This is a genomic window from Nonomuraea indica (assembly GCF_002850745.1).
Classification (GTDB): Bacteria; Actinomycetota; Actinomycetes; order Streptosporangiales; family Streptosporangiaceae; genus Nonomuraea; species Nonomuraea indica.
This window is the reverse complement of the sequence record NZ_KZ559483.1, coordinates 1-55,008: the sequence shown is the minus strand read 5'-3', so window position 1 is coordinate 55,008 and position 55,008 is coordinate 1. Positions and strand designations below refer to the sequence as shown.

General features: G+C 72.2%; 53 protein-coding genes, 1 pseudogene and 1 riboswitch (1 of these 55 only partly in view). Of the genes and pseudogenes, 29 read left to right on the top strand and 25 right to left on the bottom strand.

Annotated elements, in window-relative coordinates:
* Positions 1-1,361: the 5' portion of a sugar transferase gene (locus tag CXR44_RS32475; RefSeq protein ID WP_180903814.1), read on the bottom strand. 376 nt of this gene lie to the left of the window's left edge; 1,361 of the gene's 1,737 nt are visible here — the first part of the coding sequence; it begins with the start codon at positions 1,359-1,361; its stop codon lies off the left edge, out of view.
* Positions 1,362-1,715: 354 nt separating this feature from the next.
* Between CXR44_RS32475 and CXR44_RS32470 the strand changes: the two genes are divergently transcribed.
* Entirely contained in the window at positions 1,716-2,291 is a 576-nt protein-coding gene (locus CXR44_RS32470) for a TOPRIM nucleotidyl transferase/hydrolase domain-containing protein (protein WP_101789977.1), read from the top strand.
* 50 nt (positions 2,292-2,341) lie between these two features.
* Here CXR44_RS32470 and CXR44_RS32465 read toward each other — a convergent pair whose 3' ends face one another.
* The 3 genes from CXR44_RS32465 to CXR44_RS32455 form a co-directional block, all read right to left on the bottom strand.
* Positions 2,342-3,541 (bottom strand): XRE family transcriptional regulator, encoded by a 1,200-nt coding sequence (locus CXR44_RS32465; RefSeq protein ID WP_144070171.1) that lies wholly within the window; start codon positions 3,539-3,541, stop codon positions 2,342-2,344.
* Positions 3,542-3,658: 117 nt separating this feature from the next.
* A complete protein-coding gene (locus tag CXR44_RS32460) occupies positions 3,659-4,975 on the bottom strand; it encodes a vanadium-dependent haloperoxidase (RefSeq protein WP_219602095.1) in 1,317 nt (438 codons plus the stop codon).
* A gap of 196 nt (positions 4,976-5,171) precedes the next feature.
* Complete coding sequence (locus tag CXR44_RS32455; RefSeq protein WP_144070170.1) at positions 5,172-5,999, bottom strand: helix-turn-helix domain-containing protein; 828 nt, start codon at positions 5,997-5,999, stop codon at positions 5,172-5,174.
* Between CXR44_RS32455 and CXR44_RS32450 the strand changes: the two genes are divergently transcribed.
* Positions 5,998-6,540, top strand: a complete 543-nt coding sequence (locus CXR44_RS32450; protein ID WP_101789973.1) for a TIGR03086 family metal-binding protein — start codon at positions 5,998-6,000, stop codon at positions 6,538-6,540. The genes CXR44_RS32455 and CXR44_RS32450 overlap by 2 nt on opposite strands.
* An 18-nt stretch (positions 6,541-6,558) precedes the next feature.
* Here CXR44_RS32450 and CXR44_RS32445 read toward each other — a convergent pair whose 3' ends face one another.
* The gene (locus tag CXR44_RS32445) at positions 6,559-7,113 is read right to left on the bottom strand and encodes a YceI family protein (protein WP_101789972.1); all 555 of its coding nucleotides are present in this window, start codon (positions 7,111-7,113) and stop codon (positions 6,559-6,561) included.
* Positions 7,114-7,196: 83 nt separating this feature from the next.
* On the opposite strand from CXR44_RS32445, the gene CXR44_RS32440 reads away from it, so the two are divergent.
* From CXR44_RS32440 to CXR44_RS32430, 3 genes are all read left to right on the top strand, one after another.
* Positions 7,197-8,276: an NAD(P)H-dependent amine dehydrogenase family protein gene (locus CXR44_RS32440; protein ID WP_101789971.1), complete on the top strand. Its 1,080-nt coding sequence runs from the start codon at positions 7,197-7,199 to the stop codon at positions 8,274-8,276.
* Entirely contained in the window at positions 8,273-8,785 is a 513-nt protein-coding gene (locus CXR44_RS32435; protein ID WP_101789970.1) for a carboxymuconolactone decarboxylase family protein, read from the top strand. Before CXR44_RS32440 ends, CXR44_RS32435 begins: the two co-directional genes overlap by 4 nt.
* A gap of 101 nt (positions 8,786-8,886) precedes the next feature.
* Entirely contained in the window at positions 8,887-10,515 is a 1,629-nt protein-coding gene (locus tag CXR44_RS32430) for a GMC oxidoreductase (RefSeq protein WP_101789969.1), read from the top strand.
* Between the two features lie 134 nt (positions 10,516-10,649).
* Here the strand turns inward: CXR44_RS32430 and thiC are convergent, their stop codons facing one another.
* Positions 10,650-12,359, bottom strand: coding sequence for a phosphomethylpyrimidine synthase ThiC (gene thiC, locus CXR44_RS32425; RefSeq protein WP_101789968.1), 1,710 nt, complete (start codon positions 12,357-12,359; stop codon positions 10,650-10,652).
* A riboswitch (TPP riboswitch) is annotated at positions 12,351-12,466 on the bottom strand. (Overlaps the previous gene by 9 nt.)
* A gap of 123 nt (positions 12,467-12,589) precedes the next feature.
* On the opposite strand from thiC, the gene CXR44_RS32420 reads away from it, so the two are divergent.
* Both CXR44_RS32420 and CXR44_RS32415 read left to right on the top strand, forming a co-directional pair.
* Positions 12,590-13,669 carry a DUF6745 domain-containing protein gene (locus CXR44_RS32420; protein WP_219602091.1) on the top strand — a complete coding sequence of 360 codons (1,080 nt, stop codon included), beginning with the start codon at positions 12,590-12,592 and terminating at the stop codon, positions 13,667-13,669.
* Positions 13,670-13,679: 10 nt separating this feature from the next.
* Complete coding sequence (locus CXR44_RS32415; protein ID WP_101789967.1) at positions 13,680-14,117, top strand: hypothetical protein; 438 nt, start codon at positions 13,680-13,682, stop codon at positions 14,115-14,117.
* 6 nt (positions 14,118-14,123) lie between these two features.
* On the opposite strand, the gene CXR44_RS32410 is transcribed toward CXR44_RS32415, so the two are convergent.
* From CXR44_RS32410 to CXR44_RS32395, 4 genes are read right to left on the bottom strand one after another with little or no spacing between them, the layout of a single operon-like run.
* Positions 14,124-14,759, bottom strand: coding sequence for a response regulator (locus tag CXR44_RS32410; RefSeq protein ID WP_101789966.1), 636 nt, complete (start codon positions 14,757-14,759; stop codon positions 14,124-14,126).
* Positions 14,752-16,002: a sensor histidine kinase gene (locus CXR44_RS32405; RefSeq protein WP_101789965.1), complete on the bottom strand. Its 1,251-nt coding sequence runs from the start codon at positions 16,000-16,002 to the stop codon at positions 14,752-14,754. The genes CXR44_RS32410 and CXR44_RS32405 overlap by 8 nt, the downstream gene beginning before the upstream one ends.
* Before the next feature lie 4 nt (positions 16,003-16,006).
* Entirely contained in the window at positions 16,007-16,711 is a 705-nt protein-coding gene (locus tag CXR44_RS32400; RefSeq protein WP_101789964.1) for an ABC transporter permease, read from the bottom strand.
* Positions 16,708-17,631: an ABC transporter ATP-binding protein gene (locus CXR44_RS32395; protein WP_101789963.1), complete on the bottom strand. Its 924-nt coding sequence runs from the start codon at positions 17,629-17,631 to the stop codon at positions 16,708-16,710. Before CXR44_RS32395 ends, CXR44_RS32400 begins: the two co-directional genes overlap by 4 nt.
* A gap of 182 nt (positions 17,632-17,813) precedes the next feature.
* Here CXR44_RS32395 and CXR44_RS32390 point away from each other — a divergent pair, with 182 nt between their 5' ends.
* The 6 genes and pseudogenes from CXR44_RS32390 to CXR44_RS32370 all read left to right on the top strand — a co-directional run bounded on the left by CXR44_RS32390 (position 17,814) and on the right by CXR44_RS32370 (position 23,512).
* On the top strand, positions 17,814-18,443 hold the full coding sequence (locus CXR44_RS32390; protein ID WP_219602090.1) for a TetR/AcrR family transcriptional regulator: 630 nt from the start codon (positions 17,814-17,816) through the stop codon (positions 18,441-18,443).
* 245 nt (positions 18,444-18,688) lie between these two features.
* Positions 18,689-19,168, top strand: a complete 480-nt coding sequence (locus tag CXR44_RS32385; RefSeq protein WP_101789961.1) for a hypothetical protein — start codon at positions 18,689-18,691, stop codon at positions 19,166-19,168.
* 211 nt (positions 19,169-19,379) lie between these two features.
* The gene (locus CXR44_RS32380; RefSeq protein ID WP_101789960.1) at positions 19,380-20,720 is read left to right on the top strand and encodes an alpha/beta hydrolase domain-containing protein; all 1,341 of its coding nucleotides are present in this window, start codon (positions 19,380-19,382) and stop codon (positions 20,718-20,720) included.
* A gap of 32 nt (positions 20,721-20,752) precedes the next feature.
* A pseudogene (locus tag CXR44_RS41310) lies at positions 20,753-20,842 on the top strand (LuxR C-terminal-related transcriptional regulator); the annotation flags it as partial.
* 69 nt (positions 20,843-20,911) lie between these two features.
* Entirely contained in the window at positions 20,912-22,321 is a 1,410-nt protein-coding gene (locus tag CXR44_RS32375) for an amino acid permease (protein ID WP_101789959.1), read from the top strand.
* Between the two features lie 81 nt (positions 22,322-22,402).
* Positions 22,403-23,512 carry a hypothetical protein gene (locus CXR44_RS32370; protein WP_101789958.1) on the top strand — a complete coding sequence of 370 codons (1,110 nt, stop codon included), beginning with the start codon at positions 22,403-22,405 and terminating at the stop codon, positions 23,510-23,512.
* Here CXR44_RS32370 and CXR44_RS32365 read toward each other — a convergent pair.
* From CXR44_RS32365 to CXR44_RS32350, 4 genes are all read right to left on the bottom strand, one after another.
* Entirely contained in the window at positions 23,460-23,912 is a 453-nt protein-coding gene (locus CXR44_RS32365; RefSeq protein WP_144070169.1) for a MarR family winged helix-turn-helix transcriptional regulator, read from the bottom strand. The genes CXR44_RS32370 and CXR44_RS32365 overlap by 53 nt on opposite strands.
* Before the next feature lie 65 nt (positions 23,913-23,977).
* Positions 23,978-24,151: a hypothetical protein gene (locus CXR44_RS39795; RefSeq protein WP_180903813.1), complete on the bottom strand. Its 174-nt coding sequence runs from the start codon at positions 24,149-24,151 to the stop codon at positions 23,978-23,980.
* 101 nt (positions 24,152-24,252) lie between these two features.
* Positions 24,253-24,492, bottom strand: coding sequence for a hypothetical protein (locus tag CXR44_RS32355; protein ID WP_101789955.1), 240 nt, complete (start codon positions 24,490-24,492; stop codon positions 24,253-24,255).
* A 203-nt stretch (positions 24,493-24,695) separates the two neighbouring features.
* A complete protein-coding gene (locus CXR44_RS32350; protein WP_101789954.1) occupies positions 24,696-25,550 on the bottom strand; it encodes an alpha/beta fold hydrolase in 855 nt (284 codons plus the stop codon).
* A gap of 117 nt (positions 25,551-25,667) precedes the next feature.
* Between CXR44_RS32350 and CXR44_RS32345 the strand changes: the two genes are divergently transcribed.
* A complete protein-coding gene (locus CXR44_RS32345) occupies positions 25,668-26,168 on the top strand; it encodes a CGNR zinc finger domain-containing protein (protein WP_219602087.1) in 501 nt (166 codons plus the stop codon).
* Positions 26,169-26,362: 194 nt separating this feature from the next.
* Here the strand turns inward: CXR44_RS32345 and CXR44_RS32340 are convergent, their stop codons facing one another.
* Positions 26,363-26,872: a VOC family protein gene (locus CXR44_RS32340; protein ID WP_101789953.1), complete on the bottom strand. Its 510-nt coding sequence runs from the start codon at positions 26,870-26,872 to the stop codon at positions 26,363-26,365.
* 61 nt (positions 26,873-26,933) lie between these two features.
* Between CXR44_RS32340 and CXR44_RS32335 the strand changes: the two genes are divergently transcribed.
* The 6 genes from CXR44_RS32335 to CXR44_RS32310 all read left to right on the top strand — a co-directional run bounded on the left by CXR44_RS32335 (position 26,934) and on the right by CXR44_RS32310 (position 32,805).
* Positions 26,934-27,383: a MarR family winged helix-turn-helix transcriptional regulator gene (locus CXR44_RS32335; RefSeq protein ID WP_101789952.1), complete on the top strand. Its 450-nt coding sequence runs from the start codon at positions 26,934-26,936 to the stop codon at positions 27,381-27,383.
* Positions 27,384-27,457: 74 nt separating this feature from the next.
* Positions 27,458-27,646 (top strand): hypothetical protein, encoded by a 189-nt coding sequence (locus CXR44_RS32330; RefSeq protein ID WP_101789951.1) that lies wholly within the window; start codon positions 27,458-27,460, stop codon positions 27,644-27,646.
* Between the two features lie 86 nt (positions 27,647-27,732).
* The gene (xylB, locus tag CXR44_RS32325; protein ID WP_101789950.1) at positions 27,733-29,154 is read left to right on the top strand and encodes a xylulokinase; all 1,422 of its coding nucleotides are present in this window, start codon (positions 27,733-27,735) and stop codon (positions 29,152-29,154) included.
* Positions 29,155-29,428: 274 nt separating this feature from the next.
* Positions 29,429-30,115, top strand: coding sequence for a DUF998 domain-containing protein (locus CXR44_RS32320; protein ID WP_245899669.1), 687 nt, complete (start codon positions 29,429-29,431; stop codon positions 30,113-30,115).
* 63 nt (positions 30,116-30,178) lie between these two features.
* Positions 30,179-32,431 carry a sensor histidine kinase gene (locus CXR44_RS32315; protein WP_101789948.1) on the top strand — a complete coding sequence of 751 codons (2,253 nt, stop codon included), beginning with the start codon at positions 30,179-30,181 and terminating at the stop codon, positions 32,429-32,431.
* A complete protein-coding gene (locus CXR44_RS32310) occupies positions 32,428-32,805 on the top strand; it encodes a DUF742 domain-containing protein (RefSeq protein ID WP_101789947.1) in 378 nt (125 codons plus the stop codon). The genes CXR44_RS32315 and CXR44_RS32310 overlap by 4 nt, the downstream gene beginning before the upstream one ends.
* Before the next feature lie 24 nt (positions 32,806-32,829).
* Here CXR44_RS32310 and CXR44_RS32305 read toward each other — a convergent pair whose 3' ends face one another.
* From CXR44_RS32305 to CXR44_RS32290, 4 genes are read right to left on the bottom strand one after another with little or no spacing between them, the layout of a single operon-like run.
* The gene (locus tag CXR44_RS32305; RefSeq protein ID WP_101789946.1) at positions 32,830-33,402 is read right to left on the bottom strand and encodes a GTP-binding protein; all 573 of its coding nucleotides are present in this window, start codon (positions 33,400-33,402) and stop codon (positions 32,830-32,832) included.
* Complete coding sequence (locus CXR44_RS32300) at positions 33,383-33,757, bottom strand: DUF742 domain-containing protein (protein WP_101789945.1); 375 nt, start codon at positions 33,755-33,757, stop codon at positions 33,383-33,385. The genes CXR44_RS32305 and CXR44_RS32300 overlap by 20 nt, the downstream gene beginning before the upstream one ends.
* Positions 33,754-34,161 carry a roadblock/LC7 domain-containing protein gene (locus CXR44_RS32295; RefSeq protein ID WP_101789944.1) on the bottom strand — a complete coding sequence of 136 codons (408 nt, stop codon included), beginning with the start codon at positions 34,159-34,161 and terminating at the stop codon, positions 33,754-33,756. Before CXR44_RS32295 ends, CXR44_RS32300 begins: the two co-directional genes overlap by 4 nt.
* Positions 34,158-36,398, bottom strand: coding sequence for a sensor histidine kinase (locus CXR44_RS32290; RefSeq protein ID WP_180903812.1), 2,241 nt, complete (start codon positions 36,396-36,398; stop codon positions 34,158-34,160). Before CXR44_RS32290 ends, CXR44_RS32295 begins: the two co-directional genes overlap by 4 nt.
* Positions 36,399-36,553: 155 nt before the next feature.
* Here CXR44_RS32290 and CXR44_RS32285 point away from each other — a divergent pair, with 155 nt between their 5' ends.
* Positions 36,554-37,357, top strand: a complete 804-nt coding sequence (locus CXR44_RS32285) for an SDR family NAD(P)-dependent oxidoreductase (protein WP_101789942.1) — start codon at positions 36,554-36,556, stop codon at positions 37,355-37,357.
* A gap of 251 nt (positions 37,358-37,608) precedes the next feature.
* Here the strand turns inward: CXR44_RS32285 and CXR44_RS32275 are convergent, their stop codons facing one another.
* Entirely contained in the window at positions 37,609-39,534 is a 1,926-nt protein-coding gene (locus tag CXR44_RS32275; protein WP_245899667.1) for an NAD(P)-binding protein, read from the bottom strand.
* A 309-nt stretch (positions 39,535-39,843) separates the two neighbouring features.
* Here CXR44_RS32275 and CXR44_RS32270 point away from each other — a divergent pair, with 309 nt between their 5' ends.
* Positions 39,844-40,542: a hypothetical protein gene (locus CXR44_RS32270; protein WP_101789941.1), complete on the top strand. Its 699-nt coding sequence runs from the start codon at positions 39,844-39,846 to the stop codon at positions 40,540-40,542.
* 56 nt (positions 40,543-40,598) lie between these two features.
* Here the strand turns inward: CXR44_RS32270 and CXR44_RS32265 are convergent, their stop codons facing one another.
* Complete coding sequence (locus CXR44_RS32265; RefSeq protein WP_101789940.1) at positions 40,599-42,635, bottom strand: glycosyltransferase family protein; 2,037 nt, start codon at positions 42,633-42,635, stop codon at positions 40,599-40,601.
* A gap of 69 nt (positions 42,636-42,704) precedes the next feature.
* Complete coding sequence (gene wecB / locus CXR44_RS32260) at positions 42,705-43,835, bottom strand: non-hydrolyzing UDP-N-acetylglucosamine 2-epimerase (protein ID WP_101789939.1); 1,131 nt, start codon at positions 43,833-43,835, stop codon at positions 42,705-42,707.
* Between the two features lie 56 nt (positions 43,836-43,891).
* On the opposite strand from wecB, the gene CXR44_RS32255 reads away from it, so the two are divergent.
* The 6 genes from CXR44_RS32255 (at position 43,892) to hisC (ending at position 52,017) form a co-directional block, all read left to right on the top strand.
* Positions 43,892-45,574 carry a glycosyltransferase family 4 protein gene (locus tag CXR44_RS32255; protein WP_101789938.1) on the top strand — a complete coding sequence of 561 codons (1,683 nt, stop codon included), beginning with the start codon at positions 43,892-43,894 and terminating at the stop codon, positions 45,572-45,574.
* A gap of 115 nt (positions 45,575-45,689) precedes the next feature.
* Positions 45,690-46,952, top strand: coding sequence for a nucleotide sugar dehydrogenase (locus CXR44_RS32250; RefSeq protein WP_101789937.1), 1,263 nt, complete (start codon positions 45,690-45,692; stop codon positions 46,950-46,952).
* Between the two features lie 19 nt (positions 46,953-46,971).
* Complete coding sequence (locus tag CXR44_RS32245; protein ID WP_101789936.1) at positions 46,972-48,060, top strand: glycosyltransferase; 1,089 nt, start codon at positions 46,972-46,974, stop codon at positions 48,058-48,060.
* A gap of 43 nt (positions 48,061-48,103) precedes the next feature.
* Positions 48,104-49,891, top strand: a complete 1,788-nt coding sequence (locus CXR44_RS32240; RefSeq protein WP_101789935.1) for a DUF4434 domain-containing protein — start codon at positions 48,104-48,106, stop codon at positions 49,889-49,891.
* An 84-nt stretch (positions 49,892-49,975) separates the two neighbouring features.
* Positions 49,976-50,641: an NUDIX hydrolase gene (locus tag CXR44_RS32235; RefSeq protein ID WP_101789934.1), complete on the top strand. Its 666-nt coding sequence runs from the start codon at positions 49,976-49,978 to the stop codon at positions 50,639-50,641.
* A 317-nt stretch (positions 50,642-50,958) separates the two neighbouring features.
* Positions 50,959-52,017, top strand: a complete 1,059-nt coding sequence (gene hisC / locus CXR44_RS32230; RefSeq protein ID WP_180903810.1) for a histidinol-phosphate transaminase — start codon at positions 50,959-50,961, stop codon at positions 52,015-52,017.
* Between the two features lie 34 nt (positions 52,018-52,051).
* On the opposite strand, the gene CXR44_RS32225 is transcribed toward hisC, so the two are convergent.
* From CXR44_RS32225 to CXR44_RS32215, 3 genes are all read right to left on the bottom strand, one after another.
* Complete coding sequence (locus CXR44_RS32225) at positions 52,052-52,429, bottom strand: hypothetical protein (protein ID WP_101789933.1); 378 nt, start codon at positions 52,427-52,429, stop codon at positions 52,052-52,054.
* Entirely contained in the window at positions 52,426-53,010 is a 585-nt protein-coding gene (locus CXR44_RS32220; protein WP_101789932.1) for a TetR/AcrR family transcriptional regulator, read from the bottom strand. Before CXR44_RS32220 ends, CXR44_RS32225 begins: the two co-directional genes overlap by 4 nt.
* Positions 53,011-53,081: 71 nt before the next feature.
* On the bottom strand, positions 53,082-54,053 hold the full coding sequence (locus CXR44_RS32215) for an EamA family transporter (RefSeq protein WP_245899665.1): 972 nt from the start codon (positions 54,051-54,053) through the stop codon (positions 53,082-53,084).
* A gap of 163 nt (positions 54,054-54,216) precedes the next feature.
* Here CXR44_RS32215 and CXR44_RS32210 point away from each other — a divergent pair, with 163 nt between their 5' ends.
* A complete protein-coding gene (locus CXR44_RS32210; protein WP_101789931.1) occupies positions 54,217-54,675 on the top strand; it encodes a rhodanese-like domain-containing protein in 459 nt (152 codons plus the stop codon).
* Positions 54,676-55,008 lie beyond the last annotated feature (333 nt).

Sequence of the window (55,008 nt, the reverse complement as noted above, 5' to 3'; positions counted from 1 at the left end):
CGCGAATCCGATGAGCCGAGGCTGCTGTCCTTGCCCTCGGTCGTGCTCATCGAACGGCCCTTGGCCATGAAGAACTCGCGGCCGAACTGGCCGACCCGTTTCTGGAGGAAGAAGGGATTCCTTCTGTCCTCGGCGAACTTCGCGAGCGCGAAGGCGGAGACCGCGGGGGCGGTGATCGCGAGAATCCCCAAGGCCCACTTGACGTCATGCCAACGCTTGGCCGGGCTCTGTTTCCAGGCTCTGCCGGTCAGGCTCGCATAGCCCGGCGCGGGCCAGGCTCGGGAGGCCATGGCCGCGCCGGTGCTGAGAACGGCCATGCCGAAACCCATCTCAGCGGCATGCTTCCAGTCCCAGCCGGCGCCGCCGGCCCATCCCGTGGCGGCCAGCACAGTGGTGCTCACCGCCCCGCCGGCCAGGACCCGGGAGAACGCCCGCTCCCAGGTGGCCGACTCCATGGCCTCGGCCAGGCCGGTCAACGCGGGTCCGCCTCGGCGCAGGAGCGCGGGCAGCGCGGCGTGCGCACCTGCCATCAGGCCGCCGGCGAGCGCTCCGTGACACATGTCCCGAACCAGCCTCGCCGCGTCGATGTCGCCGGTGGTGAACAGCTGGTCGATCGCGCCCAGCCCGCCGGAGTACATCGCGCCCAGCGCGGCCTGCCTGATGATCAGCAGGATGATCCGGAGTGCCAGGCCCTCGGCTCGGAGGACCCTTTTCACCACCACGTCGAGGAGCGGGCCGAGACGGGGAGCCAGGAGCTTCGCGAGGAGCATCAGAGTGAGCACGAACATCGCGCATGCCACGAACTGCCATCTGGCCTTGACGATGGCGTCATGGGCGACCTGGCCGCAGGAGGCGAGATGCTCGCACCGCCGCCGCAGGTCCGCCAGGTGCCCCTTCTCGCCGTGCACCACCCGCGCGGCCCGTCCGAACACGGCGGTGGCCGGCCCGGACCCGGCCCCGGTCACGCGCCCGGCCTGCCCGGCGACCTGCTCCTGGACGTCGCCGACCACACGCTCCAGTGCCGACGCGGCATCGCGCAGCCGTGTCACACCGTCGAGGTCGGCATCCGGCCACGCGGAGCCGACTCCCACGGACTCGAGGAACCAGATCGCCTGGCTCACGAGGTCAGGTGGCGGCGTCGTCGTCGGCAGACCGCTCGGGCCCAGCTCAGGCTTGTACGCTTCCGGATCCTTCAGCCAATCCGGGCACGGCGCCGCGTACGGGGTCCCGAGGTTGGCCGCCTCGGCGGTGGCGTACCTCTCCCCGGTGACGACCAACGCGGCCGCCATCCCGCGCAGCAGGTTCACCGCCGCGACCAGATCTTTCAGCAGGTCGTCACGGTAGCGGGCGAACCCCGGCACGCCGGCCTCGGCATGGCCCTCCAGCAACGCCCGGCCCAGGTCGTCCTGACCGAAGGGCCGCTCGTCCATCGCCCGGCAGAACGCGTCCACGGCCCGGGCCAGCTGGTCGGCGGCCTCCCGGACGCCTTTCCCCGCGCCCACCCAGATCTCCGGGTGGAATCGCAGTGCCCCGGCGGGGGACAGATCGTCGGCGATGACTACTCAACCCCATGATCCACAACAAACGATCACGCAACTCTAACGGATCGGCCCCGCCGGCGGAATGTGTCTCCAGAGCCGGTATCCGGTACGGCGGCGTGGTCTGCGGCACAAAAGGGGATGAATGCCCGGCGGGTTCGGTGCGAGGCTGGGCGCGTGAACGACACGCACACCGTGGTCCTGGTCGAGGGCGCCAGCGACAAGTCGGCCATCGAGGCGCTGGCCGGGCGCCGTGGCCGGGACCTGGCGGCCGAAGGCATCTCCGTCGTGGCGATGGGCGGTGCCACGAACATCGGGACGTACATCGGCAGGTTCGGCCCTGCCGGTCGCGATCTCCGGCTGGCCGGACTGTGCGACGCCGGGGAGGAGGGCGACTTCCGGAGGAGTCTCGAACGTGCCGGGTTCGGATCCGGTCTCAGCCGGAGCGACCTGGAGGCGCTCGGGTTCTTCGTGTGTGTCGCCGACCTGGAGGACGAGCTGATCCGCGCCCTCGGCACCGCCGCGGTCGAGCGCGTCGTCGATGCCGAGGGCGAGCTCGGCTCGTTCCGTACGCTCCAGAGGCAACCCGCGTGGCGCGGCAGCGCCACCCACGACCAGCTGCGCCGGTTCATGGGGTCCGGCAGCGGCCGCAAGATCCGCTACTCCGGCCCGCTCGTCGCGGCACTCGATCCCGATCGCGTGCCGCGACCGCTGGACATGCTGCTGGCTCACCTGTCAGGCAGCCGGAGGTGATGATCGCGCCCTCACCGCGTGAAGCGGATGCGCCGGTACGGCCGGGGCCGTCATGAGGAGGTCGGTGCCTGGCCCTGTTTCAGCCAGTCCGGCCGGTCCGTCGGGTCGAGGCGGAAGATCTGGTCCCGCTTTCCCGAGCAGGTGAGCTGCGCGAGCTCGGCGCCCGGGTGGATGTCCGCCTCGCCGTACAGGAGGCCGAGGCATTTGCCGCTGTGGACGGGACGCAGGACGTGACCACGCCCGGCGTGGGCGGGCGCCAGCAGGAAACGCTGGTGGGCCGCCCCGGTGCAGTCGGTGGGGGCGACCAGCGCCTCGTCGCCGAGGTGGGCCTGGTCCACGGTCAGGCAGCCGACGCCCTGCACCGGGTGGTGCCATTGGAGCTCGTAGACGCCCGCGCCGAGGGACTTGAGGTAGGTGTCGGGGGTCAGGGCGGCGCAGGAACGCTGGACAGCCAGAGGGCGGTCGGTGCGCCCGGAGCGTTCGAGGCCCTCTCCCACGCACAGGTCGCGGTCGGCGACGTGGGCGGGCCGCACGAGGTACCAGCCGTCCGGCAGGACGCCCGGGGAGGTGGTGTGGCTTGCCGAGGCATGGCTCTCCAGCGGGTCGCCTGCGCCGTTGAGGAGCGCGGGTCCGGCCATGAGCACCAGGGCGACGACCACGACCACCACGAGCGCCGACCGCCATACGGCCGGCCGTACCGGGTGGCGGCGGGGCGTCTCGGGTGCGAGCCGCGCCGCGGGCTCGGGGCCTGCTTCGGCCGGGGTGCCGGCACGCGGTTCGGACTCCTGAGCCCCGGTCGCGGAGCCGTGCGTCGCGGGGTCCTGCGTCGTGGCCGCGGAGTCGTGCGTCGCGGGGTCCTGCGTCGTGGCCGCGGAGTCGTGCGCCGCGGAGTTCTGCGTCGTGGTCGCGGAGTCGTGCGTGGTGGTCGCGGACCCCTCACCGGCGCCGGTGGTACCGGCCGGGCCGGTCGCGCCGGCCGCCAGGGTTCTGCGGGCGCGTACCCAGCGGTCGATCTCCGCCTCGTCCAGGCCGCAGGCGGCGACGAAGGCCACCACGAAGTCCTCCCGAGGCAGGGTGGCGCGGCCGAGGACGCCCGCCATGGTGCTCGCCGGGAGGGCTCCGCCCGCCTTGGCGGCGAGCCGGCGGTAGGTGAGGCCGCTCCAGCGGCGTAATCGGGCCAGCGCGGCGACGTATTCGGCGGCACTGGTGGCGTGCGCGGGGTCGGGTGGGCTGCCGGCCTCGTCCAACACTGTCTCTTCCGCTCGGAGCCCTTTCCTGGCTCGGGCGGTCATGTTAACAAGGGATGTTGACGCGGGTCATCCCCCTGGCCAGGCGAGGGAGGGGCCAGGGGGATGAGTCGGGGGCGGCTACTGGTCCCGGCGTGTCACGTAGACGAACTCGCCCAGGTTGAAGCCCGCCTCAAGTCCCGCGTCCGCGTCCCACCGGTAGTGGACGCCGAGCCAGATCCGGCTGAGCGCGTTCTCCTCCGCCGCCGCCTGGAAGCTGGCGAAGGACCGGGTTCTGGGGTTGGCGTTGGGGTCCTCGGTGCCCGCGGTGAAGGCGAAGCCGTGGCCGAACCAGCGCTGCATCACGCCCGCCCACGCGGCGCCGAAGGTCGCGTGGCCGGAGACGTAGGCGGGGAACGGCGGCGAGAACCTGTTGCCCGCCCGGTCGATCGACAGCGGCTTCCAGGCCGGATCGGCGTTGGCGGGGGCCAGGTTGATCGCGCTCTCGGGGCGCCACAGGTCGATCGCGCTCTCGTACTTCGCCCCCCAGGCGACGATCGAGGCGTCGGCCAGCGCCATCGAGACGAGGTTGAACAGCTCCGCCGTCTCGTTCTGCTTCAGTCCCTTCTGCCGGGAGATGTCCGCGGTGATCGCGTAGAGCTGGCCGACGGGCTTGTACGTCCCGTCGACGTCGTTGGCCCAGAAGAAGGCCGCCTGGGTCTGGTCGGCTGTCCGCTTGGTCGGCCCGGACGCGCCGCCGTACTCCCGGACCTCCTGCACCTGCGTGGCGTATGCGGCGCTGCGCACCAGTTGCTCGTAGGTGGTGAACCCGCCGGGCGTGCCCGGCCTGAACTGCGTCGACGACGTCATGGCGAACGGCTTGAGCTTCCACCAGTTCGGGCTGACCGCCGCCCCCGAGCCGGTCTGCCGCCATGCTCCCGGCACGGTGCCCTCCGTGTAGGAGGGGTCCATGGCAGGGCCGTCCCCGGAACGGGCGGCGATCATCAGATCACCGATCTTCACGCCGTCCGCCTTGCCGCCGTCGACGTACTGCCGCGGCACCGAGGACGGGATCTGGCTGAGCGCGTAGGTCAGGTTGGGGCCGAAGTCGATGCCCCTGGTTCCGCCCTCGACTTCGGCGTTCTTGAACACCTCGGTGAGGACGCGGTGGGCGGCCGCGTCCATGGTGGCCTCGATGGAGTCGTCCGGGTGCTGCTGCTGGATCTTCGGTAAGTAGGTGACGGGCGCGGCCGGCCAGTTGGCGTCGTGGACGGCGATGTGCAGCATCGCCCCGGCCCGCGCGAGGAGGGTGGGGGCGGCGTCCTGCCTCCTGACCCGGCGGAAGGCGTCCAGGAGGACCCCGTTCCAGTAGAGGACGTGGTCGAAGGAGGACGCCTGCGGCGGCGGCCCGGACGACTCGGCTCGCGCCGGGCTCGACAGCACCGTCGTGGACAACATGATCGCGGCGGTCGCGGTCGCGACCGCGCGGGTTCTGAAACGTGATCTGAGCATCGGGCGGCCTCCGGGGGAGCAGGTCGGTGATCACCCAGAAGGTGGCCCATGCGGGGCCGATCGCCCAGATCGAACGGCGTTCGGAACAGTTCGGAACACCGGCGGCGACGCCGGGCGCAGGCGGCGGGATGCGGCCCAGGTGTCAGGCCCGGCCGTTGAGCCGGGCGTAGGCGGCGGGCGACGTGCCCAGCGCGGCGGTGAAGTCGCGCGTCAGGTGGGCCTGGTCGGTGTAGCCGAGCTCGGCGGCCAGGGTGGCGAGGTCGCGGCCGTCGTGGATCCGTTCCGCGGCCTCGTGCAGGCGGAAGCGGCGGATCACCCACTTGGGGCCGATGCCGACGTAGTCGCGGAACAGCCGCTGGAGCGAGCGCACCGACCGGCCCGACCTGGCGGCCAGCTCGTCGACCCTGGTCACGGACACGTCGGTCTCCGCCGTCTCCACCACCGCCGCGATCTCCTCCGCGAGGGGGTCCCGCTCCGGCCGCAGGTCCAGCAGGAACGTCTCGATCAGCGCGATGGCGGACCGGGCGTCGGGCTCGGCCAGGACCTGCTGGACCAGGGTCGCCCCCGCCACGCCGTACATCTCGCCGATCTCCACGAACCGGTCGGTGAGCTGGGACACCGGGCCGCCGAGGAACGGCCGGAACCCGCCGGGGCGAAAGCGCGTGCCGATCGCGCGGCCGCTGCCGCGCATCGTGTAGGAGAACCCGCCTCGGATCACCCCCGCGATGCGGTGGAAGTCGCCGGTGATCGTCAGGTTGACGGTGGGGTGGGAGACGATGCGCTGCTCGTACGGCTCGCCGAGATCGGCCCACGTGACGACCCAGAAGTGCTCCACGTACGGGGACATCGCGGGACAGGGCGCCTGGCGGGCGTAGTCGAAGGCGCTGAGTCCCGCGTACGGGTTGACCCAGCCGCGCTGTCGCGTTTCTACAAGCCGTGTCCCGGGCCGGTGCGGCACGCTGGCTGCCATGGAAGACATGATGCCGTTGATGACGCGCGCCACCGAACGGACGGCGGCGGTCGTGCGGGCGGTGCGCCCGGAGCAGTTCGGGGCCGCGACGCCGTGCGCGGAGTTCGACGTCAAGGCGCTGGTCAGCCACCTCGAGTGGGTGGCGGAGATGTTCGAGTCGCTGGCCCGGGACGGGGCGTCCGTCGAGCAGGGCCCGTACGCGGGGGACTTCCCCGAGCGGGCGGAGCGCACGCTGGCCGCCTGGTCACGGCCGGAGGCGTGGGAGGGGATCAGCCCCGGCATGGGGCTGCCCAAGACGGCCCTGGCTCACATGTACCTCGTCGACATGGTCGTGCACGGCTGGGATCTGGCTCGGGCCACCGGTCAGGAGTACGAGCCGGACCCCGAGGCCGTCGCGCGGGCGCTCGACTTCGCCGGGCAGATGGTGGAGATAGGCAGGGAGCACGGCGCCTTCGGGCCGCCGGTCGCGGTGCCGGAGGACGCTCCGCCGTTCGGCCGCCTGCTCGGCCTCATCGGCCGGGATCCGGCCTGGAGGGGGTGAGCCCGCCGCGGGAAAGGGTCACCGGTCGTCTGTGAGGCCGATGTCGAAACGCACCACGACGTCGTCGTTGAGTTTGAGCGCGCCGAACAACGCCGAGTAGGGGCGGATGCCCCACCGGGTCTGCGCGACGGTGGCGGCGCCGCGCGCGCGGCCCTCCGCCAGTGAGCCCCGCAGCGTGACGGGCCGCGTGGCGCCGACGATGGTGAGGTCGCCGTCGACCTCGAACGACTCGGGCGTGCCGGCGACGCGCGTCGACCGGAACGTGATCGTGGGGTGGCGCCCGGTGGTCAGGATCTTGTCGCGGACGGTCTTCTCGATCTCGCCGCGGTCGGAGCCGGTCAGGGGTTTGACGCCGCCAGTCGCCTTCCGGACTTCGAGGGAGGTGGCGTCGATCTCGACGGTCACCTGGGAGCGCGCCGGGTCCGTGGGGTCGATGGTGGCTTCACCGCGCCAGCGGGTGACCTCGATGGTGAGGTCGTGCCCGGCTTTCGCGCCGAGCCCGGTGCGCGTCGTGTCGACCAGGAGCCGGCCGGACTCGGGGCCGAGCGGGTAGGTGCCCGGGGCGATGCTCACCTTTCCAGGGTAGCTCGCGGCCGGAGGGCCGCAGGAGCGGCGTGGGCCTATACACCTGACCAAGCGCTTGTTACGCTCCGGCCATGGTGGCCACAGTCGTCTGGGGTACCGGCAACGTGGGCCGTGCGGCCATCCGCGCCGTCGCGGCTCATCCGGCGCTGAAACTCGCCGCGGTCCTCGTCCGCGACCCCGGCAAGGCAGGCCGGGACGCGGGCGAGCTGGCCGGCCTCGACCACGAGCTGGGCGTCGCGGCGACCCTGGACGTGGACGCGGTGCTCGCCACCGCCCCGCGCGCCGTGGTCTACGCCGCCTCCGGCGACATCCGTCCCGACGACGCGCTCTCCGACGTCCTCCGCGCGGTCCGGGTGGGGGCCGTGGTCGTCACCCCGTCGCTGTACGCGCTGTACGACCAGCGCAACGCCCCGCCCGAGACGCGGTCGAAGGTGCTGGCGGCCGTGGCGGAGGGCGGCGGCTCCCTGTTCGTCTCCGGCGTTGACCCCGGCTGGGGGAACGACGTGCTGCCGGCGCTCATCAGCGGCCTCGGGAGCACGATCGACGCGATCCGCTGCCAGGAGATCTTCGACTACACCACCTACGACCAGGAGGACTCGGTCCGCTACCTGGTCGGCATGGGCCAGCCGATGGACTACGAGCCGCCGATGCTGGCGCCCACGGTCCCGGCCATGGTGTGGGGCGGCCAGGTACGGCTGATCGCCAGGGCCCTCGGCGTCGAGCTGGACGACATCCGCGAGAGCGTGGACCGGCGCCCGCTGGAGCACGGCGTGCGCACCGCGGCGATGGGCGAGTTCGCGGCCGGCACCCAGGGGGCGGTGCGGTTCGAGGTGCAGGGCATCGTCGGCGGGGACCCCCTCATCGTGATCGAGCACGTCACCCGGATCCACCCGTCGTGCGCGCCGGACTGGCCGGCGCCGCCCGGCGGCGAGGGGGCCCACCGGGTGATCGTCGAGGGCCGGCCGCGGATCGAGGTGACGGTCGAGGCGACGGACGAGGACGGCAACCGCTCGGCCGGCGGCAACGCCACGGCGGCCGGAAGGCTGGTGAACGCCATCGACTGGCTGGTGGCGGCCGAGCCGGGCCTGTACGACGGGCTCGACGTCCCGCTCCGTCCCGCGACCGGCCGGCTCGGAAGGAGGCAACGGTGAGGATCGACATCCCCGACGGAAAGGACCCCATCGCGTACGTGTGGGGCGAGATGGTCCCCGGCATCGGGGTCGCCGCCTCGAACTTCTCGCTGGCGGTGTACGCCCACACGACCCTCGGGCTGCGCGAGTTCGAGGCGGCGCGGCTGCGGATCGCGCAGATCAACGGGTGCGCGTTCTGCCTCGACTGGCGTACCGAACGGGACGGGACGAAGGTGGAGGAGGGCTTCGCCGACGCGGTGCGCGAGTGGCGCACGAGCGCCGCCTTCGACGAGCGCACCCGGCTGGCCGCCGAGTACGCCGAGCGGTACGCGCTCGACCACCACGGGCTCGACGAGGAGTTCTGGGCCCGGATGACCGCGCACTACAGCCAGGTGGAGATCGTCGAGCTGAGCATGTCGATCGGCTCGTGGCTGGCGTTCGGCCGGCTCAACCACGTGCTCGGCCTCGACACGGTGTGCGTGCTGCCCGGCGGCGCCACACCGTCCGGCGGACGAGGGGGCGCGCCATGACCTAGCGACGGCCCGAGCGGACGATTCGGACGGGGACACCATCTTCACCCAGGGCGCGAGCGAATGTAGGCCAGTTCTCTTCCTCACGTGAGGAATGCCGCATGAGTGACAACTTCGCTGTCCGTGCCGGTTCCCATGGAGTCTCGCGCCGTGGGTTCATCGCCGGAACCGGATCCCTCCTCGGCGCCGCGGCCCTGGCCGGTCGCGCTCCCGCCGCCCAGGCCCGTACCACGTCGATCTCCTCCGGCGCGCACGTGCCGGCCCTGGTGATCGGCACCGGCTACGGCGGGTCCGTCGCCGCCCTGCGCCTCGCCCAGGCGGGCGTGGACGTGCACATGATCGAGATGGGCAGGGCCTGGGACACACCCGGGTCCGACGGCAAGATCTTCTGCAACACCCGCGAACCCGACTACCGGTCCTACTGGCTGCGCACCAGGACCAAGGCGCCGCTCAACTACTTCCTCGGCTTCCCCCTCGACCGTGACATCCCTCGCTACACCGGCATCCTGGACGCCGAGGAGTTCGGCGGCATCACGGTCTACCAGGGACGCGGCGTCGGCGGCGGCTCGCTCGTCAACGGCGGCATGGCGGTCACCCCGAGACGCGAGAACTTCGCCGCCGTCCTGCCGACGGTGAACGCGGCGGAGATGTACGACGTCTACTACCCGCGCGCCAACGCCGGGCTCGGCGTCGGCCTCATCGACCCGGCGTGGTTCGACACCACCGCCTGCTACCAGTACGGCCGCGTCGGCCGCAAGCACGCCCAGCGGTCGGGCTTCCCGTTCGTGTTCGTCCCGGACGTCTACGACTGGGACTATATGAAGCAGGAGGCCGCCGGGACGGTCACCAGGTCGGCGCTGGCCGGCGAGATCCTCTACGGCAACAACCACGGCAAGAAGTCGCTGCAGCAGACGTACCTCGCCCGCGCCAGGGCCACCGGCCGGGTCGCCATCTCGCCGCTGCACCGGGTCACCTCCGTCGCCCCGGCCGGCACCGGGTACGCGGTGACCGTCGAGCAGCTCGACGACACCGGTGGCGTCACGGCGACCAAGACCGTGACCGCCGACCGGGTGTTCTTCGCGGCGGGCAGCGTCGGCACCAGCAAGCTGCTGGTCAGGCTGAAGGCCACCGGCGTGCTGCCGAACCTGAACAGCGAGGTCGGCAAGGGCTGGGGCGACAACGGCAACGTCATGTGCGGCCGCGCCAACCACCTGTGGGACCCCACCGGCAGCCTCCAGTCGGCCATCCCGTGCTGCGGCATCGACAACTGGGCGGCGGGCGGCGCGTTCGCCGAGGTCGCGCCGCTGCCCACCGGGATCGAGACGTTCGCCTCGTTCTACCTGTCGATCACCAGGAACCCGTACCGCGCCCAGTTCGCCTGGAACGCGGCGGCCGGGCGGGTGGAGCTGAACTGGCAGACCGCCTGGAAGCAGCCGTCCATCGACATGGCCAAAACCATCTTCGACCGGATCAACGCCACGGAGGGGACGATCTACCGGACGGACCTCTTCGGCACGTACAAGATCTGGGGCGACCACCTCACCTACCATCCGCTCGGCGGCGCGGTCCTCGGCAGGGCCACCGACGGCTACGGCCGCCTCGCCGGCTACCCGGGCCTGTACGTCATCGACGGCGCGCTGATCCCGGGCAACACCACCGTGAACCCGTTCGTCACCATCACCGCGCTCGCCGAGCGGAACATCGAGAAGATCATCGCCACGGACCTGTGACGGAGCCGGCCGGCGGCAAGGGGGCGAAGCGATGGCGGGTGTCCACCCTCGACCCCTGTCACCGGGTGGGGCACGGCAGGCGGTGCCGCCAGCCGTGCCCCTGGCGGATCCGGGAGAGTCGCCGGGCGTTCGCCTCAGGCGTCGGCGAGGGGCAGGTAGACCGTGCCGCCCTGGTCGCGGAACTGCGCCGACTTCTCGGCCATGCCGGCCGTGAGGGCCTCGGCGCCGGACAGGCCGTGCTCGTCGGCGTAGCGGCGCACGTCGTGGCTGATCTTCATGGAGCAGAACTTGGGCCCGCACATGGAGCAGAAGTGGGCGGTCTTCGCCGGGGCCGCGGGCAGCGTCTCGTCGTGGAAGGAACGGGCGGTGTCGGGGTCGAGCGACAGGTCGAACTGGTCCTCCCAGCGGAACTCGAACCGGGCGTCCGACAGCGCGTCGTCCCACTGCTGGGCCAGCGGGTGACCCTTGGCCAGGTCGGCGGCGTGCGCCGCGATCTTGTACGTGATGACGCCGGTCTTGACGTCGTCCCGGTCGGGCAGCCCCAGGTGCTCCTTGGGGGTGACGTAGCAGAGCATGGCCGTGCCGAACCAGCCGATCATGGCGGCGCCGATGCCGGAGGTGATGTGGTCGTAACCGGGCGCGATGTCGGTCACCAGCGGGCCGAGCGTGTAGAACGGGGCGTCGTCGCACAGCTCGCGCTGCAGGTCGACGTTCTCCTTGATCTTGTGCATGGGCACGTGGCCGGGCCCCTCGACCATCGTCTGGACCGCGTGCTCGCGGGCGACCGCGGTCAGCTCGCCCAGCGTGCGCAGCTCGGCGAACTGCGCCTCGTCGTTGGCGTCGGCGATCGAGCCGGGCCGCAGGCCGTCGCCCAGGGAGAACGCCACGTCGTAGGCGGCGAAGATCTCGCACATGTCGGCGAAGTGCTCGTACAGGAAGCTCTCGCGGTGGTGCGCCAGGCACCAGGCGGCCATGATCGAGCCGCCCCGGGAGACGATGCCCGTCTTGCGGCGGGCGGTCAGCGGCACGTACGCCAGCCGCACCCCGGCGTGCACGGTCATGTAGTCGACGCCCTGCTCGCACTGCTCGATCAGGGTGTCGCGGTACACCTCCCACGACAGGTCGGCGGCGACCCCGCCGACCTTCTCCAGGGCCTGGTAGAGCGGCACCGTGCCGACCGGCACGGGGGAGTTGCGGATGATCCACTCGCGGGTGGTATGGATGTCGCGGCCGGTGGACAGATCCATGATCGTGTCGGCGCCCCAGCGGGTGGCCCAGGTCATCTTCTCGACCTCCTCCTCGATCGAGGAGGTGACGGCCGAGTTGCCGATGTTGGCGTTGATCTTCACCAGGAAGTTGCGGCCGATGATCATCGGCTCGCTCTCCGGATGGTTGACGTTCGCGGGGATGATGGCCCGGCCGGCGGCCACCTCGTCGCGGACGAACTCCGGCGTCACGCCCTCGCGGACCGCGACGAACTCCATCTCCCGGGTGATCTCCCCCCGGCGGGCGTAGGCGAGCTGCGTCACGGGCGCCCCGGTGGCCCGCAGCGGACGCCGGGCCGCGCCCCGCCAGGCGTGCTCGCCGCGACCGGCCGCGCTCGACCGGCCGTCGTCGAGCGGTTGCGCCGGCCGCCCGTCGTAGCCGGCCACGTCGCCCCGAGCCAGGATCCACTCCTCGCGCCGGGCCGGCAGGCCGCGGGTGACGTCGATCGTGGCCGCCGGGTCGGTGTACGGCCCTGACGTGTCGTACAGGCGGACCCGCTCCCCGTTGGACAGCGGCACCTCGCGCGCGGGCACCCGCAGCTCACCGGTGTAGGTCTTGGAAAAGCGCGCGCCACTCATGCGGCAACTCCCTTCGCCGGCATTACCCGGAGCAGGTTCTGGCGGTCGGCGGCTGATGGGTAGCCGTCCTCTCAGCCCGGTCACACCGGGCTCCCGCGTTGGACGCGATCAACGTAACCCGGCACCCGGAGGCGCGCAACAGCGGAGCAGCACGGTGCTGGACAGACCTTCCGGTCGTCTGTCACCATTTCCCACATGATCGTGAGAAAGGACGACGCCACCCTCGTCTGGTGAGCGTCCTCGTGCAGCGCGAAGCTGCCGCAATCCGCGAAGAATGGCTGGGCCGGGCGTCGTCGACGCGGCCCGCCGACCGTCCGGCCGCAGAGGCGGCCATCACCGGCCTCTACACCCTGATCGGCGAGGCCCCGCCGCGGTTCCACTGGGTCTCCTCACCGGCCACGGCCGTGGCCACGCTCCCGCCAGGGGTGCGTCCCCGCCCTTCGCAGGCGGTGGAGCACCTGCCGTCGTGGCCGCTGCCGCCCAGGCTCAAAGCCGTGACGGACGAGCTGCGCCGCGACCTCGACGTGTCGCTCACCCCGATCCATCGGCGCTTCGACCAGATGATCCGCGACAACGTCGGCAGGCCGCTCGCGCTGTCCGCCGCCGCGCTCCGCATGCCGCTCCAGGGAGCCCACGACTCCGCCTCCCACCGGAGGACCTCCTGGTACGACACGCTGTGCGTCTCCTGGCTCGCCCACTACGACGCCCTGCGCCGGATCGGCGGCGCGGACTTCCCGCCCGAGGCGTCCCGGCGGCTCGGCCTCTGGACGGCGGTGGCTCGGTCCTGCCGCTGGTGGTGGCCCCGCGAGGGCGTCTGCACCGTGGCCGAACGGCCTGTCGCCCTGCACACGGAGGCGTGGGGCGACGACGGCGAGGTCCGGCTGCACCGCGCCGACGGCCCGGCCGTCCGCTACGCGGACGGGTGGGAGGTGCACGCCTGGCACGGGACCCGGGTGCCCGCCTGGGTGATCGAGGACCCGGACGTCCGCCGGATCGCGCGTGAGCCCAACGTCGAGGTCCGGCGGTGCGCCGTCGAACGGCTCGGCTGGACGGCGTACATCGAGCAGGCGGGGCTGCGCCTGGTCGCCACCGCGCCCGATCCCGGCAACCCCGGCGCGCACCTGCGGCTCTACGACCTGCGCGAGAACGCCAGAGTGCTCGTCGCGGTCAACGGCTCCGTCGAACGGGACGGGACGCGCCGCAGGTACGGGCTGACCGTGCCGCGCTTCCTCGACGACCCGGTCGCCGCCGCCGGCTGGACCTACGGCCTGTCGGCCGCGCAGTACTCCCTTCTCGCCCGCCGAACCTGAGGTGCCCGCCATGAACATGACTCTCGCTTCGCTGTCCCGGCAGACCGGACTCGCCGTGCTCGACCACCTGGAGCGGTCGGTGCGCATCCCCGTCGTCGACGGGCTCCAGGCCCAGGGCGATCTCATCGTCATCCCGCTGCCCGTCGTCGAGCCGTCCGTGGGCGTGTGGCCCGGGGCCGTCTGGACGGACGTGCCGCCCGAGGGCGTCGAACTGCTCCGCGGCGGGGCCGGCGGCAACCCGCACACCCTCGTCGCCGACGCCGGCGCCTGCCGGTGGACGACCGGCGTGAGGGACCTCGACGGGCTGGCGATCGGCATCTTCGACACCGCTGCCGTCGCCTACCTGCTGCATCCCGAGCACGGGGCCACCGGCTGCCCGCCGGGCCGCTACGTCGTCCGGCGGCAGCGCGAGCTGGACGGGACCCGGGCCCGCCTGGTCGCCGACTGAGCCGGCTCACTCCACGGTGAGCAGGCCTCGCTGGTAGGCCGCCGCGACCGCGGCGGCCCGGTCGTTGACGCCGAGCTTGGCGTAGATGTGCAGCAGGTGCGTCTTGACCGTCGCCTCGCTGATGAACAGCCGGGCCGCCGCCTCGCGGTTGGTGGTGCCCTGGGCCACCAACCGCAGGATCTCCAGCTCCCGGCCGCTGAGCGGGTCGGCCGGCGCGCGCACCCGGCCCATGAGGCGGGTGGCGACGGACGGCGACAGGACGGCCTCGCCGCGCGCAGCCGCCTCGACGCCGCGCGCGAGCTCCTCGCGCGCGGCGTCCTTCAGCAGGTAGCCGGTGGCTCCGGCCTCGATGGCGGGCAGCACGTCGCTGTCGGTGTCGTACGTGGTGAGGACCAGGACGCGGGCCCGGAGGCCGAGCCGCGCCAGCTCCTTGATGGCCGCCACGCCGTCCATGCGGGGCATCCGCAGGTCCATGAGCACGACGTCGGGGTCGAGGGCGCGGGCGAGGTCGACGGCCTGCGCGCCGTCGCCCGCCTCGCCGGCCACCTCGAAGCGCGGGTCGCCGGTGAACATGCCGCGGATGCCGTCGCGGACGATGGGGTGGTCGTCGGCGATCAGCAGCCGGATGGGGGCGTCAGGCAAGGAAACTCTCCTCCGCGCGTTCTCTCGGCACCGCCGGAACGGCCGCGGAGATCGCGGTGCCGCCGCCCGGCTCGCTCTCGATCTCCAGGGTGCCCGCCAGTCGGGTGACCCGCTGGCGCATGGAGGTCAGGCCGTACCCGCCGCCGTCGCGGACCCGCTCCGGGTCGAACCCGGCGCCGTCGTCGCGCACGTCCAGGCTGACCAGGTCCTCCATGTACGACAGGGTGACGGCGACCCGGCCGGCACCCGCGTGCTTGGCCACGTTGGCCAGCGCCTCCTGGGCCGTGCGCAGCAGCGTCCCCTCGACCTCCGGGTGCAGCGGGCGGACCGTGCCCGTCGCGGTGACGTCGGCGCGTACGCCGTGCAGCTCGGACCACTCGGCGGCGACCCGCGCCAGCGCGTCCGGCAGGGGGGCCGACTGCAGCGGCCCCGGCTCCATGGCGTGCACCGACCGGCGGGCCTCGGCCAGGCTGTCGCGGGCCAGCCGCGTGGCCGCGTCGAGGTGCCGCCGCCGGACCGCCGGGTCCTCTCCGGCGTCCTCGGCGTGGGCGGCGGCCTGGAGCTGGGCGATGATGCCGGCCAGCCCCTGGGCGAGCGTGTCGTGGATCTCGCGGGCCATGCGCCGGCGCTCGTCGAACACCCCGGCCTCGCGCGCCTGCACGAGCAGCTGGGTCTGCAGGCCCGCGTTCTCCCGCAGCGTCTCCTCCAGCCGCGTCACCATGCGCTTGCGCTCGGCGCTCCGCTCGGTGGTGACGTCGCCGACGAAGCTGAAGAGGCCGACGAGCGCGACCATCACGGCCACGAAGAACAGGTAGGTGAGAACGCCCATGGGGGTGGGCTCGGGCAGCCGCCCGGTGTAGCCCGGGATGCAGACGGCGGCGGTCGCGGTCACCCCGGCGAGCCGCCACCTGCCGGGCAGGTACCACCAGGAGTGCAGGTAGCCGGTGAAGGAGAAGAAGGAGGCGAACCAGATCCCCCGCGTGTTGAGCACCGCGATGAGGACCACCAGGCCCGTCACGTAGACGACGCGGCGGACCCCCGGCGCCCTGCCCATCACCGCGATCCAGGCGGCGGTGAGCGCGGCCAGGCCGAGGGTGGTGAGGCGGTGCGGCCACGCGGTGTCGCCGGTCAGCCAGCTCAGCGCCGTGGACAGCACGAGCAGCAGGTACGGCACGGCGCCGAGCAGGCGCTCCAGGAGCCGCTCCCGCCGGTCGAGCCGCGCGTCCGCCGCCGTCCTCGTCACCTCTTCACTCCCAACGGAAGAACCGGGCCGCCGCCAGGCTGATGAGCAGCGCGTACGCGGCCAGCACGGCCATCATGACCGGGCTGGGGAAACCGCCCGCCCAGACCTCCGCGAGAACCCGTCGGAAGGCGCCAAGAGGAGTGTATTCGCCCACGTTCCGCAACACAGGGGGCATCTGATGCGGCGGCTGGATCAGCCCGGCGAGGTAGGCCATGGGGAAGTACAACAGCACGCCGATCCCGTTGGCGGCCCGGCCGTTGGGCGCCAGGGCGGCGATCAGCAGCCCGACGGCGAACATCGCGGCCGTGCCGAGCAGGAACGCCACCGTGAGCGCGAGGGCGCTCGACGGCACGTGGGCGCGCAGCACGGTGCCCGCGACGGCGACCAGCAGGCCGCAGGCGGTCAGCGCGAGCACGAGCTGGAGCGCGAGCTGCACCGTCAGCAGGCTCGTCGGCCGCACCGGCGTGGTGGACAGCCGGCGCAGGACGCCCCGCTCGCGGTAGGTGGCCAGGGTGGTGGGGAGCTGGTAGAGGCCCACCAGGCCCACGGCGATGGCCAGGGACATCGGCAGCAGCACCGTGTCGCCGGGGGTGATCGAGCTGCCGAACACGACGAGGATGAACAGCGGGATGAGGATCGTGAACATCGCGCCGGGCTCGCGTGCCAGCAGCTTCAGCTCGACGGTGGTGAGTTTGGCGAGGGCGTTCATGCGTGGTCTCCGAAGGGGCGGCCGGTCAGGGCGATGAAGGCGTCGTCGAGCGTCCGCCTGCCGATGCGCAGGTCGGCGACGAGGAGCTGGTGGCGGGCCAGGGCCGCGGTGACGGCCGTGGCGAAGTCGCCCCGGCCGGTGACGACCACCTGGTCGCCGGTGCGGGACACGCCGGAGACGCCCGGCAGGTCACCCAGCAGGGCGGCCAGGTCGGCGGAGTCGCCCGTCATCAGGGTGAAGCGCATCTGGTGCTCGGCGTCCACGCCGTCGATCAGGCCGGACGGGGTGTCGACGGCGACGACCTTCCCGCGGTCGACCACCGCGACCCGGTCGCACAGTTCCTCCACCTCGTCCATGAAGTGGCTGACCAGGACGACGGTGACGCCGCCGTCACGCACCCGCTTGATGACCTCCCAGGTGGCGCGGCGGGCCTGCGGGTCGAGACCGGTCGTCAGCTCGTCGAGGAAGGCCACCTTCGGGCCGCCGACCAGGGCCAGGGCGATGAACAGCCGCTGCTTCTGGCCGCCCGACAGTTTGCCGAAGCGGGCGTCGCGCTTGTCGGCCAGGCCCCACTGCTCCAGCAGCTCGCGCCAGTCGCGCGGCCGGGCGTAGAAGGAGGCGTACAGGTCCAGCGCCTCCCAGACCTTGATGTTCTCGGGGAGCTGCGTGTGCTGGAGCTGCACGCCGATCAGCTCGCGCAGCCGCCGCCCGTCCTTGCCGGGGTCGAGCCCGAGGACCCGGGCGGACCCGCCGTCGGGTCGCCGCAGGCCCTCCACGCACTCCACGGCGGTGGTCTTGCCCGCGCCGTTCGGGCCGAGAATGCCGAAGATCTCGCCCTCCTCCACGGAGAACGACACCCCGTTCAGGACCGGTTGTCCCGCATAGCTCTTCGTCATGCCGCTGACCTCGATGACTGCCATGGACCAAGCATCCGGCGCGGCGCCGCGCGGCGAATCGACCCACCGGGCGGAGTTCGGTGGGTGGGCGGCTGAGGAGTGAATCCACCGATCGGTGGATGGTGCGGGGCGTTTGGGGAGAACTTGGCCCAATCCAGTCCATCAACTGATTGAGCGACCTCGCGGCCGGACCTAGGGTCGTCCGCGTGAGTTCACGGGAGAGCGGCCAGCGCGAGATGATCCTCGAGGTGGCCACCAGGTTGTTCGCCGCGCTCGGCTACGACGGCACGTCCACCCGTCAGATCGCCGAGGCCGTCGGGCTGAACGTCGCCACGGTCAGCTACCACGTCGGCAGCAAGCGCGAGCTGTACCTGGCGGTCATGGAGCGCGTGTTCCGCGCCTTCGCCGACGAGCTGGAGGACGCCGAGCGGGAGCTGACGGCCGCTCCCGGCGCGGCGAAGGTGGTGGCGCTGCACCGGCTCCTCGACCGCTACATCGACTTCTGCGCCGCGCACCCCGAGTTCCCGGCCCTGTGGATGCACCGCTGGCTGGCCGACGCCACCGACGTGGCGGGATTGGAGCCGGTGTACGTCCGGCCGCTCGCGCAGTCCGTCATCGATGCCATGGCGCCGTTGAACGTGGGTGACGCGGACCTGGACTTCACGGTCATCTCGATGATCTGGTGCATCCACAGCTTCGTGCAGAGCGGGGTGTACGACAAAGCGGGCGAGCGCCAGGGCGCCGAGAACCCCCGCGCGCTGGCGCGCTTCCGCGCCCACATGCACACGATGATCCACCGGACGCTCGGTCTGCCCGGAGAGCCTCCCCGGGGCTAGAACACGCGGTACGCGGCCGCCGGACGTGCCCACCCGGCGGGGACCTCGCCACGGCTGCGGAGAAATCCACGCAGTTGGAGTGATCAGCGCCACAGAACCCCATAACAGGATTCGGCGTCTGAAATAGGTAATTGTGGATCTCTTCTATGAGACCATGACCGCGGTCGGCGATCATGCCGACACGATGTCATGACCTCCGGTCAGGCCTGCCGGCCTGGTCCACCCCCGAGAAGGATGGAACGCATTTGCGCAAGCACGCGAAGTCCCTTGCCGTGGCGGCGCTCCTCGGCGCCGGCACGATCCTCGTCCACCCCGCCCCCGCCATGGCCGCCGGCTACACCCCGGAGTCCGCCTGCGCCAAGGAGTCCGGCCGCGGCGGCTGGACGCACGTGTCCGACAACAGGCGGACGCTGAAGAAGGGCGGCGAAACGTGGGGCCACGTCTGGCTGATGTGGAACCGCGGCCTGCAGAAGAACTGCGTCGTGGTGATCAAGACCGCCTACGCCGGGAAGCCCACCTACACCCAGGCGATCCTCCACGTCGAGGGCGGTGGCGCCTACCGCGACCCGGGCAAGCTGACCGCGAAGAGGTACCGCTACTACGCCGCCGCCATCGGCTACGGCAAGGGTCAGTGCGTCGACTTCGAGGGCCACACCACCGACACGCGTTGGGTGGAGTATACGACCGCCTCGGCCAGGCGCGGCAAGTTCATGAACTGCGGCTGATCCCGCACCCGCGATGCCCGGGGCCGGCCGTCCGCGCACGCGCACGGCCGGCCCGGGACGGCCCGCGAGAGCCTCTCACCGATCTGACGCGAACTTGGCCCGGTGTTGACGACGAGCCGGGGCGTGCCCGCGTGACCGTCGCTGACCTGCGGCTTAGCGTCGCGATGAGGCCGCCCGTGCGGGGCGGCCACGGTCGAAGGGGCCCGTACGCATGCTCACCCGTTCCCGGCTGCGCCGCTCGCTCATCCTCACCCTCGTCGTCGCGTCCGCCCTGCCGGCGGGAGCCGCCCGCGGCACGGCCGACCAGCGCCGGGCGGGCCCGCCCCGCGAGCGGGCCGCCGAGGACCGGCTGATCCCGCGGAACGTCACCTGGGCCGGATGGCACGGCGGGACGCCGTACCTGCGCCACGACGGGCTGTTCGTGGGCCGGACCTCCACCGGGGCGTTCCGCGTGCCGTACCAGATCACCGCGCCCGTGGACGCCGGGAAGGGCAACGGCACCGTCCTGGTCGAGCCGTCGCACTTCGCCATCGGACTCGGCGCCCGCGACGTCTACCTGCGGCCGCGCCTGCTCTTCGGCCGCGGCTTCGCCCACGCCGGGATCGGGTGGAGCACCGCCGACTTCGGCCCCGGCCAGAACCTGCGCATCCTCGACCCGAAGGTCCCCGGCACCGTCGTCGAGGGCGGCACGGCCGAGGGCGGCGGCCGCACCGACCCCGAGATCGTCACCGAGTTCGCCCGCGCGCTGTCCCGCGACCCGGTCGCCCGCAAGACCCTCGGCGAGCTCGGCCGGACGTACGCCACCGGCTTCTCCGACTCCTCCGTCCCCGTGCTGGACCTCGTCACGTCGGGGCGGGCCCGGGGCGTGTTCGACCTGGCGCTGCCGTTCACCACCGAGGGGGCGGACCCGCAGCCCGCGCTGCTGGCCGGGAGGTTCGACGGCCGGCTCGTCATCGTCAACTCCGAGGCGGAGACCTCGGCCACCCTCCTCGACCGAGGCGTCGTGCCCGGCCGCTACCGCTTCTACGCGGTCGCCGGCAGCCCGCACGTGCCCGACCACCTGGAGATCCCGTCGTTCGCGACACGGACCACCCCGGCCAGTTGGGAGCCCGCCCTGCGCGCGCACTTCCTCCAGGCCGACCGCTGGGTCCGGGACGGCGACGCGCCCCCGGCCTCCTACCACCTGAAGACGGCGGGCGGCGGCGTCGTCCGCGACGCGAACGGCAACGCTCTGGCCGTGGACGTCCAGGGCCGTCCCGCGCCCCGCCCGCCGTACGTCGAGCTGGGCGAGGCCCGCTACGTCGCCGGGTTCGTGGGCGGCTACGACGCCGTCAGGACCATCGGGCAGCTGGGCTTCGCCTCCCACGCCGGATACCTCGCGGCCTTCCGCGGCAGGCTGCTGGCCCAGCTCGCCGCCGGCCAGATCACCCGCGAGGAGGCCGTCGCGATGCGCGCCCGCGCGGCCCTGTGCCCGCCGCTCACCTACACGCAGACGTACCGCGACCACTACGCCGACTTCGTCGCGATGCGGCCCTGCCCGTCCTCCGCCTGACGTCCCTTCCGCCCGAACGGCGCCGGCGCGGTCAGGGCACGGTGAAGAACCACGTCTCCAGCGTGCTGCGCAAGCTCGGCCTGCGCGACCGTGTCCAGCTCGCCCTGCGCGTCAAACCATAGCCCTCACCTGGGCTGATACCGGGCATAAGGACGACTCCTGGCGGGAAGGGCACCCCCGAGGAGGCTGTCATGGTGACTTCACGGAGCATCTTCCGCCGCAAACCCGTCGAGCGGATCGCCGCCGAACACGAGGGGGAGCTCTCCCGCACGCTCGGCCTGTGGCAGCTCACCGCCATCGGCATCGGCGGCATCATCGGCGCGGGCATCTTCGCCCTCGCCGGCGCGGTCGCCAACCAGACGGCGGGGCCGGCGGTGCTCATCTCGTTCCTCATCGCCGGCGTGGCCAGCGCCGCCGCGGCCTTCTCCTACGCCGAGTTCGCCGGGCTCATCCCGAAGGCCGGCTCCGCCTATACCTACGGCTACGCCGTGCTGGGCGAGATCGTGGGCTGGTTCATCGGCTGGGACCTGCTCCTGGAGTACACCGCGATCGTCGCCGTCGTGGCCATCGGCATCTCGGGCTACTTCGGCTTCCTCGTCCAGCAGCTCGGCGTCGAGTTGCCCGCCTGGATGCTCGGCGCGCCGGGCACCGGAGAGGGCCGCGTCGTGGACCTCTTCGCGGTGATCCTCTGCCTGCTCATCGCGTACCTGCTGAGCCTCGGCATCAAGAGCGCGGCCAGGTTCGAGACGTTCGTGGTCGCCATCAAGGTCGCCGTGGTGCTGCTGGTGATCGTCGTCGGCTTCTTCTACGTCAACACCGCGAACTACACGCCGTTCTTCCCGTTCGGCGTCGGCGGGGCGATCACCGGCGCGGCCACCGTGTTCTTCGCCGTCTTCGGCTACGACGCGATGAGCACCGCGGCGGAGGAGTCGAAGGACGCCCAGCGGCACATGCCCAAGGCGATCATGTACTCGCTGGTCATCTCCATGATCCTGTACGTGCTCGCCACCCTGGTGCTGACCGGCATGCAGAACTACCGCGAGATCGACCCCGAGAGCGGCTTCTCCTCGGCGTTCGCCGCGGTGGGGCTGTCGGGGCTGGCGACCGTCATCGCCGTCGGGGCCATCGTCGGCATCCTGACCGTCATGTTCACGTTCATGCTGGGCGTGACGCGCGTGTGGTTCTCGATGAGCCGCGACGGGCTGCTGCCGCACTGGTTCGCCAAGCTGCACCCCGTGCGGCGCGTGCCCACGCGGGTCACCTGGATCGTCGGCGTCGGCTCGGCCCTGATCGCGGGCTTCCTGCCCATCAGGGAGGCGGCCGAGCTGACCAACATCGGCATCCTGCTGGCGTTCGTGGTGGTCTGCGTGGCCGTGATCGTGCTCCGCTACCGCCACCCGGAGCTGCCCAGGACGTTCCGGACGCCGGGGATGCCGGTGGTGCCGGCCATCGGCGTGATCTTCTCCATCTGGCTGATCACGTTCCTGGCCCCGGAGACCTGGCTGCGGTTCGCCGTCTGGTTCCTGCTCGGCCTGGTCATCTACTTCGCCTACAGCCGCCGCCACTCCGAGCTGGAGACCGCCTCCGGACCGCGGGCGTAGGTCCGCGGCGCCGAGTTGGGGGAAGTCGCCCCGGAAACGCCGCCGGAGCGGTTAGTGTCACTCCGGACACGAGGAGTGACGATGAGCATGCTTGCGCGGGCCGTGGAGCTGAAGGCCGAGCTGGTCCACTTCGCCACCTCAGGCAGGTTCGGCCGTGAGCTGGGGGTCGTGCTCGACCGGTTCTTCGCCGACGGGCCACCCGCCGACGAGGCCGCGGCCTTCCTGCCGGTCGACTTCTTCGTCCACCAGCACGAGCTGGCGGGCGGCGGCACGGTCATCGACCGGTTCCTCGCCGAGGTGCCAGCCCTCGACCGGACCGACGTCGAGCTGCTGACGAGCTGGAAGACCGTGGTGGAGGGCGTGTACGAGGTGCGCGCCGTGGACGGGGCCGCCGCGCTGCTGTTCAACCTCGTCGACGAGCTGGTCTACCGCGTCTTCTCCAATCTCGGTTCCGCCGCCTTCGGCGAGCTGGCCCCGGGCATGTTCGTGGTCGGCCGGCTGATCCCGCTCGGCGGCGACTGGCTGCTCAGCGGCACTCCGGCGGTGCACGGTCCCGCCGCCCTCGAACCGCTGACCGCGGTCGCGGCGCACCTCGCCCTCGCCAACCCCGCGTGGGTGCTGCGCAACCCCGTCCTGCTCGCCCAGGCCCGCCAGACGCAGCGCGAGCAGCGGCGGTGCTTCGTCGAGTACTTTGGCGCCGACCTCGTCGTGCTGCCCGGCGCCGACGTGGCCGCCATGATGCGCGGCTATCTCGCCCACCAGGCGGCGCGGCTGGGCGGCCCGCCGCCCGCCGAGCCGGACCTGCCCGAGCGGCTCGCCGAGGCGGAGACCGTGGCGCTGATCTTCGACGAGGAGCGGGGGCTCGGCTACTACGCCGACTTCGGCCGGCTGGAGCGGATCTTCGCCGATCCGCGCCTGGTCGTCACGCGCGAGCACCGCGACCTGCTGACGGCGTACCTGCGGGGCGACGCCGTCTCGCCGGTGCCGATCGAACGGCTGGCCGCGCGGGACCCCGGCAAGGCGGGCGAGGTGTTCGCGCGGCTGCTGAAGCGCGACGGCTTCCAGTGGGAACGCAGCGGCGAGCTGCTGCTGCGCACCCACAAGCCCGGCCACTACGCCGGGCCGCCGCTGCCCACGGTCACTCCGGTGACGGCCGCCATCGCACGGCACCTGGGTCTGCCTGCCGCGTAGCGCCCGCGATCCGGTCACGGAACGGCCTGCGGCGCAGCGCGTCGACGGTGGCGGCCAGCACGTCGGTGAGCGGCATGGGCAGCTCCGCCTCCAGCGCGGCGACCGCGCGGGCCGTCGCATCCCACTCGGCCTCGATGGCCGGCAGCGCCGCGCGGGTCCGCTCGCTCAGGTGGACGATGCGGTGGCGGGCGTCGGCGCCGCGTTCGAGTGTGACGAACCCCGACCGCCGCATCTGGTGCACCGTCTGGCTGGCCGCCGAGTGGGTGACGCCGATCGCGTCGGCCAGGTCGCGGATGGCCATCGGGCCCTGGCCGGCCAGGGCCCGCACGACCGGGGAGAAGCGCGGCCGGTAGTCGGGCAGGCCGAGATCGGTGTACAGGTCGGCGATCGCCGCGTCCATGATCTCGTGGACGTGGCGGAGCAGCGCGCCGAGGGAGGCGGTGCCCGCCTCCCTGCCGTCGCGGGTCAGGAGACCGTCTCCGGGAGCGGGACCCGCCCGTGCGACCGGTGGGCGGGCGCGTCGGGGATCGGCCGCGGCTCGGAGCCCTTGCCGGTGGGGTGGTGTCCGGCGCCGGACCGGCGGGCCCCGATCAGCTGGAGGGCGATGTGGAAGCGCCTGCGGACGGTGTCGGAGCTCACGTCCTTGAGCTTACGTCCGGGCTGCGTGCGGAGCACCACCCGTGACCCCCGCCCGCTCCGGCGGCGTCTCGGGCGGCACCATGCCGTCGGCGGCCCGCCGGTCAGCGTTCCTCGTCGTCGTCGACGAGGCGGTCGAGCACGCGGTTCACGGCGTCGCCCAGCGGGCGCAGCACCTCGGTGATCGCGTGGGTGAGCGGGGCGAGGATCTCGCCCACCTCGGCCAGCAGGTCGGGCTGTTTGTTCTCCGGAGGCGCCCAGCGCATGGCGTCGGCGCTCAACGTCTCCCATTCGTCGACGGCGCCGTCGATGGCGTCGAGCACGTGATCAGGGTCGCGCGACATGACCGTTCTCCAAAGCGCGGGAGTCGGACATGCCCACGGTACCTCCGCCGGCGCCCCTGCCACGAGAGGGCACGGCGCCGCCGGCGCGGTCCGTCGTCCGGTCGGCGGGTACCCGCTGACCACCGACGTGCCCGGCAGGTCCGGAACGGCGACGGCGCGGCGGCGCCGGCGGCCGCCCCGGCCGCCGGACGCCAACCGCCCCGTCACAGCGAGCGCAGGAATTCGCGGATCAGGGCGGCGCTCCGCGCCAGCTCGGTCGTCAGGGGGAAATGGCCGGCGTCCAGGAGATGGATGCGGGCGTCCTTGAGATCGCGGGCGAAGGCGCGCGCGCCGTCGGGGCCGAAGATCTCGTCGTTGCTTCCCCAGACCGCCAGCAGTGGCGGCTGGTGGGAGCGCAGGTAGTCCTGCCACTCACGGTAGCGGGGCGGGTTGGTGCCGTAGTCCAGGAACAGGGCGAGCTGGATCTCCTGGTTGCCGGGCCGGTCGAGCAACGCCTGGTCGAAGGCCTCGAGGTCGGGGTTGACCAGCCCCGGGTCGGGCACGCCGTGGGTGTACTGCCAGTGCGTCGCCTCGCGGGTGAGGAGGGCGCGCAGGGCGTCCCCGTTCTCCTTGGACGGCTCGGCCCAGTAGGCGCGGATCGGCTCCCAGAACGGGGTCAGGCCCTCCTCGTAGGCGTTGCCGTTCTGGGTGACGATGCCGGTGATCCGCTCGGGGTGACGCAGTGCGAGGCGGAAGCCCACGGGGGCGCCGTAGTCGTGCACGTAGACGGCGTAACGGGTCACGCCGATCCGGTCGAGCAGCCCGTCGACCACGTCGGCGAGGTGGTCGAAGGTGTAGTCCCAGTCGTCGGCGGAGGGGGCCGAGCTGTGCCCGTAGCCGGGGTAGTCGGGCGCGATGAGGTGGAACTCGTCGGCGAGCTCGGCGATCAGCTCCTGGTAGACGATCGACGAGGTGGGGAAGCCGTGCAGGAGGACGAGCGTGGGCGCTGAGGGGTCGCCCGCCTCCCGGTAGAAGACGTCCAGCCCGTCGATCACCTCGGTGCGGTACCTGATGGTCATGACTAACTCCCTATCTCGCGTTTGGTGGTTAAGTGATAGCATGGCAGACGTTAACCGGTCAAATCGACTTGAGGGGTTAGTGTGAGGATCCGGCCGCTACGTGGCGAGCCTGTGGGGTTGGACCTGGTGGACACCGTCTGGGTGGAGCACGAGACCCTGGTCGACCAGTTCGACACGCTGGAGGGCGTGCGGGCCTGGCTGGCCGATCACGGGCTGCCGGGCGGCGACGACGCCGAGCGGGTGCGCGACCGGCTCACACGGACCCGGGCGGCCATGCGCGACCTGCTCGAAGGGCGCGGTTCCGCGCCGCTCAACGACGTGCTGTCCCACGGCGGCCGGCGGCCTCAGATCGGCGACGACGGGCCGTACGAGATGCTGGTGCTGGACGATCCGTCCTGGCATGCCGCATGGACGGCGGCCGCCGACCTGGCGCGCGTCCTGGGCGAGCGCCCCGACCGGGTGCGGCGCTGCGGCAATCCGCGCTGCGTGCTGTGGTTCCTCGACCTGAGCAGGAACGGCAGCCGTCGCTGGTGCCGGATGGACGTGTGCGGCAACCGGGCCAAGGTCGGCCGCTTCAACCAGCGCCAGCGGGCCTCGGGGGCGTCACCCGCGCCCTGACGGCGGCGCCTCCCGGTCGTGCCCGCCCTGTGCGATGATCACCCTGTAGCGGGACATCCCGGACAAGGTGGAGGCGTCAATGCCGAACATCGGCCCCGTCGAGCTCCTGATCCTCTTCGTGATCGTCGTCGTCGTCGTGGCGGCCGTGTGGGCGTACAGCCGCAGGCGATAGGCCGGGGCCCCGCCCGGCCGGATCAGGCGGGGGTCGAGACGCCCACGCCGCCACGGGTCCGGCCGCCGAACCGCTGCTTGTCCGCGGCGAGGTCGAGCGGGCGCGTGCTGAGGCGGCCGGCGAGCATCTCCGCGTCGATCAGCGCGGCCGGCACCAGCCACGACACCTCGAACTCCAGGCCGTCGGGGTCGCGCGCGTAGAGCGCCTTGGTGGTGGAGTGGTCGGACGCGCCGACCAGCGAGCCCATCTCCCGCAGTCTGGTCGCGACGCTCTCCAGCTCGTCGAGCGTGTCGACCTCCCAGGCCAGGTGGTAGAGGCCGACCGAGGTGCGCCCGGCGGGCGAGGGGGCGGCGCCCGCGCCGATCTCGAACAGGCCCAGGTCGTGGTCGTTGGACGAGCCCGCGGCCTGCAGGAAGGCGGCGCCCGGCAGGCTCATGACGACGTCGAAGCCGAGGGCCTCCCGGTAGAAGGCGACGCTGCGCTGCACGTCGCGGACGTAGAGGACGGCATGGTTGAGGCGCTGGACCGGCATGGCGGCCCCCTTTCTCGGGATGTACCACCAAAGTATATGAGAGTTCAACTAAACTGCCCGCATGACCCGATGGCTCGACGACGACGAGCAGCGCACCTGGCGCGATTTCCTGGCCGCCACGCAGCTCGTCCACGAGGCGCTCGACCGCCAGCTGCAGCGCGACGCGGGCATGCCGCACACCTACTACATGATCTTGGTGGCGCTGTCGGAGTCGCCCGAACGGCGCATGCGGATGAGCGAGCTGGCCCGGCGCGCCCAGTGCTCGCAGAGCCGGCTCTCGCACGCGGTCGCCCGCCTCGAGGAGCGCGGCTGGGCGCGGCGGGAGCCCTGCCCGCAGGATCGGCGCGGCAACATCGCCGTGCTCACCGAGCAGGGTTTCGACGCGCTGGCCGCCGCCGCGCCCGGCCATGTCGAGGAGGTGCGCAGGAGTCTGTTCGACGTGCTGACGCCCGAGCAGCTCCGCGCCCTGAGCGAAATCTGCGGAGCCGTGCGGAACACGCTGGAGGGTTAGCGGGAAACTGTCGGTGCCACGTCGTACGGTTCTCCGGACAGTCGGAGCCAGGTCTTGTACGTCGGGGGGTCGGGATGCGTGACACGGACGAGGCGCTGTTCAGGGCGGTCCACGGGATCGCGGGGCAGCTTGCCGGCCAGCCGGTGCCGGTGGTGATGGACGCGCTGCGGCGCCGGCTGCCCCAGGCGCCGGGGCTGGACGCGGTGGAGATCCGCCGCATCGCCGAGGAGATCAGCGTGGGTCGCGACCCCTCGGGCTTGTGATCCGCCCGCCCGCTCGTGCAGCATGCGAGCATGGGTAGCGTTAACACTCGCCGTGCCCGCCACGACGGTCTGCCGGGCGTGACCGCATGACACTCGTCGCGGGCGTCGACTCCTCGACGCAGAGCTGCAAGGTCGTCATCCGTGAGGTGTCCACCGGGCGGCTCGTACGACAGGGCAGGGCCGCCCATCCGGGCGGCACCGAGGTCCATCCCGCCCACTGGTGGGCCGCGCTGCTGCGCGCCGTCGAGGAGGCCGGCGGCCTCGACGACGTCGCCGCCATCAGCGTGGCCGGCCAGCAGCACGGCATGGTCTGCCTCGACGAGTCGGGCCACGTGGTGCGTGACGCGCTGCTGTGGAACGACACGCGCTCGGCCGGCGCGGCCGCCGACCTGGTGGCCGAGCTGGGCGGCCCCACCGCCTGGGCCGAGGCGGTGGGCAGCGTGCCCGTCGCGTCGTTCACCGTCACCAAGCTGCGCTGGCTCGCCGAGCACGAGCCCGACAACGCCCGCCGCACGGCCGCGGTGTGCCTGCCGCACGACTGGCTCACCTGGCGGCTGGCGGGCGCGCTGGCGCTGCCCTTCCCGTCCTGGGCCGACGCGCCGCCCCCGCCCCTCGACCTGCTCGTCACCGACCGGGGCGACGCCTCCGGCACCGGCTACTGGTCCCCGGCCACCGGCGCGTACCGCACCGACCTGCTGAAGTCCGCCTTCGGCGCGGTGCCGCTGCTGCCCCGCGTCCTGGGCCCGGTCGCCGACGCGGTGAGCGGTGGCGGCCCGATGCGGATCGCGCCCGGCACCGGCGACAACATGGCCGCCGCCCTCGGCGTGGGCGCGCGGCCCGGCGACGTGGTGGTGTCCATCGGCACGTCCGGCACCGCCTTCGCGATCTCCGACACGCCGACCGCCGACCCGAGCGGGGCGGTGGCCGGTTTCGCCGACGCCACCGGCCGCTTCCTGCCGCTGGTGTGCACGCTCAACGCCGCCCGGGTCATGGACGCGGCGGCGCGCCTCACCGGCGTCGACCTCGACCGTCTCGGCGAGCTGGCGCTCCAGGCGCCGCCGGGCGCCGACGGCCTGACGCTCGTCCCCTATCTGGAGGGCGAGCGCACCCCCAACCTCCCCGCCGCCACCGGCTCGGTCCACGGCCTCACCCTGGCCACGGCCACCCCCGCCCATCTCGCCCGCGCCGCGATCGAGGGCATGCTCTGCGGCCTCGCCGACGCCCTCGACGCGCTCGCCGTGACGCCCGAACGGGTGCTGCTGATCGGCGGAGGGGCCCGCTCGGAGGCGGTCCGCCGCATCGCCCCCACCGTCTTCGGCCGCCCCGTCCTGGCGCCGCCCCCGGGCGAGTACGTGGCCGACGGCGCCGCCTACCAGGCCGCCTGGCTCCTCGACGGCGAGGTCCACTGGTCGTCCCGGTCACCGGCCGTTCACGAGGCCGACCCCGTGCCCGCCATCCGCGCCCGCTACGCCGCCACCCGACCCCACATCCTCGACCGCACCCCCTGACCGCACCCCCGGGTTCCTGGACGCGGTGGTTCTCGTGCCGCGGCCGGTCCCACCCCGTCACCCACGTACCCGGCGGGGCCTCGTGTCCGGGGCGGTCACCACCCCCGGCCGGGCTCCCCGGCGCCCACCCCGGCTCCGGCGCGCCGACCGGCCCGCTCGGCCCCCGAACCCTCTTCCGGGGTCACCGGCCCACGAACCCCTAGGGGGCGAGTCAGGGGCGGGGTGGGGGTCAGGCCGGATGGTGGCGAAGGGGGTGAGACGGGAGGGTTGGGGCATGAGCGGATTGACGGCGCGGGTGTCGCCGGGCATGTGGGCGTGGATCGCGTGCGCCGCGATCGGGTTCTCGGTCGTGGCCGTGGTGATCGGTCAGCTGGGCCCGGACCCGTACCTCGATCCGCTGCAGGTGACCGTGAGCGAGTACGCCGTGGCGGACCGCGGGGGCGTCACGGAGGTCGCCATGGCCGTGATGGGGCTGGGGTCGCTGGCGCTGCTCGCCGGGCTGCGCGCGGTGGGGGCTCCGGTGCGCGGGCTGCCCGAGCGGTTGCTGCTGGTGTGGTCGGGGGCGATGGTCGTGGCGGCCGTGCTCCCGACCACCCCGCTCGGCATGGACCTGGACCTGACGGCGCAGGTGCACCGGTACGTGTCGGTGGCGGCGTTCGTGAGCCTGCCGGTGGCGGCGGCGGTGCTGGTGCCTCGTCTGGGGGCCCACGCGGACTGGAAGCCGGTCGCGCGGGTGGTGGAGTGGCTGGCGCTGGCCGGGGGCTTCGGGGTGCTGGCCATGACGTACGTGGCGCTGCCGGGGGAGCGGGTGCTGATCGGGCTGGTGGAGCGGCTGCTGCTCGGCGCGGAGGTGGCGGTGCTGGCGGTGCTGGCCGGCTGGCTCGTCCGGCTGGCGTGGACCCGCACGCACGCCACAAAAGCCGTCAATTTCCCGACATATCACAGATTTATCGCTAGTTGATCTTAAACGGGCCTGTTTCGGTGCTATTCTCTCCGGCGATCTTCTATCCGGGAGCAGGTACCAATGGCATCGGGCAGATCCATCAGATTCAAGATCGCGACGCTGCTCGTCATCCCCTTGGTCTCCCTCGTCGCCCTGTGGGGCTTCGCCGCGAGCAGCACGTTCGGTGACGCCTTCAACCTGCTGAAGGCCCAGACCATCTGGACCGGCGTGATCAACTACGCCGACGGGCTCGTCGGGAACCTGCAGGCCGAGCGACTCGCCTCGGCCGAACGCCTAGGTGGAGCCGTCAGCGACCCGGCGCCGCTGGCGGCGGCCCGCGCCAAGACCGACAGGGTGCGTACCAAGCTCACCGAGTCCGCCCGCCAGGAGAGCGTCCGGTCGGCCATGACGCCGGAGATGGCCGAGAGGCTCGCCGACGCGTTCGAGGCGATCGACCGGCTGCCCGACATCAGGCGGCAGGTGGACGCCGGGGAGATGGCCGCCGCGGACCTGGTCAACGAGTACTCCGCGATCTCCGACCGGGTGCACATCCTGTACTCCACGTTCACGATCAGCACCGACGTCGAGCTGGCCCGCCTGTCGCAGGGCCTCATCGCCGCCGACGAGGTGCGCGAGATGATGAGCCGCGAGAACGCCCTCATCGTCGCCGCCGGCGGCAAGCTGTCGAGGGCGGAGGTGCACATGCTCGCCCACTTCCACGGGGTGCGCGAGCATCTGTTCCCCACGGCGATGGCCAACCTGGACGCCGAGCTGCGGGCTCCGTTCGAGAAGGTCATGGCCTCCACCCGCTTCGCCACGATGCAACGCGCGATGCAGTCGTACATCAACGGCGAGCCCGTCAACATGCAGATGTGGCGTGAGCTGGCCGACCCCGTGCTGACCGACTACACGCAGGTCGTCTGGCGCACCGGCGACAAGCTGCTCGCCCGGATCGAGCCGGCCGGCATCACGATCATCGTGCGCGCCGCGGTGGCGGGCGCGCTCGGGCTGGTCGCGGTGGTGTTCTCCGTCATCGTCTCCGTCCGCGTCGGCAGGCAGGTCGCCCTCGACCTCGGTACGCTGCGGCGCAGCGCGCTCGACCTGGCCGAGATCCGGCTGCCGGGCGTCGTGGAACGGCTCCGCAGGGGCGACCGGGTCGACGTCGAGGCCGAGGCGCCGCCCATCAAGGTGGCCGACCGGACCACCAGCGAGGTCGCCGACCTCGCGGCCGCTTTCGACAGCGTGCAGCGCACCGCCGTGGACGCGGCGGTCGAGCAGGCCCGCCTGCGCGAGGGCGTCTCCGAGGCGCTGCGCAACCTGGCCCGGCGCAGCCAGTCGCTGCTGCAGCGCCAGCTCAGGCTCCTCGACGACATGCAGCGCGAGACCGAGGAGCCGGAGGCGCTGGAGCGCCTGTTCAGGCTCGACCACCTGACCACGCGCATGCGCCGCCACGCCGAGGGCCTGGTGCTGCTGTCGGGCGGCACGGCCGGGCGCCGCTGGCGCGGCGTCATCCCCGTCGAGGACGTGCTGAACGGCGCCTCCGCCCAGGTGGAGGAGTACACCCGGGTGCGGGTCTACCCCATGCCCGAGTACGGCTTCGCGGGCACCGCCGTGGCGGACCTCATGCACCTGTTCGCCGAGCTGATCGAGAACGCCACCGCCTTCTCCTCGCCGGGCAACGAGGTGTCGGTCCGCGGCGAGCTGGTCGGCCGGGGCTTCGCCGTCGAGGTCGAGGACCGGGGCCTCGGCATGCCGCCCGAGATGCGCCAGGAGATCAACGAGCGGCTGGCCAGCCCGCCCGAGTTCGACCCGTCGCAGACCGAGCAGCTCGGCTTCGCGGTGGTGGGCATGCTCGCGGCCCGGCACGGCATCTCGGTGACGGTCAAGCCCTCGCCGTACGGCGGGACGACCGCGATCGTGCTGGTGCCGCCGACGCTGGTCGAGATGCTGCCGATGCCCGTCGAGGTGCCGGAGCTGGAGTCGGTGTCCGTCTCGGTCGTCAGGAACGAGCTGCCGGGCACGACCGACCAGATCGCGAACCGCGGCCCGGCCGCCGACGGCAACGGACGCAACGGCGCCGAGCAGCCGACCGGCCCGGGCGGCCTGCCCCGCCGCGTGCGCACCTCCAAGCGGGGCACGGCGGAGCAGGCGGAGCCGGCGCTGCCGCGCCGCCAACGGCAGGCCAACCTGCCGCAGCAGCTCAGGCAGCCGCCCGTGGCGGCGCCGCCGGACGAGCGCTCGCCCGAGGAAACCAGGGCGCTGCTCTCGTCCCTTCAGTCAGGCTGGCAACGGGGGCGTCAGGACAGCGACCAGGATGGGGGATCTCGATCGTGAGCCGCGAGCACGAGTGGGTCGACGAGGAGGCCGGACCTGTGGTGCGGCCGTACGCGGTCGCCCGGGGCCGCACCAGGTCCTCCGCGACGTCCGCGATCGACCTGCTGGCGAGCGTCACCGGGAGCGGGCTGCCGGTGCCGACGAAGGCGGAGTTGAGCGCCCAGCACCGGCGGCTGCTCGCCGGCGTCGCCGCGCGGCCGCGGCCGGTGGTGGAGCTGGCCGCCGAGCTGGACCTGCCGGTGGCCGTGGTGCGCGTGCTCCTCGGCGACCTGCTGCACTACGGGCTGGTCACGGTACGGCCGCCGGCTCCCAAGAACACGGCGGCCACCGAGAACCTGCTCCGCGAAGTGATCAACGGTCTCAAGGCCCTGTAGGCCGGGCCGGCGGCCCGGCCCGGCCTAACCCGCCGCGGTCAGCGTGCGCAGGGAGTGCTCGACGAGGGTCACCATGACCTCCTTGGCCGAGGTGCGCCGCCGGACGTCGCACAGCAGCACCGGCACGTGGTCGTCGAGGTCGAGCGCGATCCGCACGTCGTCCACGCTGTGCCGCTCGGCCCCGTCGAAGCAGTTGACGGCCACCACGAACGGCGTGCCGCGCTGCTCGAAGTAGTCGACCGACGGGAAGCAGTCGGTCAGCCGGCGGGTGTCGGCGATCACGACGGCGCCGAGCGCGCCGTAGGACAGCTCGTCCCACATGAACCAGAACCGCTCCTGGCCCGGCGTGCCGAACAGGTAGACGACCAGCCCCTCGCGGATGGTGATGCGGCCGAAGTCCATGGCGACGGTGGTGGTGGTCTTCGCCTCCACACCGTCGATGTCGTCCACGCCGATCCCGCGCTCGGAGAGCACCTCCTCGGTGCGCAGCGGCTTGATCTCGCTGATCGATCCCACCAGGGTGGTCTTGCCCACGCCGAAGCCTCCGGCGATGAGAATCTTCAGCGCTACGGGGTCCTCAGAGAGCCCGGAGTCCATTGATCACTTCCTTGAGAATGCCCGAACTCGGACGTGGCCTCGCCGCTGAGGGGGACGTCACCGAGATCAGACCGTGGTCACGCATGTCGCCCAGCAGCACCCGGACGACGCCGATGGGCAGGTCGAGGTCGGCGGCCACGTCGGCCACCGAGATCGGGCTCCGCGCCATCCGCAGGATCGTCTGCTGCTCGGGGCCCAGGTCACTCGGCGCGTCGCCGGGCGGCTCGTCGACGACGCGTACGGTCGCGATGAGGTCGAACATGTCGCCGGAAGACCTCGTACGGCCGCGGATCAGAGCATAGGGCCGGACGACCGGTCCCGCCTCCTCATCGAGCCACTGCGGGGTCTCCGTCATGACGTGGCCGCTCGCGGGCTGGTCGAGATGTGCTGCCCGACCCGCTTGACGAGCATCGCCATCTCGTAGGCGATGTGGCCCACGTCCACGTTCGCCTCGGCGAGCACGGCCAGGCAGGTGCCCTGGCCCGCCGCGGTGACGAACAGGAACGCCGACTCCATCTCGACGATGGTCTGCCGGACGTCACCGCCGCCGAAGTGGCGTCCGGTGCCGCGGGCCAGGCTCTGGAAGCCGGCGGCCACGGCCGACAGGTGCTCGGCGTCCTCCCGGCTCAGGCCCTTCGAGTAGCCGACCGCGAGGCCGTCGGTCGACAGGATCACCGCCTGCCGTACCGCCGCGACCCTGGTCGTCAGGTCGTCGAGCAGCCAGTTCAGTTCACCGGTGTTGGTCGTCGGCACGGTCATGCCTCCCCCTCTTCTTGTGCTTCTTCTCGGGCGCGTTGGGTTCCCCGTTGGAACGCGGAGAACAGATCGCGTACCTCGTCGGGAGAGCGTTCGGTCTTTTCCTCCGGCTCCGGCTCGGGCGGCGGCTCCGCCCTCAGCTGGGGTGCCAGGTTCGCCTGTCGTACCCGGGTGGGCAACCCGGCGTGGGTGCCGCCGCTCGCCCCTCCGCCGGCTCCGCCGCTCAGCACGGCGAGCGCCTTCTTCCGGGTGCGGGTGGGCAGCGCGGATACGCCGTCACCTTCCTTCCTGGTCCGGGCGGCCGGTTCGGCGGCCGCGCCGGCCCTCCTCTCGCCGTCGCCGCCCTCGTCGCCGTCGGCCGTGGCCCGGGTGCGGCCGGGCAGGGCCGGTGCGGCGTCGCCTGAGGTGAGCGCCGGCTGCTCGGTGACGAGCCGGCGCGGCACCAGGACGATGGCCGTGGTGCCGCCGAACGGGGACCGGCGCAGCAGCACGTTGACGCCGTGCCGCCGGGCCAGCGTGGCGACCACGAACAGGCCGAGCCTGTCGCTGTCGGCCAGGTCGAACTCGGGCGGGTTGGCGAGCAGCGTGTTGTACGCGCCGTACTCGGCCTCCGAGAGCCCGAGCCCGCGGTCGTCCACCTCGATGGCGTAGCCGTTGCTCACCATGTCGCCGCGGACCTGGACGGGGGCGTCGGGCGGTGAGTAGATGGCGGCGTTCTCGACCAGCTCGGCGACGAGGTGGGTGAGGTCGGCGGCGACGGTGCCGTCCACGGCGCCGGGAGGGACGGCCTCGACCGTGATGCGGGTGTAGTCCTCCACCTCGGCGATGGCGGCGCGGACGATGTCGATCACCGGCACCGGCTTGCGCCAGGCCCGTCCCGGTTCGGCGCCGGACAGGATGATGAGGCTCTCCGCGTGCCGGCGCATGCGGGTGGTCAGGTGGTCGAGGCGGAAGAGTTCCTCCAGCCGGTCGGGGTCGTGCGTGCGGCGCTGCATGCGGTCGAGGAGCCGGAGCTGGCGGTGCAGCAGCCCCTGCTTGCGCCGGGCGAGGTTGACGAACACCTGGCCGACGCCGCGCCGCAGCTCGGCCTGGCCCACCGCGGCCTGTACGGCGGTGCGCTGCACGGAGCCGAACGCGCGGGCCACGTCGGTGATCTCGGCCGAGCCGCTGACCTTGAGCGGTTTGAGCTCCTTCTTGACGTTGACGTCCTCGCCGCGGCGCAGCCGTTCGACGAGGAGCGGCAGCCGCCGTTCCGACAGGTCCAGGGCGGCGGAGCGCAGCCCGGCGAGCTCGGCGCCGAGCCGCCGCCCGAACCGTACGGAGATGACGATGGAGGCGAGCACGGCGATCAGCCCGATGCCGCCGGCGACGGCGATCCGCCCCATGATGGCGACGGCGGCGTCCGTGGTGCGGTCGGCGACTTCCTGGGTGGCGGACAGGCCGATCCGGTCGAGCTGCTTCATGACCTGGCCGGCCGCGGCGTTCCAGGCGTCGGCGTCGGGCGGCGGCGCGCCGGTGGCGACGATCCTCGCCTCCATCAGGACGAAGCTGCGGAAGGTCGGTCCGGCGAACACCTTCTCGTACGGCCGGCGCAGCGCCAGGTCGAGCCCGGCCGTGCCACGCGTGTGCAGGAACGCGCGGGTCGCGGCGTACTCGGTGAAGGCGGCGGCCTCAGCCTCGGTGAGCTCCTGGTCGATGAGCGCGCCGCTGATGAGGGCGTGCTCCCTGGCGATGACCTCGCGGGCGTTGCCCATCGCCTGCATGGCCGCGGCCTGCTGGAAGATGGCGAGGTCGGGGAGGGAGACCATCTGGTCGTAGACCCTGAACAGGGCGTCGAGCACGTGGTTGTAGGAGTTCAGGGCGGCCAGGCGGCTGCTGCGGCCGTTGTCGATGTCGGAGCGGATGGCGCCCAGCCGGTCGAGCTCGCGTTCCAGCGCGCGGACGGAGGCGCGCAGGGTGCCGTCGGCGGTGTCGCCGGCCTCGGCGGAGGCGCGTTTGAAGGTGGCGACGGCCTGGTCGGTGCGGGTCCGCTGGGCGCCGAGATCCTCCGTGAGCTGGCGCGTGGTGATGGCGACCGCCGAGCGGGCACGCTCCTCCTGAAGCTGCAGTCCCAGCTCGGTCGAGGTGACGCCGACGGTCTGGTAGATGGTGTTGGCCCGCAGCAGGGCCTGACCGTCGCCCACGGTGAGGTTCAGCACGAACCCCCACAGCGCACTCAGAGACAGGAGGGGTAGCAGCAACAATAAGAAGATCTTGAACCGAATTGACCGGTTACGCGAGCCCATGTCCCAACCTCGAAGTCGAGGGGCATTTCCACCTTTGTGTAAATACACCTCCGGAAGATCGCATAGGAGACTAGCACCGTTTAAGGTTCCGGCGCAGTGGGAGGAACGGGATGATTAGTGTGATTACTGGTGCCAGCTCCGGCATCGGCGCCGCCGCGGCGGCGGCGCTTTCGCGCGAGGGGCACAGGGTCGTGCTGGTCGGACGGGACGAGCGGCGGCTCAGGGAGGTGGCCGGCGGCCTGCCGGGCGCCAAGGGCGAGGTGCTGACGTGCGACTTCACCTCCCTGGACGATGTGCGCAAGCTGGCGTCCCAGGTACGGGAACGTTACGAGCGCGTGGGGGTGCTGGTCAACAACGCCGGCGTGATGAGCCCGACGCGGCGGACCACCCCGGACGGGCACGAGCTGATGGCTCAGGTCAACCATCTCGCCCCGTTCCTGCTCACCCGCGCCCTGGCCGACCACGTCGACAGGATCGTGACCACCTCCTCGCGGGCCGGCCGCGCCGGCAGGCTCGACGTCACCGACCTGTCGCGCGAACGCCGCCGGTGGAACGGCTGGCTCCAGTACGGCGACACCAAGCAGGCCAACGCCCTGTTCACCGTCGCCCTGGCCGCCCGGGGGCTGGCCGCCACCTGCTTCCACCCCGGCGTGATCAGGACCGGCTTCGCGTCCGGCGCCCTGCTCATGCGCCTCATGCTCCTCGTGCCCGGCTACGCCAAGCCGCCGGAGTACGGGGCGCGCCGGCTGACGTACCTGGCCACGCACGAGGACGGGCTGCGGCACGCCGGACGCTACTTCGACGGCGAGCGGCCCGCCGAGGTGCCCTCCACCATGTCGGACCCCGACCTGGCCGAGCGCCTCTGGCGGGCCAGCGCCGACGCCGTGGACGGCACCCGCGCCTCCACGGCCTGAGCGGTCCCCACGGCGTGAGCGGTCCCCACGGCGTGAGCGGCTTCCACGGCCTGAGCGGTCCCCACGGCGTGAGCGGCTTCCACGGCCTGAGCGGTCCCCACGGCGTGAGCGGCTCCCCCGGACTGAGCGGTTTGCCCACGGCGTGAGCGGCCCCCACGGCCGTCAGGAGCGCGGCGCCGGGGGCCCTCAAGCCCGGGGGACCCTCCTGCCGGGAGCGCTCATACCAGGGGCCATCTGACCCCCGGGGCGCTTCACGCCAGGAGTTCCGCCACCGCGCGGTAGGCGGCGGTGACGGCGGCGTCGGCGCGGGCGGCCGGCACCGAGTCGGCGCCGGCGATGGCGACGCGCCCGAGGCGCCGCCGGGCGGTGTCGGCCGGGAACGGGCCGTCGGGGTAGAAGCCGTGCCACGGCCGGCAGTACTCGGGCGCGTACCCGTGCCCCCACCGGTGCACGGTGACGCCCTCGATGTCGGCGGCCGGGTCGAAGCCGCCCGGCCCGAGCAGCCGGGCGAGCTGGTCGCGGATCGTGTACTCCAGATGGTCGTACGGGGTCCTGAGCAGCGCCCGCCGCCCGGCGGCGGCGCCCCCGGCCGGGCCCAGCTCCGACCGGCACGGCGCGGCGACCAGGTGGACGGTGGCCGGCTCGCCGGGGTCACGGGGATGGTCGTAGCCGGGCGCGCCCACCGGCCGGTCGAGCTCGGTCAGGCACCAGTAGGCGCCGGTCCAGCGCACCCGGTGCACCCCGGCGCGACGCCAGGCCCGCCAGTGGCGCACCTGCACCGTCGCCTCCAGCAGCGGGATCTTGACCGCCTCGGCGAGGGCCGTCCGCTGCGCGTCGGGCAGACCGCCGACCACGTGCGGGACCACCGCGGACCAGCAGGCCATGACCACGGCCCCGGCGGTGACCGTGCGGACGCGGTGCCCGTCGAAGTAGCCGACCGTGGCCGAGGTGGCGCTGTCGGGGTCGCCGTCGTTGCGCACCGACACCACCGGGCTCGACAGCCGGAACCGCACCCGGTTGCCCGGCGCGTCGAGCCGCCCGTAGTCGTAGCCGGCCGTGGTGACGCCGTCCACGGTCGTGGCCGTGGCGAAGCCGGGGATCATCCGGCCCACCATCATCCGCACCAGCGCCTGCACCCCCTCGGGCAGGCAGGGGACGTCGTCGTCGGCGGCGCCCCAGTCCTTCTTCACGGTCGGCGAGCAGAACCGCGAGGGCTTGCCGGGGTCCAGCCCCAGCCCCTGCAAGCCCGGATAGCCGGAGGCCCAGGCGTCGATGGCGCCGAAGGCCCTGGTGTCGTAGCCCCACCGGGCGCTCGGCAGGGTCCGGTGGAACCGTTCCACGTCCGGGTGCGCCCCGCACACGTCGAGCAGGAAGGCGGAGTACGTCAGGCCGGCCAGCCGCTCCTCCTTCTCCTCGACCGGCAGCCCCGGCCACCAGTCGGGCGGGTCGGTGAGCAGCGCGAGCAGGTCCCGCCGGGCCTCGTCGGCGATCGGCAGCCGGTTCACCCACCGCTCGGGCGGCACGCCGGGGACCAGGCGGTGCAGGCCCTCCACGGGGAACGTCTCGCGGTCGCACATCACGCCCTCGTGCATCCCGAGGCCCGGATGGAGCCCTTCGTCCACGTGACGGCGCAGCCTCCGCACCGTCACGCCGAGCCGGGCCAGCAGGTCCTTGCCCTCGGGCGTCCACATCGCGGGCGCCGTGAGGCTCCGCGCCCCGGCCCGGCCGATCAGCGCGCCCCCGCGGCCCGGGGGCCGGAACTCGGTCCGCCGCGCCTGGCCGCCCAGCTCGTCGTGGTTGTCGAGGATGAGGACGCGGGCCCGCGGCTCGTGGCGCAGCCACTCGTAGGCGGCGCTCACCCCGCTGACGCCGCCGCCGACCACCACGAGGTCGTAGCTCTCGCCGGTCGGTTCGGGGTCGCCGGCGTGCTCCCAGAAGCGGCCGTCCCGCAGGGCGTGCGGCACGGCGAGCGAGTCCGCCGTGTCGCCGCGCAGCCCGGTGCGGCGCGGCGGGAACGCGTCGCCGCCGGGCTCCTGGGCCGGCCGCCCGCCGGCCGGGTGACCGGTGGCGGCGACCGTGCCGATCGCGGCCACCGCGACGCCGTCGAAGAAGTCGCGGCGCGTGATCGGCCGGCTCATCCCGAGGTCGCGCGCGTGGCGCGGGTCGATGTCGCCCATGCCGAGATCCTGTGCGCCGTGGGCAATTGTCATGGTACGCCGCGCACCGCTTCGACGAACATTTTGCGCGGCCTGTTCCGGCGAATGTCCTTTTGGGCGTTGACCGGAATGCCGCCCCGGCCTCGCCGCCTCTGACCAGCGGGGAAGCGGGTACGGCCGCAAAAGCCAGAAGAAGGAGATAGCGCGGAATTCCGCGAATAGCGTCGTTACCCGGCCTCCCGCCGGCCGATTCCTCTACCGTTCCTCGCTATGCCGTACGAACGAAATCGGAAATCCGTCCCGGCGATCCTTTCCGGAGTATGCGCCGGCATGACCCTGCTGGCCGGCTGCTCCTCGGGGCAGGCGGCCCCGGCGGCGCGGGCCACGGCCTCGGTCACCGCGTCGGCCACAACGTCGGCCACAACGTCGGCCACGACGTCGGCCACGACGTCGGCCACCGCGCAGGCGGAGGCGGGGCGGCTGCGCGCCGCGCTGCTGCCCGCCCCCGGCGGCATGCGCGTCGTCCACGGCCCCGAGACAGGCGCGTTCGGCGCCCTGGCGGCCACCCGGCAGGGCCTGGAGGCCGCCAGGAAGGCCAAGCTGGAACGCCCGGAGTGCGCGGGCGCCGCCCAGCTCGACGCCACCCAGCCGGCGCTGGCCGGCGCGCCCGCCGCCGTCGTCGCCTACGCCTCCGACACCGGCTCGATCACCCAGGCGCTGGTCGAGCTGCCGTCACCCGCGTTCCCCGCGCCGCTGCCGCGGCGGTGCGCCACCTACACGGCGCGGGTCAACGGCGTCGAGGTGACCTACCGCACCCGCGAGCTGGACATGCCCAGGCGCGGCGACGAGTCGCGCGCCTACCTCACGACCGCCTCGGGCGGCGCGGAGGACACCCAGGTGGGCACCGTCGTGCTGCGGCGCGGCGCCGTCGTCATGAGCCTGCTGGTGGTGGGCCGCGAGGTGGAGCCGTCAGGCCTGTACGAGCTGGGCGGCCTCGCCGACCGCAAGCTCGCCCAGGCCGTCGGCTAGCTGTTCTGTCCCATGAGGTTGGGCACGCGGCTGGCGGGTCACGTCCGGGCGGCGGCCTAGATCAGCACGTGGTCGTCCGGGCGGCCCACGAAGGAGAACTGGGCGTTGCGGGTCAGCTTGATGTGGTCGGCCTGCCAGGTGTGCATGCTGGCGTCGGCGCTGCGCCAGTAGACGAAGTTGAAGCGGTCCGCCGAGTAGATCTTGACGCCGTCCTCCTTCAGCCGGCGGACCAGGTGGGTGTCCTCGCCGCGGGTGATGTCGGCGAAGCCGTACGAGCGGAACATGCCGGCCGTGCCGAGGAACGTGCCGCCCTGCACCAGGAACGAGTAGCGGTGCTCCAGGCCGGGCAGGCGGAGCATGGTGGTGTTGCTGCCCTCGAAGTAGGAGTAGTGGGCGCCCTTGCCGACCAGCTCGGCGTCGGTGTAGTCGAAGGCCCGCACCAGGTCCGACAGGTAGTGCTCGCCGTAGAGGTTGTCGTCGTCCATCTTGGCGATCAGCTCTCCGTCGGCGGCGGCGATGCCGAGGTTCATGCAGGCGCCGAGCGACAGTTCGGGCGCGGCGGGCAGCACGACGACGTCCGTGATGCCGGCCATGCGGGCCTTGTCGGCCACCACGACGGGGTCGATGTCGAGGCCGTGCAGCACCATGACGAGCTGCAGCGGCCGGTGGATCTGCTTGGCGACCGAGGAGATCGCGTGCTCGATCTGGGAGGCCCGGTTGGTGGGCAGCACCACGGAGATCGAGCGCGACCTCGGCTGCACGGGCCGGCCGAGCAGTTGCAGGATCTGGTCCACCCGGTGGGAGAACAGGTGCTTGTCGAACACCTCGCGCATCGCCAGGTGGCCCATCCTGGCCCGCAGCTCGGGGCTGTTGATCAGGTGCAGCACCTGGTTGTACGACTCGACCGGCTCGCGGGCGATGGGGATCAGCTCGCCGAAGGTCTCCTCGATGGCCCGTGACCAGCCGGAGACGACCGGGGTCGAGCAGGCCGACAGCTCGAAGACGCGCCGCGCGCACATGGTCGGCGAGTCGAGCACCGAGTTGACGTTGAGGAAGACCTTGTACATCCGGTAGGCGGCCAGCATCTGGTCGTAGGGCAGCTCGCCGACGATGTGCGGGCGGTACTTCTCCGGCCAGGCGTACTTCTCGTCCACCTCGCCGTTGCGGGCGAAGATGTGCAGGCCCAGCTCGCGGATCGGGTCGAGGACGACCTCCATCTGCTCGCGGCGCTCGGGGTGCTTGTCGCGGAAGTACATGCCCGCGAAGACGACGTCGTGCAGGCGGCCCTCCCTGCGCTGCACCGGGTTGTGCACGCGCGGCTGGGCGGCGAACTGCAGCACGTCCACCCGGTCGTGCCCGAGCACCTCGCGGTACTTCGGCAGCATGTCGCCGTCGCAGGTGAAGACGTAGTCGAAGAGCTTGGCCGTGTCGATGAAGAAGTCGAAGTTCGGCGGGTCCTCCTTGTTCCAGAAGACCGTCGGGATGCCCTCCGCCCGGCACCAGGCCACCAGGTCGCGGAGCGGCTCCTTGGGGGCGTTGGTGCCGGTCATCTGGTAGCGCCAGCGGCCCTGGTTGCCGTGCCAGGCCGACTCGCAGAACAGCAGGTCGGGCCGCTTCTCGGCGAAGATCTCCGGCCAGTCCTTCAACCCGAACTCGATCTGGTCCCACTCGTAGCGGAACGCCATCCGGGAGAAGTCGTCGAGGATCACGGCCACTCGCAGGTCCGGCCGGTTGACCGGCCCGGCCGGCCACTTCACCGCGGGCACCTCGACCAGCGGCGGCCGGTTGTTGGCCGCCTCGATGGCCTCGGTGACCGGCCTGGGCGGCTTGGGCGCCCGGTCCCTGGACCGGACGGCCTCCAGCACCTTGCCGGGCTTCTTGGTCCCGAGGGCCTCGCCCAGCTTGACGGTCCGCTTGGCCTGGGTGGCCTCCAGCTTCCAGGCGGCGTAGGCGGCCCTGGCTTCGGCGATCTCCAGCCGCCGCCGCAGCTCCCTGAGCTCCGCCTCGTACCGCTCGACGACCTTGCGCTCCTCGGGGAGCCAGTTGACCGGGCCGAGCCGCTGGTAGGTGGGTTCTTCGGGGGTTTCGGCCATGGTGATGCGCGCCCTATCGCTTAGCGGAGGTATGTCATGTTACGGGGGAGGCCGTACGAAATGGGGGAGTTATTCGGAACGGGTGCCCTGGGACGCGGGCGACAGGTTGTCACCCTTCAGCCAGGCGGCGATCACCCGGGCGATCCGGGGACCGGCGGCGCCGTCCCACAGCGGCGGCAGCTCACCCGAAGGCGTCGCGGCGCCGTCGGCCAGCGCCTTGCCCGCCGCGGCCGGCAGCAGCGCCGGGGTGACCAGGCGGTTGGTGCCGTGGGTGATCGTGACGGGCCGCTCGGTGTTGGGCCGCACGGTCAGGCACGGCACGCCCAGCATGGTCGTCTCCTCCTGGACGCCGCCCGAGTCGGTGACGACCAGCGCCGCGCCCCGGACCAGGGACAGGAAGTCGACGTAACCGAGCGGGTCGACGACCTTCACCGACGGGCCGTCCACCAGTCCGGCCTCCGCCAGGCGGGTGCGCCCCCTCGGGTGGATCGGCACCACGAGCGGCACCTGCCGCGAGACCTCCAGCACGGCCGAGACCAGCTCCCGCGCCGCCTCGGGGGTGTCGACGTTCGCCGGCCGGTGCAGCGTCGCCACGGCGTAGCGCTCCGGCAGGCCGAGCCGCTCCACGACGGGGGCCGGGTCGAGCGACGGCAGGGCCGCGAACAGGCTGTCGATCATCGGGTTGCCCACCAGGTGCACCTTGGCCGCGGGCACGCCCTCGGCCGCCAGGTGCGACAGGGCGTCGGGGGAGGTGGCGAACAGCAGGTCGGACAGCGAGTCGGTGACGATCCGGTTGACCTCTTCGGGCATTCCCCGGTCGAACGAGCGCAGCCCCGCCTCCACGTGCGCCGTCGGCACGCCCAGCTTGGCGCAGACGAGGATCGCGGCCAGCGTGGAGTTGACGTCGCCGTACACCACCACCAGGTCGGGGGCCTGCTCCAGCACGACCTCCTCCAGGCCGACGAGCAGGGCCGCGGTCTGCCTGGCGTGCGTGCCCGAGCCGACGCCGAGGTTGGCCACCGGCTCCGGCAGGCCGAGGTCGGCGAAGAACACGTCGGACATCAGCGCGTCGTAGTGCTGACCGGTGTGGATGATGCCCTGCCGCATGCCGAGCTCGCCGAGTGCTCGCACCACCGGGGCCGCTTTCACGAAATTGGGCCGAGCGCCCAGAACGTGCAGGACCAGGGGGTTCTCCCTCATTGACCTCGCCTTTCATAGCGGAAGGGGAAAAACGCTGCCTATGGTACGGTCACCGCGTGGTAAACGACGCCAGTCGTCCAGACTCCTCCCATTCCTCCCAGGTTTCCGCCAAGACCGCCCGAGCGGGGGTCGGCGGGCTGCTGAAGGGCTTCGTCCAGCACCCGGTCCTCGTCTCCCGGGTCGTCTACACCAAGGTGAAGTCCGATCCCGTACGGGTCGCGCAGGCAGCCGCCGAAGCCCTGCCGCCGCGGCTGCGGCCGGTCGTCGGCCGGGTCGCCTGGCCGGCCGCCCGACGCGCCCGCCGCGCGGTGCGCAAGTTCGGCATGCGGGTGATCAGGGCGCCGTGGAACGAGGCCAAGGTGCACTGGAACGAGGGCCGGGTCACCATGGCCGCCCAGGTGCTGGAAGCGCACACCAAGTACCCGTTCGTCAAGCGCCGGGCCGCCTACTACCGGGGCGAGCTGGCCGCGATCAGCCCCGACCCCATCCCGCCGGGCCCGAAGACGGCCGTCGGCGAGCGGGTTCCGGGCCGGGTGCTGCACTGCGTCACCAACGCGCTGCCGTACACGCAGGCCGGCTACACGGTCCGCACCCATCGCATCGTCACCGCCCAGAAGGCCGCAGGGCTCGACCCGCACGTGGTGACGAGCTGGGGCTGGCCGCTGTTCCAGGGCTTCGCGGACGTCACGCCGTACGAGGAGATCGACGGCATCCCCTACCACCGGCTGCTGCCGGAGGGCCTCGGCGAGATGCCGTTCGAGATGCGCGGGCGCATGGTCAAGGGCGCCGACGCGGTCACCGAGCTGGTCGCCGAGCTGCGGCCCCAGGTGCTGCACGCGGCCACCGACCACCGCAACGGCTCCGTGGCCCACGCCGTGCGCGACCGGACCGGCACCCCGTACGTCTACGAGGTGCGCGGCTTCCTGGAGGAGACCTGGGCCTCGCGCGACCCCGTCCGGGTGGGCAGCGAGCGGCATGTGCTCCAGCGTGAGCGCGAGGCGTTCCTCATGCGCGAGGCCGACGCGGTCGTCACGCTGGCCGAGACGATGGCCGCGGAGATCGTCGAGCGCGGCGTCCCGCGCGAGCGGATCTTCCTGGCGCCGAACGCGGTGGACGACACGCTGCTGTCGGCCAGCTACGACGGCGCGTCCTTCCGGCGGGCCATGGGCATCGGCGACGACGAGATCGTGGTGGGCTCGGTCTCCAGCATCGTGGCCTACGAGGGCTTCGCGACCCTGCTGCGGGCCGCGGCGCTGCTGCGCGACCAGGGCGCGCCGGTGCGGGTGCTCATCGTGGGCGACGGCAACGAGCGGGCCAACCTGCTGGAGCTCGTCGAGGAGCTCTCGCTGACCAGCGCGATCCTGCCGGGCCGGGTCGGCCCCGACGAGGCCCTGCAGGCGCAGGAGGCGATCGACATCTTCGCCTGCCCCCGTGAGGACCTGCGCGTGTGCCGGCTCGTCACGCCGCTCAAGCCGGTCGAGGCGATGGCGCTCGGCAAGCCCGTCGTGCTCAGCGACCTGCCCGCCCTGTCGGAGCTGGTCGGCTCCGACGGCGCCGGGCTGCTGGTTCCGCCGGGCGACCCGGCGGAGCTCGCCAAGGCCATCGCCGGGCTCCGCGACGACCCCGCCAGGCGCGCCGAGATGGGCGAGGCGGGCCGGGCCGAGGTCGCGGCCAAGCGCACCTGGAGTCGCGTCGCTCAGACCTATCGGTCGCTCTACCAGAGTCTTACCGAACGATGACCATGCTGATGTCTGTCTGTTGCGACGGGTTCGGGCGCATTAGGCGTGAGCTAGGTGGACTTGAGATAACCTTTGCGACCATGAAGTGTTGTTTCCCGGTTTCAAAGGCACTCCTGTGACAGCAATCGACTTGGCTGTCATCGGCCTGGGGTACGTCGGCATGCCGCTCGCCAAGGAGGCGGTGGCCGCCGGACTGAAGGTCGTCGGCGTGGACGTCGACCCCGCGAAGGTCGAGGCGCTCAACGCCGGGCAGTCCTACATTGATGACCTGTCCGACGCCGACCTCGAGCACATGCTGGCCAGCGGCTTCAGCGCCACGCTCGACGAGTCCGTGCTGTCCCGGAGCAACACGATCGTCATCTGCGTGCCCACCCCGCTCGACGAGGACCACCGCCCGGACCTGTCCGCGGTCGAGGGCGCCACCAAGAGCGTCGCCCGCAACCTCAGCCGGGGCACGCTCGTCGTGCTGGAGTCCACCACCTGGCCCGGCACCACCGACGAGGTGGCCCGGCCGCTGCTGGAGACCTCCGGCCTGACCGCCGGTGAGGACTTCCACCTCGCCTTCTCGCCCGAGCGCATCGACCCGGGCAACCCCAAGTTCGGCCTGCGCAACACGCCCAAGGTCGTCGGCGGCTACACCATGACCTGCCGCGACCGGGCGACCGCCTTCTACGGGCAGTTCATCGAGCAGGTCGTGCCCGTCAGCGGCACCCGCGAGGCCGAGATGGCCAAGCTCCTGGAGAACACCTACCGGCACGTCAACATCGCCCTCGTCAACGAGATGGCGATCTTCTGCGACGAGCTGGGGATCAACCTGTGGGAGTCGATCGAGGCCGCGGCCACCAAGCCGTTCGGCTTCCAGAAGTTCCTGCCCGGTCCGGGCGTCGGCGGGCACTGCATCCCCGTCGACCCGTCGTACCTGTCGTACACGGTGCGCAAGCTCGGCTACCCGTTCCGGTTCGTGGAGCTGGCCCAGGAGATCAACGAGCGGATGCCGTCCTACGTGGTGGCCCGCGTCCAGCGACTGCTGAACCGGCATAAGAAGGCCGTGAACGGCGCCAAAGTGGTTATGCTCGGCGTCACCTACAAACCAGACATCGCCGACGAACGCGAGACACCGGCCCTCCCCGTGGCGCGTGCGCTGCTGGAACTGGGCGCGGACCTGTCGTTCGCCGACCCGTACGTCAAGGAGTGGGCGGTCGACGGCACACCCGTGCCACGTGAAGATGACCTGGCCGAGGCCGTGGTCGGCGCCGACGTGACGCTGCTGCTGCAGCAGCACGCCGCGTTCGACCTGGACATGGTCGAGGCGAAGGCCAGGCTCGTGCTCGACACCCGCGGCGTGCTCGCCGAGGGTGAACGCATCGAGCGGCTGTAGCGACGGAGGGCTGCGCGCAGTGCACGTGCTCGTCATGACGGTGGTGCATAACCCCGAGGACGCGAGGATCCTGCACCGGCAGATCCGCGCCCTCGTGGATGCCGGTCATGAGGTCACGTATGCGGCGTCCTTCACGGCCCACGGTGTGGTGCCCCGCCCGTGGGTCACCGGCGTCGATCTGCCCAGGGCCGCCCAGCGCAAGCGGATGGCGGCCGTGTGGGCGGCCCGCAGGCTGTTCAAGAAGATGCGCGGCAAGGTCGACCTCGTGCTCGTGCACGACCCGGAGCTGCTGTTCGCCGTCTGGGGCGTGCGCAACAGCCCGCCCGTGGTCTGGGACGTCCACGAGGACACCCCGGCGACGCTGTCGCTCAAGCCGTGGCTGCCCTCGCTGCTGCGCCCGCCCGCCCGCTTCCTCGCCCGGATGCTGGAGAGCACCGCCGAGCGCAAGATGCACCTGCTGCTGGCGGAGACCGCCTACGCGGGCAGGTTCAAGCACGCCCACCTCATCGTGCCGAACGAGACCTGGGTCCCCGACTCGGTCACCCCGCCCGGTGACGACCGGGTCGTCTACCTCGGCTGGCTGTCCCGGGCGCGCGGCGTCATGGAGGCCATCGAGGTGGCCCGGCTGCTCCAGCCGTACCGGGTGGCGGTGGAGCTGATCGGCTACGCCGACCCGCAGAGCCGCCCGCTGCTCAACGAGGCCGTCACCGAGGGCCTGCTGGAGTGGCGTGACTTCATGCCCAACGACGAGGCGCTCAAGCGGCTCGACGGGGCGCTGGCCGGCCTGTCGCTGCTGCACGACGAGCCGAACTACCGGCACTCCATGCCGACCAAGATCGTCGAGTACATGGCGCACGGCATCCCGGTGATCACCACGCCCTCGCCCCGCGCGGTCGAGCTGGTCGAGCGCTACTCCAGCGGCGTCGTGGTGCCCTGGGAGGACCCCAAGGCCGTGGCGCAGGCCGTGCTCACCCTGCGCGACGACGTACGCGAGCGGCGGGCGCAGGGTGCGCGCGGCTACGCGGCGGCCCGCGCCAACCACCACTGGCCCAATTCGGCCAAGCGGTTCGTCACCCAGCTGGAGTCGTGGGCCGGAGTCGTGAGATAGCGGCTTACGTCCCGCAGATCACAAGAGCGGTAGGTTCCTGAACGTGCGCTGGCTCTTCGGGCTGCTGGCCGCCGCCGTCGTGGCAGCCGTGGCGGCCGTCCTCATCGTGCTGCCCGGCGATCCGCCGCCCGCGCGGGTGAGCCAGAAGGCCACACCCAGCCCCACGGTCACCGAGCCAACTCCGAAGGTCCCGGAGTTCACCGACGACTGCGGCACCTACGAGACCGAGGAGAAGTACCCGTACGCCGTCACCGGCTACTGGATCATGCCGCAGTCCAACCGGTGCACCTGGCGCAAGCAGCTCCAGGAGATCCACAGCGTCGGCGGCGACACCGTCATCCGGATCGGCTACGGGCTGCAGTACCGGGCCGTGGACGACGAGGGCCGCGTCCTGGCCAAGGACGGCACCCGTGACTCCCTCTACGAGGACTGCGTGGAGGACGGCCTGTCCTGCCACGACGCGGCCGAGCGCGACCTGAGGCGGGCCCACCCGGACAACCGGATCGCCCGCACCTACGTCTACCGGACCGACCAGGCGTTCGGCCCCGACCTGTTCCGCTGCTCCGAGATCGAGCGCTCGGTCGCGGCGGGCAAGCGGGTCTACTACCGGGTGCTGACGCCCATGGACGGCTCCGACCCGTCGAGCTGCGACCTCGGCACGCCCAAGCCGTACGACCTGATCATCATCGCGGGCGCGGCCGAGGACAGCCTCACCGAGCTGCTCGCCCTCGGCGACCAGTTCGGCATCCGGGTCTTCCCCGCGCTCCCGCTCGCCCCGCGCGACCCCAAGACGCCCATCAGGGCCAACCCCGACCACGAGAAGACGCTGCGGACGCTGACCCGCCGCATCCTGCAGGACTACGGCGTGCGCTTCGCCGACCGCACCTCCCTCGGCGGCGTCTACCAGCCGTTCGAGGTGCAGATGGCCGCCTCCCTGGCCGGCAACCCCACCCTGCAGGTCTACGCCGAGCAGCACCGGATCGTCGAGCAGGAGCTGCCGGGCAAGCCCATCCTGATCAGTCCCTACCTCGACGCGCGCAAGCGGGTCGCGTTCGGCCAGACGCCCGCCCAGGTCGCCGAGGGCTTCAAGGCGCTGGTCAAGACCGGCGTCGGCATCATCGCGCCGCAGGACAGCCGCGGCACCGGCAAGGTCGGCCTGTTCTGGCCCGACCAGCGCGACGACGAGGTGGACGAACGCCTGCGCCCCGTCGTCGGCGAGACCACCTACGGCACCGCCTACCACGGCTCCACCCGCGACTACTACCGCGAGATGGCGCTGGCCCGCGAGGAGATGCTGCGGGCCGGCCACGAGGTGGAGCTGTGGGCGAACGTCGAGTCGTTCGAGCCGTCCGGGGACAAGCCGTGCGCCCCCCAGGGCACCCGTGGCAAGACCGACAAGAAGCGGCTCGACCAGGCCGTCACCATGGCCGGCCGGTACGTCCAGAAGATCGTCTCCTACATGTGGAGCGACTTCATGACCTGCGGCTCCCCGTCGCTGGAGCAGGAGGTCATGAAGGACTGGGACCGCCCCATCGCCGTCGACGCCATCCGGCGCGGGCACGACGCCCGGGACGGCGTCGAGGTGCGCGGCTACCACCTCAAGGACGGCACCGTCACCGTGACCTGGCCGGGCGGCGCCACCGAGATGGTCATCGCCACCACGGGCCTGCTCGACGAGGACCCCCTGGAGGAGCTGCCCGACGGCATGCAGACGGCCTGGGTGCCGTTCGACTGGGCGCAGGTGCCGGCCGGCGAGTGGGTGCGGATCGGCGTCCGGCTCCCGTCGGGCCAGGAGACCACCGAACCGCTCCGCGTCCGGCTCGCCGCATGACCAGCAGGCCCGGCGGCGCGGCGGGGCCGGGGCCGTGCGCGACGACGGCCCCGTGCCGCGGCCGTGGCGTGTAACGTGCCTGACATGGTTCCGAGCGTCCCGGTCAGCGTCGACCTGGTCGTGCTCACCGTCCGCTGCCATGCCCTGTGCGCGCTCGTCTGGCGTCGCGACATCCCGCCGTTCCTGCGCCGCTGGTCGTTGCCGGGCGGCTTCGTCCAGCTCGACGAGGACCTTCCCGCCGCCGCGCACCGCATCCTCGCCGAACGGGCCGGCCTGCCCGGCGCGCCGGTGCACCTGGAGCAGCTCCAGACCTACGGCTACCCCGACCGCGACCCGCGCCAGCGCGTCGTCAGCGTCGCCTACCTCGGTCTCGCCCCCGACCTGCCCGCCTCGGAGAAGGCCCACATGAGCTGGCAGCCGGCCGGCGACCTCACGGTCATGGCCTTCGACCACCGGCGCATCATGCTCGACGGCATCGAGCGGGCCAGGGCCAAGCTCGAATACACCTCGCTGGGGGCGGCCTTCTGCCCTCCGGAGTTCACGGTCGCCGACCTGCGCCGGGTGTACGAGATCGTCTGGGACCGCCCGCTGGACCCGCGCAACTTCCACCGCAAGGTCACCAAGGCCGAGGGGTTCCTGGTCGAGACGGGGGAGACGACCACCCGCGACGGAGGCCGCCCGGCCAAGCTCTACCGCCGCGGCCCCGCCGAGCTCCTCCACCCGCCCATGCTCCGCTCACTCAAGGTGTGAGCCGGGCATGCCCCCACAAGGCTGACAAGGGGAGCATGTAAAGGTCGTCACCCACGGAAACGCTGTGGGCGCCCAGGTGCAGGACGACACCGGCAACGAAGCGATCGCCCAACGCGTCGAGCCGTCGTTCCGAAAAGGCGCGGAAGGAGATCGTCCATTTTCGACCCCTTGCGATCGTCATTTCGTCCGCAGGCAACTCTACAGATTGTCCCCGTAGGACTCGTCGTTTCGTCCAGGAACATCTCCTCGTCCGGCGGGCGCCTGAGTTGGCGGACACGGGTGGCGCCCCCGGTTGGGGATGCTCCTAGAGTGTGTGCATGCCTCGTTTCCGCGCGATTCTGGACACCATGCCGGCGTACAGGCCCGGCAAGGCCGTGGCGGCCGCCGACGGCCGGTCCTACAAGCTCTCCTCCAACGAGTCGCCCTACGACCCGCTGCCGTCGGTGGTCGAGGCGATCGCCGAGGGGGCCCGCCAGATCCACCGCTACCCCGACCCCGGCGCGATCGGGCTGACCGAGGCCATCGCCGAGCGGCACGGCGTGCCCGCCTCGCACATCGCGCTCGGCGCCGGCTCGGTGACCGTGGCCCAGCAGCTCTTCGAGGCCGTGGGGGAGCCGGGCGCCGAGGTGGTCTACGCCTGGCGGTCCTTCGAGGCGTACCCGCTGCTGGCCGACCTCTCCGGGGTGACGTCCGTACGGGTGCCGCTCGCCGGCGAGGACCATGACCTCGACGCCATGGCCGAGGCCGTCACCGAGCGGACCCGCATGGTGTTCGTGTGCAACCCCAACAACCCGACCGGCACCTCGGTCCGCCGGGCCCAGCTGGAGTCGTTCCTCGACCGGGTGCCCGGCGACGTGCTGGTGGTCCTGGACGAGGCCTACCGCGAGTACGTCCGCGACGCCGACGTCCCCGACGGGCTCACCCTCTACCGTGACCGGCCGAACGTCTGCGTGCTGCGCACCTTCTCCAAGGCGTACGGGCTGGCGGGGCTGCGGGTCGGCTACCTGATCGGGCACGAGCCGGTCGCCGCGGCCATCCGCAAGACGATCATCCCGTTCGCCGTCAACCACCTCGCCCAGGTCGCCGCCGTCGCGTCCCTGCGGGCCGAGGACGAGCTGCTGGAGCGGGTGGACCGCGTGGTCAAGGAGCGCACGCGGGTGCGCGAGGCGCTCATCGCCCAGGGCTGGACGGTGCCGCCCACCGAGGCCAACTTCGTCTGGCTCCGCCTCGGCGACCGCACGCTCGACTTCGCGGCGGCCTGCGCCGTGGAGGGCGTGGCGGTCCGGCCGTTCGCCGGTGAGGGCGCCCGGGTGTCCATCGGCGACCCGGAGGCCAACGACGCCTTCCTCAAGGCCGCCGCCGCCTTCCTGGAGTAGTCTCGGCGCGCCCCGGGCCCGGCGCCGTCGGCCGTCACGTCGACCCGATCCAGGCGAGAACGGCGACGGGGAGGAGCAGCAGCCACTGGGGAAGACGCAGCAGCCGCCATGCCCCGTCGAACGTCGAGGTGACGGCCAGGAAGACCGCGGTGTAGGCGGCGAAGTGCACCGCGAGCAGCAACCCGGCCAGAGGGGTGCCGGGAGGCTGGACCAGCGCCAGATAGAGCAGAGCGGCCGCGGCGAGGACCAGGTCGGCGCTGACGAGGTGCCAGACCGCGTGCAGGGTGCGTTTGGGCACCTGAGGAAGGGTGGAGGCCAGCAGCGGCCGGACCGGGTCGACGTGTCCGGCCGTGAGGTGCACCGCGGCGACGACGGCCGCCGTGATGCCGGCGGCGAGGAGATGGCCGTTCATCGGGTTCCGATCCCGGTGGTGACGATGTCCGCGAGCTGGGCGGCCAGTTCCGCGGTGCGCGGCTCGCCCATCAGGCCCACGTGGAAGAACACCGCGCCGGCCAGCGTGTCGAGGATCAGGTCGACCTGCGCGGTGCCGGCGATCTCGCCACGTGCGCCGGCGCGGTCGAAGATCTCGACCATCCGTGCCCTGGCCGGGGCGAGAAAGGCCGACCGCAGGCGTGTGCGCAGGGCGGGGTCCGCGGCGAAGTCGGCCAGCAGGCCGGGAAGCGCCGCCGTGGCCGCCGGTGTGGCGAACTCGTCGACCAGCGCCTGGGTGAGCTGGGCGACGTCGCCGGCCAGCGTGCCGGTGTCGGGGACGGGACCGGTGTCGACCCGGGCGAACAGGGCCTCGTAGACCAGCTCCGGCTTGCCGGGCCAGCGCCGGTAGATGGCGTCCTTGCCGACGCCGGCACGGGAGGCGATGGCGTTGATCGAGGTGCCGGCGTACCCGTGCAGCATGATCATCTCTTCGGTGGCGCTCACGATGGCTTCGTGGGTGCGCCGGTCGCGTGGACGGCCTGCCGCCCGGTCGGTTGCCATGCCGATTACCTTACGGGACGACCTGTTTGGTTATCAAGACTCGCCGTCGCAGGAGGCGCGTGGGTGCGGTGCTACTCGCGCCTGCCGTGGGGACGTGCCGCCACGGGCGGCTCGCTCGGGGACGGGCCGTCGCCCCGGTCCGCGCGGCCGCGGCGTTCGGTGGAGATGACCAGGGCGACGCCGGCGAGGATGACCAGGCCGCCCACCAGGATCTGCGTGGTGACCTGCTCGCTCAGGACGAGCGCGCCCAGGATGACGGCCACCACCGGGTTGACGTAGGCGTAGGTCGAGATGAGCGAGATGGGGGCGTGGCCGAGCAGCCACGAGAACGCCGTGAACCCGATGAGCGACCCCACCACCACCAGGTAGGCGAGCGCCGCCCACGACCGCCCCGTGATCGCCTGGAGGTCCACCCGTTCGCCCACTCCCGTCCCGAGCAGGCTGAGGCCCACCCCGCCGACGAGCATCTCGACGGTGCTGGCCGCGAACGGGTTGGCCGGCATCGCGATGCGGCTCGACAGGAACGAGCCGACCGACCACGACAGCGACCCGAACAGGATCACCACGATCCCGAACGTGCTGCCCGCCTGGGCCCCGCCCAGCGACAGGGCCGCCACTCCGGCGAACCCGACCAGCACGCCCGCCAGCGTGAGCGACTTGGGGCGGTCACGTACGACGATCCGGAAGACCACCAGCCACAGCGGGACCGAGGCCACGAGCAGGGCCGCGAGGCCGGTGGAGATGTACTGCTCGGACACGGCGACCATGCCGTTGCCGAACGTGAGCAGCAGCACCCCGACCACGGCCGCCCCGAGGAACTGCCTTCTGGTCATCCGGAACGCGGCCACCCCGGAGCGGGCCAGCACGACCCCGCCGAGCAGCAGTCCGGCCACGACGAACCGCATGGCCCCGCTCAGCAGGGGCGGGATGGACTCGACGGCCACGGCGATGCCGAGGTACGTCGATCCCCACACCACGTAGACGACGGCTAGGGCGCCCCACACCATGAGCGACGACCGGCGGTCAGCAGTGTTCTGGTCCATGACTGGTGACCATATCGGTCATTCCCGGACAGCAACATGCGGGTATCGGTCATAGATGTGGCGAGATCTTAGCGTCGGCCGTCCTTCGCGCCACTGTTGTGTCTCTGCCCCGGGCTGACACGCTTCATCTGCCCGCCGACCCGCGCAGATGACAGGGGAGACCATGTCCGCAGTCACCGTCGTTCCCGCCGCCGGCAACGCCGCCGCGCTCGCCCACTACGCCGCCCGGCTCGCCTTCGAGACCGACGTCTCGGACGTGGCCGCCGACCTCGCGGCCGGGGAGCCCGGCATCGTCGTCGTGGACTCCCGCAGCCTGGAGAGCTGGCGGCAGGGCCACGTCCACGGCGCCGTCCACCTGCCCACCGCGGAGATCGCCGCCCGGGCCGCCGCGGTGGTGCCCGCGGGCGTCACGGTGGTGACCTACTGCTGGGGCCCGGGCTGCAACGGCGCCACGCGGGCCGCCCTGGAGTTCGCCCGGCTGGGCTACCCGGTCAAGGAGATGCTGGGCGGCTTCGAGTACTGGGCCAGGGAGGGCCTGCCGGTGGAGACCGCCTCCGGGGTCGCCCGCCACCCCGTGGACCCGCTCACGGCTCCGGCCACGGGCGCCGCCTGCGCGTGCTGAGAGGCCGGGCCGGGAAGTTGGCGCCCCCGTCCGAATCCCGTCGATCGGGGGCGTCGGATTCATACCCGCATCTGGAACGGTCAACCAAGAACTCCGCAAGACAGGTCACAAAACCCCTCCCGACAAAAGGGAGTTACGTGCTACAAACTCCCTTTTGTCACAATGGCCACTCATGGCGGAGGGAATGGCCGAAAATGCGGCGTTATGGCGGCCCGCCACGCGCCGGATCGGCGGCCTTGGCCCCCGACCCTCGGTCCCCGGCGGCAGTGCAGGCAGTGAGTGCTTTTCATCTTGCCTCGCGGAGCTGAAGGACGAGGATCGCCTTGACAAGCT

What these genes read in the sequence shown, in the direction of transcription:
- CXR44_RS32460 (WP_219602095.1), bottom strand. Translation starts at nt 4,975, where the DNA reads ATGTTGTCCACGACGGTGCTGTCGAGCCCGGCGCGAGCCGAGTCGTCC.
- CXR44_RS32450 (WP_101789973.1), top strand. Translation starts at nt 5,998, where the DNA reads ATGGAAGACATGATGCCGTTGATGACGCGCGCCACCGAACGGACGGCG.
- CXR44_RS32455 (WP_144070170.1), bottom strand. Translation starts at nt 5,999, where the DNA reads ATGGCAGCCAGCGTGCCGCACCGGCCCGGGACACGGCTTGTAGAAACG.
- CXR44_RS32440 (WP_101789971.1), top strand. Translation starts at nt 7,197, where the DNA reads ATGGTGGCCACAGTCGTCTGGGGTACCGGCAACGTGGGCCGTGCGGCC.
- CXR44_RS32430 (WP_101789969.1), top strand. Translation starts at nt 8,887, where the DNA reads ATGAGTGACAACTTCGCTGTCCGTGCCGGTTCCCATGGAGTCTCGCGC.
- thiC (WP_101789968.1), bottom strand. Translation starts at nt 12,359, where the DNA reads ATGAGTGGCGCGCGCTTTTCCAAGACCTACACCGGTGAGCTGCGGGTG.
- CXR44_RS32415 (WP_101789967.1), top strand. Translation starts at nt 13,680, where the DNA reads ATGAACATGACTCTCGCTTCGCTGTCCCGGCAGACCGGACTCGCCGTG.
- CXR44_RS32400 (WP_101789964.1), bottom strand. Translation starts at nt 16,711, where the DNA reads ATGAACGCCCTCGCCAAACTCACCACCGTCGAGCTGAAGCTGCTGGCA.
- CXR44_RS32395 (WP_101789963.1), bottom strand. Translation starts at nt 17,631, where the DNA reads ATGGCAGTCATCGAGGTCAGCGGCATGACGAAGAGCTATGCGGGACAA.
- CXR44_RS32380 (WP_101789960.1), top strand. Translation starts at nt 19,380, where the DNA reads ATGCTCACCCGTTCCCGGCTGCGCCGCTCGCTCATCCTCACCCTCGTC.
- CXR44_RS32375 (WP_101789959.1), top strand. Translation starts at nt 20,912, where the DNA reads ATGGTGACTTCACGGAGCATCTTCCGCCGCAAACCCGTCGAGCGGATC.
- CXR44_RS32370 (WP_101789958.1), top strand. Translation starts at nt 22,403, where the DNA reads ATGAGCATGCTTGCGCGGGCCGTGGAGCTGAAGGCCGAGCTGGTCCAC.
- CXR44_RS32365 (WP_144070169.1), bottom strand. Translation starts at nt 23,912, where the DNA reads ATGGACGCGGCGATCGCCGACCTGTACACCGATCTCGGCCTGCCCGAC.
- CXR44_RS32355 (WP_101789955.1), bottom strand. Translation starts at nt 24,492, where the DNA reads ATGTCGCGCGACCCTGATCACGTGCTCGACGCCATCGACGGCGCCGTC.
- CXR44_RS32350 (WP_101789954.1), bottom strand. Translation starts at nt 25,550, where the DNA reads ATGACCATCAGGTACCGCACCGAGGTGATCGACGGGCTGGACGTCTTC.
- CXR44_RS32340 (WP_101789953.1), bottom strand. Translation starts at nt 26,872, where the DNA reads ATGCCGGTCCAGCGCCTCAACCATGCCGTCCTCTACGTCCGCGACGTG.
- CXR44_RS32335 (WP_101789952.1), top strand. Translation starts at nt 26,934, where the DNA reads ATGACCCGATGGCTCGACGACGACGAGCAGCGCACCTGGCGCGATTTC.
- CXR44_RS32330 (WP_101789951.1), top strand. Translation starts at nt 27,458, where the DNA reads ATGCGTGACACGGACGAGGCGCTGTTCAGGGCGGTCCACGGGATCGCG.
- xylB (WP_101789950.1), top strand. Translation starts at nt 27,733, where the DNA reads ATGACACTCGTCGCGGGCGTCGACTCCTCGACGCAGAGCTGCAAGGTC.
- CXR44_RS32320 (WP_245899669.1), top strand. Translation starts at nt 29,429, where the DNA reads ATGAGCGGATTGACGGCGCGGGTGTCGCCGGGCATGTGGGCGTGGATC.
- CXR44_RS32315 (WP_101789948.1), top strand. Translation starts at nt 30,179, where the DNA reads ATGGCATCGGGCAGATCCATCAGATTCAAGATCGCGACGCTGCTCGTC.
- CXR44_RS32305 (WP_101789946.1), bottom strand. Translation starts at nt 33,402, where the DNA reads ATGGACTCCGGGCTCTCTGAGGACCCCGTAGCGCTGAAGATTCTCATC.
- CXR44_RS32300 (WP_101789945.1), bottom strand. Translation starts at nt 33,757, where the DNA reads ATGACGGAGACCCCGCAGTGGCTCGATGAGGAGGCGGGACCGGTCGTC.
- CXR44_RS32295 (WP_101789944.1), bottom strand. Translation starts at nt 34,161, where the DNA reads ATGACCGTGCCGACGACCAACACCGGTGAACTGAACTGGCTGCTCGAC.
- CXR44_RS32285 (WP_101789942.1), top strand. Translation starts at nt 36,554, where the DNA reads ATGATTAGTGTGATTACTGGTGCCAGCTCCGGCATCGGCGCCGCCGCG.
- CXR44_RS32275 (WP_245899667.1), bottom strand. Translation starts at nt 39,534, where the DNA reads ATGGGCGACATCGACCCGCGCCACGCGCGCGACCTCGGGATGAGCCGG.
- CXR44_RS32270 (WP_101789941.1), top strand. Translation starts at nt 39,844, where the DNA reads ATGACCCTGCTGGCCGGCTGCTCCTCGGGGCAGGCGGCCCCGGCGGCG.
- CXR44_RS32265 (WP_101789940.1), bottom strand. Translation starts at nt 42,635, where the DNA reads ATGGCCGAAACCCCCGAAGAACCCACCTACCAGCGGCTCGGCCCGGTC.
- wecB (WP_101789939.1), bottom strand. Translation starts at nt 43,835, where the DNA reads ATGAGGGAGAACCCCCTGGTCCTGCACGTTCTGGGCGCTCGGCCCAAT.
- CXR44_RS32235 (WP_101789934.1), top strand. Translation starts at nt 49,976, where the DNA reads ATGGTTCCGAGCGTCCCGGTCAGCGTCGACCTGGTCGTGCTCACCGTC.
- hisC (WP_180903810.1), top strand. Translation starts at nt 50,959, where the DNA reads ATGCCTCGTTTCCGCGCGATTCTGGACACCATGCCGGCGTACAGGCCC.
- CXR44_RS32225 (WP_101789933.1), bottom strand. Translation starts at nt 52,429, where the DNA reads ATGAACGGCCATCTCCTCGCCGCCGGCATCACGGCGGCCGTCGTCGCC.
- CXR44_RS32220 (WP_101789932.1), bottom strand. Translation starts at nt 53,010, where the DNA reads ATGGCAACCGACCGGGCGGCAGGCCGTCCACGCGACCGGCGCACCCAC.
- CXR44_RS32215 (WP_245899665.1), bottom strand. Translation starts at nt 54,053, where the DNA reads ATGGACCAGAACACTGCTGACCGCCGGTCGTCGCTCATGGTGTGGGGC.
- CXR44_RS32210 (WP_101789931.1), top strand. Translation starts at nt 54,217, where the DNA reads ATGTCCGCAGTCACCGTCGTTCCCGCCGCCGGCAACGCCGCCGCGCTC.